Raw genomic sequence first — 57,671 nt, 5'->3', positions numbered from 1 at the left:
TTCGCGCAGCCCGGGGTCAGTGTGCTGGCCAGTGCCTGCGCCGAGGCAATGGTGCGCTGGGTGCGGTTGGCCCAGTAGTACGCGGCCGCGCAGCCGTCGCCGGCGAACAGCCCCAGCGGTGCGTAGCGGGCGCGGTAATAGGCGCCGAACAGCCGTTCCAGCGCCGCGCCGTTCGCGGTGAGATGCCCGGCGGGAACCGCGAAGCGTGGCCATGGGCGTGCCGAATAGCGCTCCAGTTGCGCGGTGCTGGACATCGCCGCGCGCACGCCGTGGCGCTTGAGGATCAGCACTTTCTCCAAGGTGTCGGTCGCGGCCGTTTGCGCGCGTGCCGCGGTGCAGGCCAGCGGCGCGAGGGCGAACACGGCGAGGGCGGCGAGGTACGACAGCGGTGGCATCGGCAAGCTCCAGGCAGGGGCAGGGGCGGAGGCGCCGTGCGCGGTGGCGCACGGTGCGCTGGCTGCGGTCGCTGCCGTGCAGGCAGCGGCGCAGGCTTGCTGCCGCGCGCGGGCGGCAGCGCGGCGGATCAGAAACGCGCGCGCAGGCCCACCGACCAGGTACGGCCGTAGTCGGTGTAGCCGCCGAACAGGCGGTCGCCGACGTACTGGCGCTGCACGGCACCGGTGAGATTGATCGCGTTGACGAACACCGACAGGCTGTCGTTGACCTTCCAGGCCACGTTCGCGTCGAGGCTGCCGAACTGGTCGCTGTTGAGCGTGGCGACGTTGGCGGTGCCGACCGCGTTGACGATGTCGTCGCTCCAGCCGTAGCTCACCCGCGCCATCAGCGGCCCCTTCTCGTAGAACAGCACCGCGTTGTAGGTGTTCTTGGCCACGCCTTCGAGGCTGTCGGTGAAGGTGCGGCTGCCGTCGCGGTAGGTGGCCTCGCTGTCGGTCCAGGTGTAGTTGAGCTGCATGCCCAGCCCGTCCAGCGGCGCCGGCAGGCCGGCGAAGACCTGCTGGTAGGCCACTTCCACGCCCTTGACGCTGGCCTGGCTGCCGTTGGTCTTGGACGAGAGCAGGTAGGTCTGGCCCTGGTACTGCAGGTTCGACAGCTGGGTCTGGATGAAGCGCGAGATGTCCTTGTAGAACACGCCGCCGGTCAGCGCCGAGGTGCCGTCGATGTACCACTCGAAGGTCAGGTCGTACTGCCAGGCCTCGAACGGGCGCAGCGACGGATTGCCGCCGCTGGCGGTGAGGATCTCGCCGCTGGAATTGAAGGTGAGCTTGGACGACAGGTCGGTGAGGTCGGGGCGGGTGATGACCTTGGCCGCGGAGCTGCGCAGCACGATGTCCTCGCGCACGTCCCAGGCGGCGTTGAACGAGGGCAGCGCGTTGCTGTAGCTGCGTGCGAAGTGCACCGGTTGCGCGCTGCCGTTGACGTCGGCGTGGCCGTCGGTGGTCTGCTCGGTGCGGACCAGGCGCACGCCGAGGTTGCCGCGCAGCTCGCGGCCGGCCAGTTCGCTGCCGAAGTCGGCCATCGCATAGGCCGAGCCGATCTTCTCCTTCACCTCGTAGGAGTTCTGCAGGTCGGCGCTGTTGGGCGTGTTGACCAGGTCCGCGGCGGTCGGCCAGGTGCCGAAGAAGGTCGATTCGATCGGTGCCAGCCACTGCCGCGGCAGGCTGCCGTTGGCGTCGGCGAGCATGTCGTCCACCGGCAGCGCGGTGAAGTTGCCGGCCGGGAAGCGCACGCCGGCGATGCTGGTCAGCAACAGGTCGGCGCGATCGTAGGTGCGCGCGCGCTGCCGGTACTTGGCGCCGAACTTGAGGTCGCGGAAGAAGCCGTCGCCGAGCGTGCGCTTGGCGTCGAGCTGCAGCGCGTCCTCCTTGTCGCGCGCGTCGATCTCGCGCCACTCCAGGCGGCGGCCGGCCACGCTGGCCGGGTTGGTCGGGTCGAAGCCGTTGGTGAAGCGCCAGTCGGGCACGTCGTCGCCATCGGCCTGCGGCATGTCCACGCGCATCGACAGGGTGGTGCCGCTGCGCAGGCGCGTGCGCCGGATCGGATCGGAGTCGTAGCTGTGCGCCTGCGAGTGGAACGCCACCGCGCCCAGCGTCCATGCATCGCCGCTCCAGGTGCTGGACAGGCGCGCGCTGCGGTTGTCGTCGGTGATGCCGGAAGTCTCGCGCGAGATCTGCACCTGGCCGTTGCGGTAGTCGAAGCCGGCGATGCCGCCGTGCGCCACGCGCAGGTTGCCGAGCTTGGCGAGGCTATCGAAGCCCACGCCCAGGCTGTATTCGTCGTAGTGCACGGTCTGCCTGGCGTACAGCAGGTCCAGGTTGGTTTCCCAGGCCGCGCTCGGCTTCCATTGCAGGGAGGCGGCGATGCCGGTGCGTTCGCGCTGCTCCAGTTCCAGCGTCGGGCGCAGGCCGGTGGGCACGTAGTTGGCGCCGGGCACGCCCGGCACGCCGTTGCGGTAGTAGTCCCAACTCACTTCGTTGACCCGGTCCTGGCGCAGGCTGCGCTGCGCATAGGCGCCGGAGAGCAGCACGCCGAAGGTGCCGTCGGCGTTGACCCAGTTGAACAGGCCGGACACGCGCGGATCGTTGGCGTGGGTGCGCTGCGCCTGGCTCGATTCCAGCGACAGGTTGGTCAGGGGTTTGCCCAGTTCCAGCGGGCGGAAGGTACGCACGTTGACGATGCCGCCGATCGCGCCTTCGTCCAGGTCGGCGGTGGGACTCTTGATCACCTCCAGGCCGGCGACCAGTTCCGCCGGGAGAGTGTCGTAGCGGAACTGGCGGCCGGTCTGGCCGGAGGTGCGCACGTTCTCGTTGACCGCCATGGTCTGGCCGTTGAGCGTGGTCACCTGGAAGTTGGGGCCCAGGCCGCGCACGCGCACGTACACGCCTTCGCCGCGGTCGCGCACGATCGACACGCCGGGCACGCGCTGCAGCGCTTCGGCCACGTTCTGCGCCGGCAGCTTGCCGATGTCCTCGGCGGCGATCACGTCGACCACGCTGTCGGCGTAGCGCTTCTCGCGCAGCGCGGCGCTGAGGCTGCCGGCGTAGCTGCCGAGCACCTGGATGCCGTCCAGTTGCTTGACCGGCGCATCCGCTGGCGGTGTCGGCGTCGGTGTGGCGGTCATCGTTGCCGGCACGGCGGCGGCAGTCTCGGCCGGCGCGTTCGCCGCCTCGATCGTCACCGTGGTCGGGGTGAGGAAGCGGTAGCGCAGGCCAGTGCCGTCGAGCAGTTGCTGCAGCGCCTGTTCCGGCGCCGCGCCGGCGCGGCTGCCGTGGGTCTGCGGATTGCCGGTGCTGCCGGCGGCGTAGACGAACTGCAGGCCGGTCTGCCGCGACAGGGCATTGAGTGCACGCGCCAGCGGCTGAGCGGGAATCGCATCGACCGCGACGGGGGCGGTCTGTGCGCCGGCGGCGCCGGCATGCAGGGCGAGGGCGATGGAAAGGAACAGGGTGCGGCGCATCGTCGAGGTCCAGTGGCAGCGGGGATGGTGATGCGCGAGGCATCGCCGCGAGAGGGCGATTGCCTGCGCTGTCCCCGGACTACGAGGCGCGACGGCGACGATCGGGCACCGTTTTTCGATGAATTTTCTGTGACACGTGCGCGGAGCGTGCGCTGGGTTCGCCGCGTGCGCGAAGAGTCGATCGCCCTCTTCATCAGCGCGAGCAGCGTTGGCGCCCATGTTGGCTGGATGCGCCGCGGCGGCATGTTCTCGGGCGCGTATGCGTACGCTGCGGCGCCGCGCAGCCGCCGCGCGTCGCGCGCTGTGCTGGCTGCGGCTACTGCCTGCGTGCCTGCGCCTGCGCGCGGCTGCGCACGTGGATGCCGTCGGCGCTGGTGCGTACCTGCAGGGTCGGCTGCGCATCGAGGAAGGCGCGCAATGCGGCGACATCGTCGCCGCGCAGGTTGCCGGTCAGCCGCATCGCGCCGGCGTCGGCGTCGTCGATCCGCAGGCGGGTGCGGTTGAGTCGGTTGAAATCCTCGGCGACGTTGGCCAGCGGCTCGTCGCGGAACACGATGCGGCGTTGCCACCAGGCATGCATCGCCGCGACGTCCTCGTTGCCGAGCTCGACCCGGCCATCGGCGGTGTCGATGCGCGCGCTCTGGCCGGCGCCGAGATCGGCCAGCATCGGCTGTTGCGGCCGGTCCTGGCGCCACACGTGCACGCGCCCGGACGAGACCTCGATGCGCGCCTGGTCCTGGTGCAGGGCGATGTCGAAGGTGGTGCCGATGTCCTCCACGCGCAGGCCGCCGGCCTGCACCTGCAGCGGGCGGCGGTCGGCGGCGACCACGAAGCTAGCCTGGCCCTGCAGCAACTGCAGCCTCCGGCTCCAGGGCGTCAGCGTGGCACGCACCTGGGTCTGTGCGTTGAGCCGCACCACGCTGCCGTCGGCCAGTCGCACGCTGCGTTGTTCGCCGAGCGCGGTGCGGTAGGTCTGGCTGCTCGGCCAGGCCCAGCCGACCAGCACCGCGACCGCGCACACGGCGGCGGCCGCGGCCAGGCGCCAGCGCGGCGTGGGGCTGGCACGCTTGGCGCGCGCGGATGCAGCCGTCGCTGGCGCTGTCGCGCGCGGCGACAAGGGCAGGGCGATCACGTTGCCGGCCGCGGCGCCGTCGGCGGTGTCGTCGCTGGCCAGCAGGGCATCCACGTCCAGGTCCATGCCGCGCAGCGCCTCGCCGAGTTCGCCGGCCACGCGCTGCAGCGCCAGATACTCGCGCAGGTGCTGCGGCGAGGCGGTCAGCCAGTCCAGCAACTGCTGTTCCTGTTTCGCGTCCAAGGGGTGCATGCGCTGCAGTGCGTGCCAGTGTGCGGCATCGGCGGTGGCGCTGCGCGAGGGGAAGCCGCTGTCGTTCACCAGTGCTCTCCGCGGTCGGCGAGCGCGCGCCGGCACGCCGACAGGCCGCGCACCACGTGCTTCTTGACCATGTGCGGCGACACGCCCATGCGTTCGGCGATCTGCTTGTAGCTCAGCCCGTCGCGGTACTGCATCACCAGCACCGCGCGGGTGCGCGCGGGCAGGTCGGCGAGCAGGGCCTGCAGGTGCTGCTGGCGCTGCCGCCGCTGTGCGCTGTCTTCCACGTCGTCTCCCGCCGCCAGCAATTGCGAGAACTGCTCCATCTCCTCGATGCGCAGCGGCGCCTGGCGGCGCCGCGCGGCCTGTTCGCGCGCCAGGTTCTGCGCGACGGTGTACAGGTAGGCTTCCGGATTGGCGATGGCCTCGCCCTGCTGCCGATGCGCGCGCAGCAGCCGCAGATAGGTCTCCTGCACCATGTCCTCGGCATCCTCGCGTGCGCCGCGGCGCACGAAGAAGCCGCGCAGCACCGGGCCGTGTTCCGCGAACATGCGCGCCCATGCGCGTTTGGGGTGAGCCGCCACCGAGCCTGCCTTGTCCCTGGGGTGCGGCGCAGGCTAGAAGCTGCAGATGACGGTGCGGTGACGTGGGGGCGATGCGCGTGGAAGAAGGCGGCGCTGGCCACTTGCTACTGGAGTCGACTGTCATGCAGCCGCGAGGCGCGAAGTGGTGCGCTTTCCGATGGCGCAATGCGTCGGGACTGAAGTCCCTCCCACAGTGCACACGGCGGGCTAGCCGCAAGCCGATGTGGGAGCGACTTCGGTCGCGACGGGCTTTCCCGGCAAGGCCCGGTCGCGACCAAAGTCGCACCAACAGCGGCGTTGCGCGGGGGTGCCGGCGCTAGTGCGAATCACGCGCCACGGCGTCGCCGCTGCCGCCGACCAGGAAGTCCAGGTCGGCGCCCAGGTGCGCCTGCTGCACGTGCTCGACGTAGAGCTTGCTCCAGCCGCGGGTCGGGGCCGGCGGCGGGGTCCATTCGCTGCGCCGGCGCAGCAGTTCCTCGTCGCTGACCTCCAGGTGCAGGGCGCGGCCGGGGACGTCGAGTTCGATGATGTCGCCGTCGCGTACCAGCGCCAGGGTGCCGCCGGCGGCGGCCTCGGGCGAGGCGTGCAGCACCACGGTGCCGTAGGCGGTGCCGCTCATGCGCGCGTCGGAGATGCGCACCATGTCGGTGATGCCGGCGCGCAGCAGTTTCGGCGGCAGCGGCATGTTGCCGACCTCGGCCATGCCCGGGTAGCCGCGCGGGCCGCAGTGCTTGAGCACCATGATGCAGTCGGCGTCGATGTCCAGCGCCTCGTCGTCGATACGCGCCTTGAAGTCCTCGATGCTCTCGAACACCACCGCGCGCCCGCGATGCCGCAACAGGTGCGGCGAGGCGGCCGAGGGCTTGATCACCGCCCCGTCCGGCGCCAGGTTGCCGCGCAGCACGGCGATGCCGGCCTCCGCGCGCACCGGCGCATCCAGCGGGTGGATCACCTCACGGTTCCAGCACGGCGCCTGCGCCACGTTCTCGCCGACGGTGCGGCCGTTGACGGTGCGCGCGTCCAGCGCCAGTTCGGCGCCGAGTTCGCGCATCACCGCCGGCAGCCCGCCGGCGTAGTAGAAGTCTTCCATCAGGTACTGGCCGGACGGTTTGAGGTTCACCAGGCACGGCAGCCGCGAGCCGAGCCGGTCCCAGTCGTCCAACTGCAGCGGCACGCCCACGCGGCCGGCCAGGGCCAGCAGGTGCAGCACCGCATTGGTGGAGCCGCCGATCGCCGCATTGACCTTGATCGCGTTGGCGAAGGCATCGGCGGTCAGCACCTGCGACATGCGCAGGTCCTCTTCCACCATCTGCACGATGCGCCGTCCGCTGAGCCGCGCCAGTCGCGCGCGGCGCGCGTCCACCGCCGGGATCGCCGCGTTCTCCGGCAGCGACATGCCCAGCGCCTCGACCATGCTGGCCATGGTCGAGGCGGTGCCCATGGTCATGCAGCTGCCCTTGGAGCGCTGCATGCAGGCTTCGGCCTCGACGAAGTCGTCCTGGCTCAAGGTGCCGGCGCGGACCATCTCCGACATTTCGATCACGCCGGTGCCCGAGCCCAGCGGCTGCCCGCGCCAGTTGCCCGACAGCGACGGCCCGCCGGACACGCCGATGGTCGGCAGGTCGACGCTGGCCGCGCCCATCAGCAGCGCCGGGGTGGTCTTGTCGCAGCCCATCAGCAGCACCACGCCGTCCAGCGGATTGGCGCGGATCGATTCCTCCACGTCCATGCTGGCCAGGTTGCGGAACAGCATCGCGGTCGGGCGCATCTGCGTTTCGCCCAGCGACATCACCGGGAACTCCAGCGGAAACCCGCCGGCCTCGTACACGCCGCGCTTCACGTGCTCGGCCAGTTCGCGCAGGTGGCCGTTGCACGGGGTCAGCTCCGACCAGGTGTTGCAGATGCCGATCACCGGGCGGCCGTCGAACATGTCGTGCGGATGGCCGGCGCTCTTGAGCCAGCTGCGGTAGTAGAAGCCCTGCTTGCCTTCGCGCCCGAACCACGCCTGGCTGCGGCGCGGCGGTTTGCTGGGTGAGCCCATGTCGGCGGATTCCTCGTGTCCAGGTCGCCGGGATCCGCCTTGTGCGCAAGCCGCCCCCGGATGCTTTACGCCGGGGATGCTAGCGGGCATATTGATACGTGAAAAATAGCAAATATCTTCGAATGGATATTTGTTTTCATATATCGAAATCCTATCCACCTAGAGCGAAACGGCATGGACAACTCGGCAAGCGCGGCGCCTTCCTCCCTCGGCAACGCAACCTACGGCAGCCTGCGCGGGCGCCGCGTCTTCATCACCGGCGGCGGCTCCGGCATCGGCGCCGCGTTGGTCGAGGCCTTCGCCGCGCAGGGGGCGCAGGTGGCCTTCGTCGATGTCGCGGCCGAGGCCAGCGCCGCGCTGGCCGAGCGCCTGGCCGCGGCCGGCCTGACTGCGCCGTGGTGGCGCCGCTGCGACGTCACCGACGTGGCCGCGCTGCAGGCGGCGATCGGCGCGGCGGCGGCCGAACTGGGCGATTTCCACGTGCTGCTCAACAACGTCGGCAGCGACGACCGCCATGCGTTGGAGGCGGTGACCCCGGACTACTGGGAGCGCTGCGTGTCGATCAACCAGCGCGCAGCGTTCTTCGCCATCCAGGCGGTGGTGCCGGGCATGCAGCGGCTGGGCGGCGGTTCCATCGTCAACCTCGGCTCCACCGGCTGGCAGAGCAAGACCGGCGGCTACCCGGTGTACGCCACCGCCAAGTCCTCGGTGAACGGCCTGACCCGTGGCCTGGCGCGCGACCTGGGCGCGGCGCGGATCCGCATCAACGTGCTGACCCCGGGCTGGGTGATGACCGAGCGCCAGGTCACCCTGTGGCTGGACGAGGCCGGCGAACGCGAACTGGCGCGCAACCAGTGCCTGCCGGACAAGGTGATGCCGGAGGACATCGCGCGCATGGCGCTGTTCCTGGCCTCGGACGAGGCGCGCGCGATCACCGCGCAGGAGTTCGTGGTGGACGGCGGCTGGACCTGACGCCGCGCAGGATGCCGGCTTCCTGCGTCGCGGCTGAAGCCGCTCCCACAAAAAAGCTGCGCACCGGTAGGGGCGGAGACGGTGTGGGAGGGACTGCAGTCCCGGCGCGATCGGCTGCCCTTGGCAGTGCGGGTGATTTTCGCACTGCGCGTCGCGGCTGAAGCCGCTCCCACAAAAGCTGCGCGCTGGCATGGGCAGAGGCATTGTGGGAGGGACTTCAGTGCCGACGCGATCGGCTGTCCTTCGACAGTGGCAGGTGAGCCCCGCATTGCGCGTCGCGGCTGAAGCCGCTCCCACAAAAGCTGCGCGCCGGCTCGGGCGGAGGCATTGTGGGAGGGACTTCAGTGCCGACGCGATCGGCTGCCCTTGGACAGTGGCAGGTGAGCCCCCCACTGCGCGTCGCGGCTTAATGTCGCTCCCACAAGGAGCCGCGCGGCGGTACGGGCGGAAGCACTGTGGGAGGGACTTCAGTCCCGACGCGATTCACTGTCCGTGGGTAGCGACTGCGCTCCCACTGCTGCGGCGACGCCGTAGACCGCGGCCGCGGCCTCCTGCAGCGCCTGCAGCACGATCCGCGCGCCCGGCGATAGCAGCCAGTCGCGTCGGGTGATCAGGCCGAAGGCGTCCATGCGGCAGGACAGCGCCACCGGCACGATCGCCACGCTGCCGTGGTCGGCGAAATGCCGGGCCACGTCCTCCGGGACCACCGCCAGCGCGTCGCCGTGGCGCAGCAACTGCGGCAGCACCACCAGCGCCGAGGTCTCGATCACCCGCTTGGGCGCCTCCAGCCCGGCGTTCTGGAACATCAGTTCGAAGCGATGGCGCAGCACGCTGCCGTCCGGCGGCACGATCCACGGTGCCTCGGCCAACACCGCCAGCGTCGGCGCCGGCGCCGCCAGCAGCGGATGGCCAGGGCGGGCGATGGCGCAGACCTTTTCCTCGGCCAGCGCCTGGTAGTGCAGGTGGCGCTTGTCGTGCCGCGCGAACAGCCGCGCCACCACGATGTCCAGCTTGTTCTGCGCCAGCTGCTCCAGCAGCACGTCGCTGCCGTCCACGCGCAGGCTCACCCGCAGCAGCGGATGCTGCGCGCCGACCTGGGCCAGGGCCGCCGGCAGCAGGCTCATCGCCGGGCCGGCGATCGCGCCGACGGCGACGCTGCCGGCATAGCCGGCCTTCAGCGCCTCGATCTCGGCGCCGGCCTCGCCGAGGCTGGCCAGGGCGATGCGCGCGTGGCGGATCATCGCCTCGCCGTACCAGGTCGCGCGCATGCCGCGCGGCAGGCGCTCGAACAGCGGCACCGCCAGCATGTCCTCCAGGTCCTTGAGCAGCTTGGACGCGGCCGGCTGCGACATGTTCAAGGTCTCGGCGGCGCGGTGGATGTTGCCTTCCTCCTCGATCGCCAGCAGCAGCATCAATTGCCGGGTCTTCAGGCGGGCGCGGACGAACCAGGGTGGGGCAGCGGGCATGGCGCTCAGAAAGATACGAATGTTCGTATACATTAAGCCAAAACAGATATTTGTTGCATATAGGTCGTCCGGCCAGAATAGGACCGGCGCATCGCGTTGCGCGTGTTCCGTGCCGCGCGCCGCGCGTCCGCATTCCGACAGGCGACCGATTCATGCGATTGATCCAGTTGCTCGATGACGCAGGCATCCCCGGCGTAGGCGTGGTGGAGGACGAGGGCCGCCAGGTGCGGCTGTTGCGCGAGGTGGCGTCGACCTACGCGCTGGCCAACGCCGCGCTGGCCGCCGGCAACCGCCTGGACGCCCAGGCGCAGCAGTTGCGCGGCGAGCGCGTGCTCGACTACGCCGCTCTGCTCGCCGCCGGCCGCGTGCTGCCGCCGCTGACCCATCCGGACCCGGCGCATTGCCGCGTCACCGGCACCGGCCTGACCCACCTGGGCAGCGCCGCCACCCGCGATGCCATGCACCAGAACCTGCAGCAGCAGGCGGCGCAGGGCACGCTCACCGATTCGATGAAGATCTTCCAGCTCGGCGTGGACGGCGGCATCCCGCGCGACGGCCAGCCCGGTGCGCAGCCGGAATGGTTCTACAAGGGCGACGGCAGCAGTCTGGTCGCGCCGGGCGCACCGCTGCCGTCGCCAGACTTCGCCCTGGACGGCGGCGAGGAGCCGGAACTGGTCGGGCTGTACGTGATCGGCGCCGACGGCGTGCCGTACCGGCTCGGCTTCGCGCTGGGCAACGAGTTCTCCGACCACGTCACCGAGCGCCAGAACTACCTGTACCTGGCCCATTCCAAGCTGCGCGCCTGCGCGGTCGGCCCGGAGCTGCGCTGCGGCGCGCTGCCGCGCGACCTGCGCGGCCACAGCCGCATCCGCCGTGGCGATGCGGTGATCTGGGAGAAGCCGTTCGTCACCGGCGAAGCCAACATGTGCCACTCGCTGGCCAATCTCGAATACCACCATTTCAAGTACGCCGCGCACCGCGTGCCCGGCGACGTGCACCTGCATTTCTTCGGCACCGCCACGTTGAGCTTCGCCGACGGCGTGCAGGCGCAGCCCGGCGACCGCTTCGAGATCGAACTGCCCGAGTTCGGCGCGGCGCTGGTCAATCCCTTGCAGCGCGTTGAGAGCGGATTCGCCCTGGGCGGCGTGCGCGCGCTGTAGAACCGCATGGAGGTAGGCATGACCCGACGTTTCCAGAGCTACATCGACGGCCGCTGGGTGGCCGGCGACGACCTCGCCCCCGACGAGAATCCGTCCGACCTGTCGGCCCCGGTCGGCGAAGCCGGCAGTGTCGACGCGGCCACGGTGCGCGAGGCGATCGCCGCGGCCAACGCGGCGCAGGCGGCGTGGGCCGCGAGCACCCCGCAGCAGCGCGCCGACGCGCTGGATGCGGTCGGCAGCGAGATCCTGGCGCGCAGGCAGGAACTGGGCACGCTGCTGGCTTCGGAAGAAGGCAAGACCCTGCCCGAGAGCATCGCCGAGGCGGCACGCGCCGGGCAGATCTTCAAGTTCTTCGCCGGCGAGGCCCTGCGCATTCCCGGCGAGACGCTGGCCTCCACCCGGCCCGGGGTCAACGTCGAGATCACCCGCGAGCCGGTGGGCACGGTCGGCCTCATCGCGCCGTGGAATTTTCCGCTGGCGATCCCGGCGTGGAAGATCGCGCCGGCGCTGGCCTATGGCAACACCGTGGTGTTCAAGCCGGCGGAAAGCGTGCCCGGCTGCGCCTGGGCGCTGGCCGAAATCCTCAGCCGCGCCGGCCTGCCCAACGGCACGTTCAACCTGGTGCTCGGCAGCGGCGGCACGGTCGGCCAGGCGCTGGTCGCCGAGCGCGGCATCGATGCGCTGAGCTTCACCGGCTCGGTGCCGACCGGCACGCGCTTGCTGCGCCAGGCCGCCGAGCGCGGGCTGAAGATCCAGCTGGAGATGGGTGGCAAGAACCCGCTGGTGGTGCTGGCCGATGCCGACCTGGACCTGGCGGTGGAACTCGCGGTCAACGGCGCCTACTTCTCCACCGGCCAGCGCTGCACCGCGTCGAGCCGGCTGATCGTCGAGCGCGCGGTGCACGACGACTTTGTCACGCGCCTGCGCACGCGCCTGAGCGCGCTGAAGATCGGCCACGCGCTGGAGCCGGGCGTGGACATCGGCCCGGTCGCCAGCGCCAGCCAGTTCGAACAGGACCGCGACTACCTGCGCATCGCCCGCGAGGAAGGCGCCGAGCTGCTGTACGGCGGCTCGGCGCTGGAGTGCCCGCACCGCGGCTACTACCTGCGCCCGGCGCTGGTCGCGGCGCAGCCGCAGCACCGCATCGCCCGCGAGGAAGTGTTCGGCCCGGTTGCCGCGGTATTGGTGGCCGACGACTACGAACACGCGCTGGCCCTGGCCAACGACACCGAATTCGGCCTGTGCGCCGGCATCGCCACGCGCTCGCTCAAACACGCCACGCATTTCAAGCGGCATGCGCAGGCGGGGATGGTGATGGTCAACCTGCCCACCGCCGGCGTCGACCCGCACGTGCCGTTCGGCGGGCGCAAGGCGTCCAGCTACGGCCCGCGCGAGCAGGGCCGCTATGCGGTGGAGTTCTACACCACGGTCAAGACCGCCTATACGTCCGCGCCATGAACTGATCGAACCAGCGCACGCCGGCCTGGGAGGGTGGGCGGCGCGTCGTGGCCCCCGGGCCCGTCCGCCGCCAGCGTGCCATCAACGAGGAGGGGCTATGCAGAAGCAGCAGTCGGGAATGCGTGCGCTGGGAATCGCGGCGGTGCTGGGTGTGGTGCTGGCCGCCTGTTCCGGCGGCGGCAAGGAGGCGGGCAAGGCGCCCGGGCAACTGACCGTCGGCTTCAGCCAGGTCGGCGCCGAGAGCGAATGGCGCACCGCCAACACCGCCTCGATCAAGCAGGCCGTCGCCGATGCCGGCATGAAACTGAAGTTCTCCGATGCGCAGCAGAAACAGGAGAACCAGATCAAGGCGCTGCGCTCGTTCATCGCCCAGCGCGTGGACGTGATCGCGTTTTCGCCGGTGGTGGAGTCGGGCTGGGAGACCGTGCTGCGCGAGGCCAAGGCCGCGCAGATCCCGGTGGTGCTCACCGACCGCGCGGTGAAGGTGTCCGACGACAGCCTGTACGTCACCCTGATCGGTTCGGATTTCGTCGAGGAAGGGCGCAAGGCGGCGCGCTGGCTGGTCGAGCGCTCGCCGCTGAAGGACGGCGACAAACCGGTGCGCATCGTCGAACTGCAGGGCACCGTCGGCTCGGCGCCGGCGCTCGACCGCATGCGCGGCTTCAAGGAGATCCTGGCGGCGCATCCGCGCTTCCAGATCGTGCGCTCGCAGAGCGGCGACTTCACCCGCGCCAAGGGCAAGGAAGTGATGGAAGCGTTCCTGAAATCGGAGGGACGCAACATCGACGTGCTCTACGCGCACAACGACGACATGGCGATCGGCGCGATCCAGGCGATCGAGGAAGCCGGGCTGCGGCCGGGCAAGGACATCCTGGTGATCTCGGTGGACGGGGTGAAGGGCGCGTTCGAGGCGATGCAGGCCGGCAAGCTCAACGTCACCGTCGAATGCAATCCGCTGCTCGGCCCGCAACTGGTGCAGGCCATCGGCGACCTCAAGGCCGGCAAGCCGCTGCCCAAGCGCATCGTGGTGGAGGAATCGGTGTACACCCAGGACCAGGCCGCGGCCGAGTTGCCCAAGCGCAAGTACTGAGGGCGCGCGCATGCATCCGCCGGTACTGGAGGCACAGGGGCTGCACAAGGCCTACGCCGGCGTGGCCGCGCTGGAGGACGTGGCGCTGCGCCTGCGCGGCGGCGAGATCCACGCGCTGATGGGCCAGAACGGCGCCGGCAAGTCGACCCTGATCAAGCTGCTGACCGGGGTGACGCCCGCCGACGCCGGGCGCATCGTGCTGGACGGTGCGGTCGTCGCGCCGGCGTCGCCACAGCAGGCGCAACGGCTCGGCATCAGCACCGTGTACCAGGAAGTGAACCTGTGCCCGAACCTGTCGGTGGCCGAGAACCTGTTCGCCGGCCGCTATCCGCTGCGCGGCTGGCCGCGGCGCATCGACTGGCGGCGGGTCGAGCGCGAGGCCGAGGCCGGCCTGCAGCGCCTGGGCATCGCCATCGACGTGCGCCGCGCGCTGGGCAGCTATCCGGTGGCGGTGCAGCAGATGGTGGCGATCGCGCGCGCGGTCGGCGTGTCGGCGCGGGTGCTGATCCTCGACGAACCCACCTCCAGCCTCGACGAGGGCGAGGTGGCCGAGCTGTTCCGGGTGATGCGCGCGCTGCGCGAGGCCGGCATGGCGATCCTGTTCGTCACCCACTTCCTGGACCAGGTGTACGCGGTGGCCGACCGCATCAGCGTATTGCGCAACGGGCGCCTGGTCGGCGAATACACGCCCGACGCGTTGCCCGCGCCGCAACTGATCGCGGCGATGGTCGGGCGCGCGCTCGACCCGGCCAGCGCCGCGGCCGCCACCGTGCGCGCCGCCGCGCCAGGGGACGCGGCGCCGCTGTTGCAGGCGCAGGGCCTGGGCCGGCGCGGCCAGTTGCAGCCGACCGACCTGCACGTGTGCCGCGGCCAGGTGCTGGGCCTGGCCGGCCTGCTCGGCGCCGGCCGCACCGAACTGGCGCGGCTGCTGTTCGGGCTGGACCGTGCCGATCGCGGTCGCGTCTTGATCGATGGGCGCGACGTGGCGCTGCGCGGTCCGCCCGATGCGATCGCCCACGGCCTGGCGCTGTGCCCGGAAGAGCGCAAGACCGAGGGCATCGTCGCCGCGCTGTCGGTGCGCGAGAACATCGTGCTGGCCCTGCAGGCGCGCATGGGCCTGCGCCGTTTCCTGGCGCCGGCCGAGCAGGTGCGCATCGCGCAGGGCTATGTGGACGCGCTGGGCATCAAGACCGCCAGCGTGGAGACGCCGGTGGGGCTGCTGTCCGGCGGCAACCAGCAGAAGGTGGTGCTGGCGCGCTGGCTGGCGACGCGGCCGCGGCTGCTGATCCTCGACGAACCTACCCGCGGCATCGACATCGCCGCCAAGCAGGAGATCATGACCCGGATCCTGGCCCTGGCCCGCGAGGGCATGGCGGTGCTGTTCATCTCTGCCGAGGTCGCCGAGATCGCGCGCATCGCCGACCGCATCGCGGTGCTGCGCGAACGCCGCCTGGTCGGCGAGCTGCCCGGCGGCTGCGGCGAGCGCGCGATCTTCGACCTGATCGCCGGGAGCGCAGCATGAGCGCCGCCGCCACGCCCGACACGACTGTGCCGCGCTGGCCGGCGCGGCTGCGCGCGCACCCGCTGTTCTGGCCGCTGGCGACGCTGGCCGTGTTGCTGCTCGGCAACGGCCTGTTCGATCCCGGCTTCCTGAGCCTGCAATGGCGCGACGGCCACCTGTACGGCAGCCTGGTCGACATCGGCAACCGCGCCGCACCGCTGGCGCTGGTGGCGATGGGCATGACCCTGGTGATCGCGGTGCGCGGCCTGGACATCTCGGTCGGCGCGGTGGTGGCGATCGCCGCCACGGTGGCGGCGTGGATGATCGGCGGCGGCGAGCACAGCCGTTTCCCGCTGTGGGCGGTGCTGCTGGCGCCGCTGCTGGTGGCGGCGCTGTGCGGGCTGTGGAACGGGCTGCTGGTGGTCAAGGTCGGCATGCAGCCGATCATCGCCACGCTGATCCTGATGGTGGCCGGGCGCGGCATCGCGCAGCTGATCGGCGACGGGCAGATCCTGACCATCTACTACCCGCCGTACTTCTACCTCGGCAACGGCTTCCTGCTCGGCCTGCCGTTCGCCTTGTTCGTGGTCGCCGCGGTGTTCGTGGCATTGCAGCTGCTGCTGGGGCGCACCGCACTGGGCCTGTTCGTGCGCGCCATCGGCCACAATCCGCGTGCGGCGCGGCTCGCCGGCGTGCGCGCGCGGTTGATCGCGGTGCTGCTGTACGTGTTCTGCGCGTTCAGCGCCGGCCTGGCCGGGTTGCTGATCAGTTCCAACGTCAAGAGCGCCGACGCCAACAACGCCGGGCAGCTGATGGAACTGGACGCGATCCTCGCGGTCACCCTCGGCGGCACGCTGCTCGATGGCGGCCGCTTCAGCCTGGCCGGCAGCGTGATCGGCGCGTTGATCATCCAGACCCTGACCGCGACCATCTACGCCTTCGGCGTGCCGGCGCAGGTCACCATGCTGATCAAGGCGCTGCTGGTGTTCGCTGTGATGCTGCTGCAATCGCCGACCTTCCGCGCCAACCTGCGCGGCTGGATCCGGCGGCCGCCGCCGGAGGCGCGGCCATGAGCGCGACCGCGCCGCGTCTGGCCACGTCCGGCCTGCGCAAGGCCGCGGGCGTGCTGCAGGGCGCCCGCCTGCCGCTGGCGATCACCGTGGCGCTGTTCGTGGTCATGCTCGCGGCCGGCGGCGTGCTCTACGACGGTTTCCTGGCGCCGCAGGTGCTGGCCAATCTGCTGATCGACAACGCCTTCCTGTGCATCGCCGCGGTCGGCATGAGCCTGGTGATCCTCAGCGGCGGCATCGACCTGTCGGTAGGTGCGGTACTGGCCTTCAGCACGGTGCTGTCCGCCTCGCTGGTCGAGCGCCACGGCTGGTCGCCGCTGGCGGCGATCCCGCTGGTGCTGCTGCTCGGCAGCGTGTTCGGCGCCGGCATGGGCCTGCTGATCCAGCGCTACCGCCTGCAGCCGTTCGTGGTGACCCTGGCCGGCATGTTCCTGGCGCGCGGCGCCAGCTACTTGATCAGCGTCGATTCGATCCCGATCACCGACCCGCTGTACACCGCGATCGCGCAGGCGCGGCTGCCGCTGGGTGGCGGCGCATCGCTGTCGGTCGGCGCGCTGATCGCGCTGGCGATGGTGGCGCTGGGCATGTGGCTGACCCAGTGCACCCGCTTCGGCCGCTGCGTGTATGCGCTCGGCGGCAGCGAGGCCTCGGCGCGGCTGATGGGCCTGCCGGTGGAGGCGACCCAAGTGCGCGTCTACGCCTTCAGCGGCTTCTGCTCGGCGCTGGCCGGGGTGGTGTGCACGTTCTACATGCTGTCCGGCTACAGCCTGCACGCGCAGGGCCTGGAGCTGGACGCCATCGCCGCGGTGGTGATCGGCGGCACCCTGCTCGCCGGCGGCAGCGGCTACGTGATCGGCACCCTGTTCGGCGTGCTGATCCTGGGCGCGATCCAGACCCTGATCGTGTTCGACGGCACGCTCAGCTCGTGGTGGACGCGCATCGTGATCGGTGGCCTGCTGCTGCTGTTCTGCCTGCTGCAACGGCTGCTGGCCCGGCGCCTGCCGGAGGCGGCGATGGGCGATTGAGCGGCGCGGCGGCGTAGAATTCCGGTACGCAACGGGAGCGTCGACATGGTGAAGATCTGGGGCCGGCACAATTCGAGCAACGTGCGCAAGGTGCTGTGGTGCGCCGAGGAGATCGGCCTGGCCTACACCTCCATCGAGGTCGGCGGCGCGTTCGGCGGCAACGATGCACCGGCCTATCGCGCGCTCAATCCCAACGGCCTGGTGCCGGCGATCGAGGACGATGGCCTGGCGTTGTGGGAATCCAACGCCATCGTCCGCTACCTGGCCGCGCGCTACGCCCCGGGTACGCTGTACCCGCAGGACCCGGCGCTGCGCGCGCGCGGCGACAAGTGGATGGACTGGACCACCTCGTGCTTCGCCGGCGCCTTCCGCGACCTGTTCTGGGGCGTGCTGCGCACCGCGCCCGAGCAGCGCGACGCCGCCAGGATCGCCGCCGCGCTGGAGCAATCGGCCAAGCTGCTGCGCACCGCCGACGCCGCGCTGGCGCAGCACCCCTGGCTGTCGGGCGAGCACTTCGCGATGGGCGACATCCCGCTCGGCAGCTTCGCCTATGCCTGGTTCGAGATGCCGATCGAACGCCCGGCGCTGCCGCACCTGCAGGCCTGGTACCAGCGCCTGCAGCAGCGCCCGGCGTATCGTAAGGGCGTGATGACCGCGCTGACCTGAGGCGACCGGCGTTGGCCCTGCGCGTGGCAGAACCGCCGCGACGACGTGCCCTTCGCTTCCGTAGGAGCGGCTTCAGCCGCGACAGGCTTCACCGACCGGCCCCGTCGCGGCTGAAGCCGCTCCTGCATGCTTCGACGCCATCGCTATAGCCGGCCGCCCGCCACCGCCGTGGCGTTTTCGTCGCCGGCCGCGCGACGCATCACCCAGTTGAACAGCGGCGTGGCCATCAGCGTGGAGACGATCGCCATCAGCACCAGGATCGAGAACAGGCCCTGTTCGATCACCCCGGCCTGCAGGCCGATGTTGATGATGATCAGCTCCATCAGGCCGCGCGCGTTCATCAGCGCGCCGATCGCCATCGCATCGCGGTTGTTTTCGCCGCTGATCCGCGCCGCGGCCCAGCAGGCGATGCCCTTGCCCAGGAACGAGGCCAGCAGGACCGCGCCGGCGGCCAGCAGGATCTGCGGGTCGAGCAGCACGCTCAGTTCGGTCTTGAGCCCGGAGAAGGTGAAGAACATCGGCAGCAGGAACACCACCACGAACGGTTGCAACTGCTCGCGCAACTTTTCGGTCAGCGCGCCCTTGGGCAGGCAGGCGCCGAGCAGGAAGCCGCCGAACACCGCGTGGATGCCGATCGCGTCCATCGCCCAGGCGCTGGTGCAGAACAGCATCAGCACCACCGCCAGCACGCCGGCGCTCAGCGGCTGGTCGGGGCGCACGTGGGCGGCCAGGCGGCGCAGCCAGTGGCGGCCGACCAGCAGCATGAACAGCGCGTAGCCCACGCCGCCGCCGATCGCCAGATAGGCGCTGCCCCAGCTGCCGCCGAAGCTGGCCAGCACCACCGCGAGGATGCACCAGGCCGCGGCGTCGTCGACCGCGCCGGCGGTCAGCGCCAGGGTGCCCAACGGGCTGTCGGTGAGGCCGCGTTCGTGGATGATCCGCGCCAGCATCGGGAACGCGGTGATGGCGATGGCCGCGCCCAGGAACAGCGAGGCCTCCAGCAGCTTGGCCTTGGCCGAGAACAGCCCCGGTACGTGCAGCAGCCACGGCGCCAGCACCAACGCCAGCACGAACGGCACGGCGATGCCGGCCAGCGACACGCCCATCGCGCTGCGATAGCGCGTGCGGAAATGCTCGCCGCGGAAATCGGTGCCGACCAGGAACATGTACAGGCCCACGCCGAACTGCGCGGCCACGTACAGCATGTCCAGGGTCGGCTTGGGAAACAGCGCCTGCTGCAGGTCCGGCAGCAGCGCGCCGAACAGCGACGGGCCCAGCGCGACGCCGGCGATCATCTCCCCGACCACCTGCGGCTGGCCCACGCGTTTCGCCAGCAGGCCGACCAGGCGGCAGGCCAACAGGATCACCGCCGCCTGCAGGAAGAAGTACACCGACATCTGCGGGGTGGTCATGGGCGGCCGTCCTGGAAGTGTCGGCGGATGATAGGAGGCCGGCGCCGCGAAATCCATGCGGGCGCGGTGCCACGTGGTGAGGTGGGGCGCGTATGCGGTATGGTGCCTCGCGCGCATCGCGCATGCCCGGCACCTGTGCGGGCCGACACCGCAGGACGCACCAGGAGAGCGACGCGATGAGCAAGGGATGGACACGGCGGCAATGCCTGGGCGCCGCTGCCGCGGGCGCAGTGGGCGGCCTGCTGCCCGGGGCCGCCATCGCGGGTGCCGCCGCTGCCGATGCGAGCGATGCCGATGCGCTGTACCGGCGCGCGCTGGTCCTCGATGCCAACACCCTGGCCTCGATCGGGCAGATGGTCGATGGCCCGGATGTGCCGCAGTTGCTGCAGCAACTGCGCGATTCCGGCGTATCGGCGTTGAAGACCACGTTGGGCGGTGCGGCCGGCGACTTCGAGACCGCCGTGCAGGACATCGCCGCCGCGCAGGCGCTGGTCGAGCGCTATCCGCAGCACTTCCTCAAGGTGCTGCAGGCGGCCGACCTGCGTCGCGCCAAGCGCGACGGCCGCGTCGCCTTGATCTTTTCCTTCGAGTCGGCGGCGATGCTGGAGGACAAGCCCGCGCGCATCGACCTGTTCCGCCAGTTCGGGGTGCGGGTCATGCAACTGACCTACAACCGCACCACGCCGTTCGGCGTGGGCTGCCTGGATGGCGACGCGGGCGGCGTCACCGCGCTCGGCCGCGAGGCGATCGCGCGCATGAACCGGCTCGGGGTGGCGCTGGACCTGAGCCACTGCAACCAGCAGACCACCCGCGACGGCATCGCCCTGTCGCAGCGCCCGCCGGTCATCACCCATGCCGGCTGCGCGGCGGTGTTCGCGCATCCGCGCAACAAGCAGGACGCCGAGCTGCGCGCGCTGGCCGACAAGGGCGGGGTGGTGGGCATCTACATGCTGCCGTTCCTGACCGAGGACAGCCGCCAGCCGCAGCTGGCCGACTACATGCATCACGTGCAGCACGCGCTGGATGTCTGCGGCGAGGACCATGTCGGCATCGGGACCGACTCGTTTTTCTTCCCGATCACCGAGCAGGACCGGCGCGCGTTCGAGGCCGACCTGGTGCAGCGCCGCCGCGACGGCATCGGTGCCCCGGGCGAGAACCGTCTGCCCTATCTGCCCGACGCCAACACCCCGCGCAAGCTCGAACGCGTCGCCGACGCGCTGCTGCGCCAGGGCTACAGCGCACGGGTGGCCGAGAAGGTGCTGGGGGCGAATTTCGAGCGGGTGTTCGCGCAGATCTGGGCCGACTGAGGCTGCCCGATGGCGCGGCTGACGGCCGTGTCGGGTGCCGGCACGCTGTCGTTCCACGCAACGCCTCCGACCGTTCCAGCGGCGTTGCGGCACATCCATTGACCTCGACCTGACACGGGCGCAGACTTCCCGCCCTCATTCGCACCCATCGTCACGCCGCCATGCCGTATGCACCGCTGCTGATATTGCCCAACGCCCTGCGCGTCAGCGCAGGCCGGGTGCGCCTGCCTGAAGGAGTGGTCGACGCCGTGCGCTAACGCCGGCCATCGCCGATCCGCCGCAGACAAGCACCCGATGGGTGCTTTTTTATTGCCTGTTTTTCGCTGTTCCACCGTTCCGACACGCCAAGGAGAACGTGCCATGCACTACGCCGCCGAACCCGAAACCTAGCCGCATGCCCGCCTCGCCAACCGGGGCATGCGGCTTCCCCCGTGTTGGCAATTGCGGAACCCATCTCATGAACACGCACACCCTTTCCCGCTGGCGCAATCTCGGCATCATCGCCCACATCGACGCCGGCAAGACCACCCTCACCGAACGCCTGTTGTGGGCTGCCGGCGCGATCCATCGTCTCGGCGAAGTCCACGACGGCGCCGCCACCACCGACTTCTCGGACATCGAACGCGCGCGCGGCATCAGCATCGGCGCGGCCGCGGTGCAGGTGCAGTGGGCGCCGGCCGGGCAGCCGGCGCATCGCCTGACCCTGATCGACACGCCCGGACACATCGATTTCGCGATCGAGGTGGAGCGCTCGCTGCGCGTGCTCGATGGCGCCGTCGCGGTGTTCTCCGCGGTCGACGGCGTGCAGCCGCAGTCGGAAACCGTGTGGCGGCAAGCACGCCGCCACGGCGTGCCGATGCTCGCGTTCGTCAACAAGATGGACCGTGCCGGCGCGTCGTTCGACGGCGTGCTGGCGCAGTTGCGCAGCAAGCTCGACGCGACGGTCTGGGCGGTCGGCGTGCCGCTGCCCGGCGACTCCGGCTTCGACGGCTGGAGCGACCTGGTCGGCGGCCGCGTGTTGACCTGGGACGCCGACGGGCAACTGCACACGCGCGCCTGGCAGGCCGACGAAGCGGCCGCGTTCGCGGACGCGCGCGAGCAGTTGATCGCTGCGGTGGCCGACCACGACGACGCGCTGGCGCAGGCCTATCTCGAGGAGCGTGCGATCGACGCCGAGCTGCTGCGCGCCGCCTTGCGCCGGGCCACCCTGGCCGGCGCCGGCGTGCCGGTGCTGGCCGGCTCGGCGTTCAAGCGCAAGGGCATCGAGCCGTTGCTGGACGCGATCGTCGACTGGCTGCCGTCGCCGCTGGACCGCCCGCCGGTCGCCGCCCGCGCCGATGCGGACACCGACGCCGATGCCGAGGACGGACACACGACGTTGCTGGCGCCGGATCCATCCGGTCCGTTGGCGGCGCTGGTGTTCAAGTTCGCGCATACCGCGCAGGGGCCGCTGGCGTTCGTGCGCGTGTATTCGGGCACCTTGCGCGTCGGCGACACGGTGTGGACGTCGCACGCGCGGCGTCCGCGCCGGGTTGGCCGGCTGGCGGTGGTGCAGGCGCAGCGCACCCACGACGTGGCGCAGGCCGAGGCCGGCGAGATCGTCGCCGTGCTCGGCTGGAAGGACGCGGTCAGCGGCGAGACGCTCAGCGGCGTGCAGGCGCGGTGGGTGCTGGAACGCATCCGCACGCAGCCGCCGGTGTTGGCATGGCGGCTTGGCGCGGCCAATGCGGCCGAGCTGGTGCGGCTGGGCCAGGGCCTGGCGCGGCTGGCGCAGGAGGATCCGTCCTTCCGCGTCGACAGCGATCCGGAGACCGGCGAAGCGGTGATCTGGGGCATGGGCGAGCTGCACCTGGAGGTGATGGTGGAGCGGTTGCGCAGCGAGTGGCAGGTGGACGTGCGCACCGGTGCGCCGCGCGTGGCCTACCAGGAAACGCCGCGTGCGGCTGCGCTGGGCGTGGCCGTTCGGCTGTCCAAGCAGAACGGCGGCCAGGGCCAGTTCGCGCAGGTGGTGCTGGATGTGCTGCCGCGCGCGGACGGCGCGGTGACCTTCGCCGACCGCAGCCGCGGCGGGGTGGTGCCGAAGGCCTTCGTCGCCGCCACCGAGAAGGGCGTGCGGGCGGCGCTGGCGCAAGGCCCGCTCGGCCATCCGGTGGTCGGCGTGGAGGTGGTGCTGGTCGATGGCCAGGCGCATGCGGTGGATTCGTCGGACCTGGCGTTCCAGCGCGCGGCCTCCGAGGCGGTGAAGGCGGCGCTGGCGCAGGCCGGCACGCTGCTGCTGGAGCCGGTGATGGCGGTGGCGATCGAGGCGCCGGCGAGCAGCGTCGGCGACGTGCTCGGCGATCTGCAGCGGCGCGAAGGACGCGTCCTGGCGATCGAAGAGCGCGGATCCCGTGCCGAGGTCATCGCGCAGGCGCCGTTGGCGCAGCTGCAGGCCTATGCCACCGCGTTGCGGTCGCTGACCCAGGGACGGGCATCGGCGAGCATGACCTTCGACGGCTATGCGCCGGTCAAGGCCGCGTGAGCCGGATCGCCGTCCGGTAATGCACTAGGAGAACGAGGAGCCGGTTCGCCGGCTCCTCTTTTTTTTTGGAGCGGCCAGTGCGATTGCGGCGCGGCCGTCAGGTCGGTTGCTCGGCTTCCGCTGTCCACCGCGCAGCCTGTGCGCGGTCGCACCTGCGTGGCGACGGCGCCCACCGTTGCGTTCGCCACGCCCCTCGCGCTTGCGTTGGCGTCGCGATCCGGGCTTCATAGCCGGCCTCGATCGCCGGAGCCGCCCATGCATCGCCGTCTTGCCGTCCTGACTCTGCTTGCCCTGGCGCCTGCGCTCGCCGCGGCGCAGCCGCCGGCCTGCGCGACGCCGCTGCAGATGGCCGAGCGCCTGTACAAGGCGCGCGATTTCTACTGGAAGCCGCAGGACCTGGACGGCTTGCTGACGCCGGCCTTCGCGCATGCGCTGCAGACCGACCAGCGCTGCGCCGCGCGTGAGGGCGCGTGCCGCCTGGACTTCGATCCGTGGACCAGCGCGCAGGATGGCGAGATCCAGGGCGCGCCGAGCTTCACCCTGGTTTCGGGCGGCTCGCAGGCCACGGTGGTGGAGGTGCGGATGGACTACCGGCTCGCGCTCGGCGGCCGCGCCGCGCGGGCGCGTTCGGTCAAGATCGAACTGCAGCGCCGCGGCAACGGCTGCTGGGCGGTCAGCGACCTGATCGCGCCGGATGGGCAATCGCTGTTCGCGCTGCTGACCGATCCGGAGGAGTAGCGCGCAGAAGATCGCGCTGCCCAGCAATCCAAACCCCTGTACGGAAGAGGGGGACGAGGGCGCCGTGCGCATGGCCGCATCCGCCCTCACTGGGCGGGATGTGAGGGATGCGCGGGCAGGCAAGGTCTCCTTCGCGCACGTGCACTCTCTGTCTAGCGGCGGCTTGGGGATTGGGGATAGGTGGATGTGCGGCGCGGATCGACCCTCACCCCAACCCCTCTCCCGGCAGGAGAGGGGCTAGGCGCGCGGCACCGCGTGTGCGGCCTGGCAGGTATCCAGAGTCTGCTGCGCGCCGCAGCAGGGGAGGGCGCGGCAGTGGCCTGTGGCTACTGCAGCTTCAGCATCACGATCGCCTTGGCCGGCAGCGCCACCTGCAGCGTGTCGCCCTGCAGGCGCGCGCCCGCGAACGCGGCCGGGCGCACCGCCTGCGGCTGCGCGAAGGTGTTGAGCGCGTCGATGGTCGGCGCGGTCAGGATCTGGCCGACGCCGCCGCGCGCCTGCACGCCGTCGACGCGGACCGCGACGTCCGCGCCGCGGTTGGGGTCCAGGTTGGTCAGCGCCACGTACACGTGTCCGTCCTTGGCCCGGACCGCCGAGCCGTGCACCGCCGGTACCGTGTAGCCGGCATGCCGGTAGTCCGGCGTGTCGATCTGCAGCGGCAGCGCGGTGGCGTCCTGGTATGGCTTGTACAGCATGAAGACGTGGTAGGTCGGCGTGAGCAGCATCCTGTCGCCGTCGGTGAGGATCATCGCCTGCAGCACGTTGACCATCTGCGCGATGTTGGCCATGCGCACGCGGTCGGCATGCTGGACGAAGATGTCCAGGTTGAGCGAGGCCACCAGCGCATCGCGCAAGGTGTTCTGCTGGTGCAGGAAGCCCGGATTCGCGTCGGGCAGGCCCTTGTACCAGGTGCCCCATTCGTCGACCACCAGCGCGACCTTCTTGTCCGGGTCGTACTTGTCCATGATCGCGCTGTGCTTGCTGATCAGCTCGTCCATCCGCAGCGTGCGCGACAGCGTTTCGATCCAGGCCGCCTCGTCGAAGGTGGTGGAGGAGGCGCGCGGCGGCCAGCCGCCGGGAACGGTGTAGTAGTGCAGGCTCAGGCCGTCCATGAATTTGCCGGCCTCGCGCATCATCACCTCGGTCCAGTGGTAGTCGTCTTCGTTCGGGCCGGGCGCGATCTTGAGGATCTTCTGGTCGGCCGGCGCCTTGACGAAGGTCTGGTAGCGGCGGAACACGTCGGCGGCGTACTCGGCGCGCATGTTGCCGCCGCAGCCCCACAGCTCGTTGCCGACGCCGAAGAACGGCACCTTCCACGGCGCCTGGCGGCCGTTGCGGCGGCGCTGTTCGGCGAGGGTCGAGCGCGTGGGCGCGGTCATGTACTCCACCCACTGCGCCATCTCGTCCGGCGCCGCGTCGCCGACGTTGCCGGCCACGTAGGCCTGCGTGCCGAGCAGTTCGGTGAAGTCCATGAACTCGTGGGTGCCGAAGCTGTTGGGTTCCTCCACGCCGCCCCAGTGGGTGTTGACGCTGGTCGGGCGCTGGTTGCGCGGGCCGATGCCGTCGCGCCAGTGGTACTCGTCGGCGAAGCAGCCGCCGGGCCAGCGGATGTCCGGCACGTCCAGCGCCTTCAGCGCCGCGACCACGTCGTTGCGGTAGCCGCGGGTGTTGGGGATCTTCGAGTCCGGGCCGACCCAGACGCCGCCGTAGATGCCGGTGCCCAGGTGCTCGGCGAACTGCCCGAACAGGTGGCGCGACACCGCGGCGCCAGGGCGGTCGGCATGCAGGCTGCCGCGGACCTCGACGTCGGCGGCCTGCGCCAGCGGGGCGGCCAGTGCCAGGCCGAGCGTCGCGGCGATCAGCGGCAGCCGCCGCCAACGCACCGCGCGCTGCTTCAGGAAACGGGGCGAACGCATCGGGAGCTCCTTGTCGGGTAGGGCGGCGCCGTCGCCAGCGCCGCTTGGAAATGGCAGCCGGCACGCGGCCTTGGCGTGGCGCCGGGCCGGTGCCGCATCGGGGAACGCAGCCCAGGTGCGATCGCGTCCGCGCCGCCGTGGTGCGCTGTCCCCGGTCGCCCCTGTCCATTCCCCAACCCGAGCATAAAAGACACGCGAAGGGCGGACCAATGCCCAAATGCGTTGCCGCTATATCGGAATTGGAATGCGCGGCGTGGCACCGCAGGCGGTGCGTTGCTCGAGTGTGCGCGCCATCGCACAGCGCAGCGCCGATGCCCGCGCGGCGATGGCCGTGTCGCGCCAGCGCTGGTTATGCTGCGGGGCCCGCGCATGCGCGTCACCGCCCCAGGCTCCTGCATGTCCTCGCTCTTCGGTCATCTTCCCGACGGTACCGCCATCCAGCGCGTGGTCCTGGACAGCGGCGACGGCCTGCGCGCCGAACTGCTGACCTATGGCGGCCTGTTGCGCAGCCTGCGCCTGCAGGGCACGCACGGCGCGACCGAACTGGTGCTGGGGCTGCCGACGCTGCAGGACTACCTGCAGGACCCGGCCTACCTGGGCGTGCTGGTCGGGCGCTTCGGCAACCGCATCGCCGGGTCGGCCTTCACCGTCGATGGCCGGCCCTACGCGGTCACCGCCAACGAGGGCGCCAACCACCTGCACGGCGGGGCGCTGGGCTTCGGCCGCCGGGTGTGGACGCTGCTGGCGCAGACCGAGCGCACGCTGCAGTTGCGCTACGACTCGCCGGCCGGAGAGGAGGGCTACCCGGGCAACCTGTCGGTGGAGGCGACCTACCGTGTCGAAGGCCGCTGCCTGAGCGTCGAGTTCGTCGCGCGGACCGATGCGCCGACCCCGCTCAATCTCACCCATCACCCCTATTTCAACCTGGCCGGCGATGCCGCGGTGCCCGCCGCGGCGCAGTGGCTGCGGGTGCCGGCCGACCGCTACCTGCCGGTGCGCGACGCGGCGCTGCTGCCGCGCGGCGAGGTCGCCGCCGTCGCCGGCACGCCGTTCGATTTCCGCCAGGCGCGCGCGATCGCCGACAAGGACATCGCCGCCGATCCGCAACTGTCGCTCAGCGCCGGCTACGACCACTGCCTGGTGCTGGCCGCCGGCCACGACTACACCGCGCTGCTGTATTCGCCGCACAGCGGCGTGGCCATGCGCGTCGCCAGCCCGATGCCGGCCGTGCAGCTGTACGAGGGCCAGGGCCTGGACCGGCAGCATCCGACGCTGGGCCGCGGCATCTGCCTGGAGCCGCAGGGCTACCCGGATGCACCGAACCAGCCGGATTTCCCCGACAGCATCCTGCGTCCGGGCCAGGTCTACCGGCACCGCATCGCCTACCGCTTCGCCGAAGTCGGTCGCGGCGCCGACTGGGCCGCGGTGGAGGCGGCGCTGGCGGAGCCGGGCGGCGGCTGATGGAGGGGCGTCGCAGGAGCGGCTTCAGCCGCGACCGGGCATTCCCGGGAACGCCCGGTCGCGGCTGAAGCCGCTCCTGCGAACCGATGTGCTGCGACCGGCTGCGCAGGCTACTGCGCGTGCCCCAACACCAGTTCGATCACGAACTTGCTGCCGAAGAACGACAGCAGCAGCAACAGCATCGCCGCCAGGGTCCAGTGCACCGCCTTGACCCCGCGCCAGCCGTAGCGCCAGCGGCCGAACAGCAGCGCGCCGAACACGATCCACGACAGCACGCTGAGCACGGTCTTCTGCACCAGCCGCTGCGCCAGGAAATCCTGCACGAACAGCACCCCGGTCAGCAGGGTCAGGGTCAGCAGGATGAAGCCGACCACGATGGTGCGGAACAGCAGCGTCTCCAGCGCGGTCAGCGGCGGCAGCGCGCGCAGCCAGGGATGGAAGTCGCGACGTCGCAGCGCGCGTTCCTGCAGCCACAGCATCACTGCCAGCAGGGCGGCGATGCCCAGCGTGGCGTAGGCCAGCAGCGCCAGCCAGGCGTGCAACTGCAGTCGCCAGTCCAGCACCGGCGCCGGCGCGTGGCCGTAGCCGTGGTAGGCCAGCAGCAGCGCCGCCGACAGCGGGAACACCACCACGCCCAGCGCGGCCATACGCCCGCTGGCGCCGACCAGCGTGGTCATCAGCGCCATGCCCAAGCTGACCAGCGACAGCGCGGCGAAGAAGTGCATGTCCGGGCCGCCGGCGGTGTGCAGGGCGACCTGCACGTGATAGCCCGCATGCAGGGCCACCGCCGGCAGCGCCGGCCACAGCCAGGCGCGGCTGCGATCCACCCGGTCGCGCACCACCGCGGCGATCAGCAGGCCGGTTGCGGCCAGGTACAGCACGGTGGCGAGGACGGTGATGAGCATCGGGTCAGTTTCGCATATCGCGCCGGCGCCTGTGACGGCGGCGGCCGGGATCGCCGGCGCGCCCGGCTATAATCGACGGCCGTTTCCCGTCCGCGACCCGCCCGCATGTTCGAATCCCTCACCCAACGCCTCTCCGGCACCATGCAGCGCCTGCGCGGCCGCGGTCGCCTGACCGAGGAGAACATCCGCGAAGCCACCCGCGAAGTGCGCATCGCGCTGCTCGAGGCCGACGTCGCCCTGCCGGTGGTGCAGGCGCTGATCGAGCGCATCAAGGTGCGCGCGGTCGGCCAGGAGGTGCTCAAGAGCCTGACCCCGGGCCAGGCGCTGATCAAGGTCGTGCGCGACGAGCTGACCACGGTGATGGGCTCGGCCGCCAGCGACCTCAACCTCAACGTGCCGGCACCGGCGATCGTGCTGATGGCCGGCCTGCAGGGCGCGGGCAAGACCACCACGGTCGGCAAGCTGGCCAAGCACCTGAAGGAAAAGCGCAAGAAGAAGGTGATGGTGGTGTCGGCCGACGTGTACCGCCCGGCCGCGATCGAGCAGCTCAAGACCCTGGCCGAGCAGGTCGGGGTGCTGTTCTTCCCGTCCGAGGCCTCGCAGAAGCCGGTGGACATCGTCCGCGCCGCCATCGCCGATGCGCGCAAGTCCTTCGTCGACGTGCTGCTGGTCGATACCGCCGGCCGCCTGGCCATCGACGCGGCGATGATGGAGGAGATCAAGGCGCTGCACGCGGCGATCACCCCGGCCGAAACCCTGTTCGTGGTCGACGCGATGACCGGCCAGGACGCGGCCAACACCGCCAAGGCGTTCAGCGAGGCCTTGCCGCTGACCGGCGTGGTGCTGACCAAGACCGACGGCGACGCCCGCGGCGGCGCGGCGCTGAGCGTGCGCTACATCACCGGCAAGCCGATCAAGTTCATCGGCATCGGCGAGAAGCCCGACGGCCTGGACGTGTTCCACCCCGACCGCCTGGCCAGCCGCATCCTGGACATGGGCGACGTGCTGTCGCTGGTCGAGCAGGTCGAGCACCAGGTCGACAAGGACAAGGCGCAGAAGCTCGCCGAGAAGGTCGCCAAGGGCAAGAAGTTCGACCTCAACGACATGCGCGATCAGCTCGAGCAGATGCAGAACATGGGCGGCCTGTCCGGGCTGATGGACAAGCTGCCGGGCATGGGCCAGATCCCCGAGCACCTCAAGCAGCAGGTCGCCGGCAACAAGGACGTGCCGCGGATGATCGCCATCATCGGCTCGATGACCAAGAAGGAGCGGCGCAACCCGGGCCTGCTCAACGGCTCGCGCCGCGCGCGCATCGCCCGCGGCTCCGGCACCCAGCCGGCCGACGTCAACAAGCTGATGAAGCAGTATCAGCAGATGGAAAAGATGATGAGCAAGATGGCCGGCGGCGGCATGAAGGGCCTGATGCGCGGCATGAAGGGCATGATGGGCGGCATGGGGGGGCGCGGCGGCCTGCCGTTCCGCTGAACCCGCGGTGGCGGTGCCTGTCGCAGCGCATGACACTGCCGATGCTTAGGATGACGCGTCCGTGGACGGACGCGGCTTGCTCCGGACCGGGCAAACCTAATCATCGGAGGATGTATGCAAGGACTCAATGGACACGTGTGCAGGTTCGCGGCGGTGGTGGCGGGTGCCGGATTGGCGTTCGCGTGTGACGCCGCCTCGATCTTTTCGTATTCCAGCAACGCAGGCGACTACATCGGCCAGGGCAAGAAGGCCGTCCTGACCGACGCGAACGCGACATTCGGTGTGCGCGGCAACAAGGATCGGGTCTCGTTATCCATCACCAGTACGACCGGCGAGTACTGGTCGATCACGATCACTCCCCCGGTCGGGACCGGGCTCGCTCCCGGCGTCTACGCCAATGCAGAGCGTTCGTCGTTCAGGACCGGCCGCTCGCCCGGGCTCGACGTCTCCAGCACCGGACGAGGCTGCAACGACATCTGGGGAAAGGTGTCGATCAGGCAGGTCTCGTTCGATGCCGCCGGGAACGTGGATCAGCTGGAGGCGTCGTTCGTTCAGCAATGCGAGACCAACAAGGCGCCGGCGCTTGCGGGCGTGGTCAGCTACAACGCCGCGCCGCTGTTCCTGAAGTTGAACAGCGGCGACGACGATTATGTCGCGGGTGGCGTGGACAAGACCTATTACAACGATACGAGCGTGTTTGCGCTGAGCGGGACGCCCTCACGGCTTCAGTATGCCGCCTCTGGCCTGCGCGACGATTGGACTGCGACCATCGCCGCGCCCGCTGGCAAGACCTTGGTGCCTGGGCGGTACACCTTCAGTCGGTTCGCCGATAGCGTCAACGCCGGTTTCGATTTCGATGGCAACGGGCGCGGGTGCAACGCGACCCGCGGCACCTTGAATGTGCGCAAGATCGAGCAGGATGCTCAGGGAAATGTCGTTCGGCTCTATGCGGACTTCGAGCAGTACTGCGACGCGAATGCCACGCCTTTGCGTGGCAGCATCCACTTCGGCGCCTGATGGCGCTGGCGGGTCCGGATGCACGGACCCGCTTCTGGGGTTGCGCTGGTGACCTCCGCGGATTTGTGGGAAGGGTGCCGGAAGTCCCGTCAATGCGTGCCATGGCGAGCGCAACAGTCCACGGCATTGGCGTTGGACGCGCCGCCACGACGATAGGCGGCGCGCCTTTCCATTCATGCTCAGCTGCCGGCAGATGGCTGGGCGTGTCGCGCATACTGATGCCTTCTGTGCACGGTGAGAGGGCAATGCATCCTTCGCTTCAGGCTCGCGCCACCCCATTTTGCGCTCGCTTCGGCCTGCGCCTGCCGATCCTGCTCAGCCCGATGGCCGGCGCCTGCCCGGTGCCGCTGTCGGCCGCGGTCGCCGCTGCCGGCGGCATGGGCGCGATGGGGGCGGTGTTGTCCGCGCCGCAGGACATCGTGGCGTGGATGGATGCGTTCCGCGCCGCCGGTGGCGGCCCGGCGCAGGTCAACCTGTGGGTGCCGGACCCGCTGCCCGCGCGCGATGCCACGGCCGAAGCCGAGGTGCGCAGCTTCCTCGGCGGCTGGGGGCCGCCGGTCGACGCCGCCGCCGGCGATGCGGCGCCGGCCGATTTCGACGCCCAGTTCGAGGCCCTGCTTGCGGCGCGTCCGACGGTGGCCTCGTCGATCATGGGCCTGTTCCGGCCGGACCAGGTGCAGCGCCTGCAACAGGCCGGGATCGCCTGGTTCGCCTGCGCCACGACCCTGGAGGAGGCGCTGGCTGCGCAGGCTGCCGGTGCCGATGCGGTGGTCGCCCAGGGCGCCGAGGCCGGCGGCCACCGCGGTGCCTTCGAGGCCGGCAGCGCCGAGCGGCAACTGAGCGGCCTGTTCGCCTTGCTGCCGCGGCTGGCCGACCACCTGCAGGTGCCGGTGATCGCCGCCGGCGGCATCGGCGACGGACGCGGCATCGCCGCCGCGCTGACCCTGGGCGCGAGCGCGGTGCAGATCGGCACCGCCTTGCTGCGCACCCCCGAGGCGGCGCTGGCGCCGGCCTGGGCGGACGGGCTGGCTCAGGCCGAACCCGAGCAGACCACGTTGACCCGTGCCTTCTCCGGCCGCTTGGGCCGGGCGCTGGCCACCGACTACGTGCGCGCCGCCGCCGCGCCGGAGGCGCCGCCGCCGCGGCCGTACCCGGTGCAGCGCGGGCTGACCGCGCCGATGCGCCAGGCCGCGCAGCGCGAGGACCGCTTGGCGGCGATGCAGGCCTGGGCGGGGCAGTCGGCATGGCTGGCACCGGCGCAGCCGGCGGCGGAACTGCTGGCGCGCTGGTGGGCGCAGGCGCAGGCCCTGCTGTGAGCGCGCAGGTCTTCCATGGCGGCCAGCCGGCCACGGCCGACGTGCTGGCCGCGGCGGCGCTGGTCAACTACGGCCACTTCAGCACCATGCAGGTGCGCGACGGCGCCGTGCGCGGTTTCGACCTGCACCTGCAGCGGCTGCAGCAGGCCACCGCGGCCCTGTTCGGCAGTGCCTTGGCGGAGGCGCGCCTGCGCGGCGAACTGCGTGCGGCGTTGGCCGCATCCGGGCGTGCCGATGCGTCGCTGCGCGTCACCGTGTTCTCGCCTGCCTTCACCCTGCGCCGGGCCGCCGACGACTGCGCGGTGGAGCTGCTGGTGTCGCTGGCCGACCCGGCGCAGACCGACCCCGCGCCGCTGCGCCTGCGCAGCAGCGTGTTCGCGCGCGAAGCGCCGCAGCTCAAGCATGTCGGCACCTTCGGCGCGTTCCAGCAGCGCCGCCTGGCGCTGCAGGCCGGCAGCGACGACGCGCTGTTCGTCGACGCCCAGGGGCAGGTGGCCGAGGGGCCGACCTGGAACCTGGGCGTGTGGGACGGGGCCTGCCTGCACTGGCCGCAGGCGCCGGCGCTGCGTGGCACCCAGCAGCGGCTGTTGCAGGCCGGGCTGGCCGCGCTGGGCGTGGCGCAGCAGGTACGGCCGCTGTCGGTCGAGGAGTTGGGGGCGGGCGTGGCCGCCTTCACCTGCAACGCCCGCGGGCAGCAGGCGGTGGCGGCGGTGGACGCGCGCGCGCTGCGCCCGGCCGGGGAACTGCTGGAGTTGCTGGAGCACGCGCTGCGCACCCAGCCCTGGCAGGCGATCTGAGCGCCCCGAGGACAGTGCTGCCGCTTCTCGCGAATCCCCCAATCCCCAATCCCCAATCCCCAATCCCCAATCCCCAATCCCCTTGCCGCGGTAGCGGCAACGACTTGGCAGCAGCGGGAACGGTAGCTATAATCGTCGGTTCACCGCGCCATCCTGGCGACTGGGCAACACCGGAAACTCACCATGGTCAAGATCCGCCTTACCCGTGGCGGCGCCAAGAAGCGCCCCTTCTACCACATCATCGTCACCGACGTGCGCAGCGCGCGCGACGGCCGCAACATCGAACGCGTCGGTTACTACAACCCGGTCGCCCAGGGCGCCGAGCCGCGCGTGGTGCTGGATCTGGCCCGCGTCGACCATTGGCTGTCCAATGGCGCGCAGCTGACCGACAAGGTGCGCAACCTGTACAAGGAAGCCACCAAGGCCCAGGCCGCCGCGGCCTGATCCTTGCGGGCCGCGCCTGGCGCGCGGCCCTTGCGTTTGCCTCGATGAAAGACAGCCAGCGCCGCATCCTGCTCGGTCGGGTCCTCGGCGCGTTCGGCATCCGTGGCGAGGCCAAACTCGAGTCCTGGACCGAGCCGCGCCTCGCCATTTTCCGTTATCAGCCCTGGATCGTGCGCAAGCCCGACGGCAGCGAGAGCAGCCTGGGTGGCGTGCGCGGCCGCGAATCCGGCAAGTACCTGATCGCCACGCTGCCCGAGATCGCCGACCGCGACGCGGTCGAGGCCCTGCGCGGCACCGAGATCTACGTGGCGCGCAGCAGCCTGCCGCCGCCGCGGCCGGACGAATATTACTGGGTGGATCTGGAAGGCCTGGACGTGCGCACCGTCGACGGCGTGGCGCTGGGGCAGGTCTCGCACCTGTTCTCCACCGGCGCCAACGACGTGCTGGTGGTGCGTGGCGACCGCGAGCGGCTGGTGCCGTTCGTGCAGCCGGACTACATCAAGTCGGTGGATTTCGAGGCCAACCTGGTCGTGGTCGACTGGGACCCCGAGTTCTGAGCAAAGCGGCCATGCTGCCGCTTTGCTTTTGCCTTTCCCATTCCCCATTCCCCATTCCCGACTCCCCATTCCCCGCCTCATGCGCATCGACGTCATCAGCCTGTTCCCTGACTTCGTCGCCCAGTGCGCCGCATTCGGCGTGGTCGGGCGTGCGCAGGAGCGCGCGCTGCTGGACCTGCACGGCTGGAACCCGCGCGACTACGCCACTGGCGGCTACCGCAAGGTCGACGACCGCCCGTTCGGCGGCGGCCCGGGCATGGTGATGATGATCGAGCCGCTGCAGGCCTGCCTGCAGGCGGTGCGCGCGGCCGATCCGCAGCCGGCGCCGTTGATCTATCTGAGCCCGCAGGGGCGGCCGCTGACCCAGGCCAAGGCCCGCGAACTGGCTGCGCTGCCGCGGCTGCTGCTGCTGTGCGGGCGCTACGAGGGCGTGGACGAGCGCTTCGTTGCCGCGGCCGTGGACGAGGAGATCTCGATCGGCGACTACGTGCTGTCCGGCGGCGAACTGGCCGCGGCGGTGCTGGTTGACGCGGTGACCCGGCTGCAGGAGGGGGCGCTGAACGATGCCGAATCCGCCGCCCAGGACAGTTTCGAGGGGCCGGACGGCCTGCTCGACTGCCCGCACTACACCCACCCGCGTGAGCACGCGCTGGGCGAGGTGCCGGCGGTGCTGCGGTCCGGCAACCACGCCGCGATCGCCCGCTGGCGGCGCATGCAGGCGCTGGGGCGGACCTGGCTGCGGCGCCCGGAGCTGCTGGACGAGGCGGCGCTGAGCGCGGCCGACCGGCGCCTGCTGCAGGAATTCCGCCAGGAGCGGGAGGCGGCGCCGGCCGCCGAACAGGAAAATCCATCCAAGCCCTAGCCATGGCCGCCGAGCTGGGTTAAAATGCCCGGCTTTCCGGCCAGTGCGTTCCGTGCTTGGCCCATCCGATATCGCGCAATCGCCGTGCGGCGACTGCCGGACCACCTCACCAGACACAAGCGGTGCCCACCATGAGCAAGCTCAACAAGACCATCCTGGCCGACTTCGAAGCCGCCCAGATCCAGCGCAAGCTGCCGGAGTTCAACCAGGGCGACACCGTTGTCGTCAACGTCAAGGTGAAGGAAGGCAACCGCGAGCGCGTGCAGGCCTACGAAGGCGTGGTGATCGGCACCAAGAACGCCGGCCTGAACTCCTCGTTCACCGTGCGCAAGATCTCGCACGGCTACGGCGTCGAGCGCGTATTCCAGACCCACAGCGCCACCATCGACTCGGTCGAAGTGAAGCGCCGCGGCAAGGTCCGCGCCGGCAAGCTGTACTACCTGCGTGGCCTGGAAGGCAAGGCTGCCCGCATCAAGGAAGACCTGGCCGCCGCTGCGCAGGCCAAGGTCGCGCGCCAGGCCGCTGCCGCCGCCGCCAAGGCCGAGTAATTCCCAGCGACCCTCGGTCGCTGCCGCAACGGCCGCCTTCGGGCGGCCGTTTGCGTTTGGGGAATGCGTCAGTGCCATGCTTCAGCCCATGGCCGCGCACGGCACGCCCGCAGGAGCGGCTTCAGCCGCGACCGGATCCTGCCGCACGACCGAACGCGCCCTGTATCTCGCGCTCTGCCGGCGGGCTGGTCGCGGCCGAAGCCGCTCCTGCGCGAGCGGGATTCAGCGGCAAGGCATCGTTGCCCCGGGCGCTCAGCGCGCCGGATCCGGCGCCACCGCCACGTCGGCGACCGGCGCCGGCGGCTGCGCCGGCACTTCGGCCGGATGCGCCAGCGCGTCCGGACGCGACGGCGCCAGCATCCGCGCCTTGCGCCAGTTGCCCCAGCGGTAGTACGCCAGCGACAGCAGCATCGCGCAGGTGGCGCTGGTCGGGAAGCTCCACCACACCGCGTCGGCGCCCAGTTGCGGTTGCAGCAATTGCGCGAACGGCACGCGCACGCCCCACAGCGACAGCGCCAGGATCAGCAGCGGCGGGATCACCGCGCCGGTGGCGCGGACCACGCCGGAGATCACGAAGGTGACGCCGAAGAACAGGAACGACCACACCGCGATGTGGTTGAGGTGGCGCGCGATCTCCAGCGCCGCACTGTGCGGCGGCAGGAACAGCGCCAGGGTCCAGCGGTCGAACAGGATCAGCGGCGCGATCAGCGCGCCGGTCAGCAGGAAGTTGAACAGCACGCCCTTGCGCGCGGTCGCCGCGACCCGGTCCCAGCGCTGCGCGCCGACGTTCTGCGCGGCCATCGACGAACAGGCCGCGCCGATCGCCATCGCCGGCATCTGCAGGTAGGCCCACAACTGCAGCGCCGCGCCGTAGGCCGCGGAGGTGGCGGTGCCGTAGCCGTTGACCAGCGCGATCATCACGATCATCGCCAGCGAGATCAGCACCATCTGCAGGCCCATCGGCACGCCCTTGACGATCAGCGCGCGCAGGATCGGCAGGTCGAGCCGGAACAGCCGCGCGTCGCCGCGGCCCAGCCACAGCACATGGCGCTTGTGCCGCAGGTACAGCAGCAACCCGGCCAGCGACACCGCCTGCGCGATCAAGGTGGCCCAGGCCGCACCTGCGATGCCCAGCTTGGGGAACGGGCCCAGCCCGAACAGCAGCAGCGGGTTGAAGCCGATGTCCAGCGCCACCGACAGCAGCAGGAAGCGGAACGGCGTGCGCGAATCGCCGGTACCGCGCAGCGCCGCCGACAGGAACGCGAAGGTGTACAGCAGCGGCATCGCCAGGAAGATCACCCGCAGGTAGGCCTCGGCCAGCGGCAGCGAGGCCGCCGGCGTGCCCATCGCCGCCAGCAGGTGCCGCGCCAGCCACCAGCCGCTGGCGGCGATCAGCACCGAGATGCCGATGAAGAAGGTGGCGCTGGTGCCCATCACCCGCCGCGCCTGGGCCACGTCGCCGCGGCCCATCGCCTGGCCGATCAGGATGGTGGCGGCCATGCCGATGCCGAACACCGAGCCGATCAGGAAGAACATGATGCTGTTGGCGTTGGCCGCGGCGGTGAGCGCCGCTTCGCCCAGATAGCGGCCGATCCATACCGCATTGACCGAGCCGTTGAGCGACTGCGCGATGTTGCCGGCCAGGATCGGCAGCGAGAACAGCAGCAACTGGCGGCCGATCGGACCTTCGGTCAGCGTGGCGGGCTTTTGCATCGGTTGCCTGTGGAGGGGCGGGGAAGGCGTGCACACTAGCACCGGCGCCCGGCCGCCGGGAGACAACGGACGGCGGATGTGGCGCGATCGCCCACGCCCTGGAATGGAGGCGTCGATGCGAACCGGGCGCCTCGCGCCACCGGGCCGCCGCGTACGCGGCGGGTGGTGCGGCCAATGGTGAAGACTTGCAATGCGGCGACCGTGCCGCCACCTGCACTGGAACGGGCGCGGCGCGGTGCCGCGGTCGTGCGCCGGGTGATACGGTCCGGGGCCGGCAGGGGCGTACAGTGCCGCAGGCCGCGGTACCCGGCGCCAAGCGCGGCACCCGCGCAGGCGATGCGCCGCGACCGGGCGAACAAACATGCAGGTGGATGGCCTGAACGCGATGAACGAACCCGTTGAACAAGCGGTGGCGGTGCGACTGGACGTGTGGCTGTGGGCCGCGCGCTTCTTCAAGACCCGCAGCCTGTCCAAGCAGGCGGTGGAAACCGGCAAGGTGGACGTGGCCGGGCAGCGGCCCAAGTCCTCGCGCGCGGTGCGCGTGGGCGAGCAGTTGCGCGTGCAGCGCGGCGAGGAGGTGTTCGAGATCCAGGTGCTGGGCCTCAGCGACAGCCGTGGCCCGGCCAGCGTGGCGCAGACGCTGTACCAGGAGAGCGAGGCCTCGCGCGAACGCCGCGCGCAACTGCGCGCGCAGCGCAGCGCCGAGCGCAACGGTTACCAGGCTCCCGACACCAAGCCGGACAAGCGCGCGCGCCGCCTGATTCGCGCCCTGGGCGACCTCGACGCGCTGTAGCCGACGGCATCGGCGTGGTCCCGCCTTCTGGTATCCGAGGTCGGGACGAAGTCCCCTCCCACCACGAGCGGCTGCGCTCGGCGTGGTCGCGGCTTTGCGTAGGAGCGGCTTCAGCCGCGACACGCGGATTCGTTCCGCCACACCAGGCACTCGTCTTTGCCGGTACTGCCAGAGGAGCGACGTGTCGAGGTACGCCGCATGCGGTATGCGTTCCGGGCAGACACGCGGTCGCGGCTGAAGTCGTTCCTATGGGGAGTGGCTGCGCGGAGCGTGGTGGGACGTTGCTGCAGGAGCGGCTTCAGCCGCGACGCGCGGCGGCGTCGCGCGACGATGGTGTCGTCTCCGCCACACCTCGGAGCATGGCGATTGCCACCCACGCGCACGACAACGCCCCGGCGAGCGGGGCGTTGTCGTGGCGTGCGCTGCCGGCCTCAGGCGGCCAGGTCGAAGCGGTCCAGTTGCATCACCTTGGTCCAGGCGGCGACGAAGTCGCGCACGAACTTCTCCTGCGCATCGGCGCTGGCGTAGACCTCGGCCACGGCGCGCAGCACCGAGTTGGAGCCGAATACTAGGTCGGCACGGGTGCCGGTCCACTTCACGGTGCCGCTGCTGCGGTCGCGGCCTTCGTAGACGTCCTTCATCTGCGAGGTCGCCTTCCACTCGGTTCCCATGTCCAGCAAATTGGCGAAGAAGTCGTTGCTGAGCACGCCCGGGCGATCGGTGAATACGCCATGCGCGGACTGGCCGCTGTTGGCGCCGAGCACGCGCAGGCCGCCGACCAGGACGGTCATCTCCGGCGCGGTCAGGGTCAGCAACTGCGCCTTGTCGATCAGCAGCGCCTCGGCCGACAGCGCATAGCGGCGCCTGGCGTAGTTGCGGAAGCCATCGGCGATCGGTTCCAGCACCGCGAACGATTCCACGTCGGTCTGCTCTTGCGACGCATCCATGCGGCCAGGCACGAACGGCACTTCGACGGTCTGACCGGCGAGCTTGGCCGCACGTTCCACCGCGGCGACGCCACCGAGCACGATCAGGTCGGCCAGCGAGATCTTCTTGCCGCCGCTCTGGGCGCCGTTGAACTGCGCCTGGATGCGCTCGAGCGTGGCCAGCACCTGCGCCAGTTGCGCCGGCTGGTTGACCTCCCAGTCCTTCTGCGGGGCCAGGCGGATGCGCGCACCGTTGGCGCCGCCGCGCATGTCCGAACCGCGGAAGGTGGAGGCCGCGGCCCAGGCGGTGGACACCAGCTGGGCCACGCTCAGCCCGGAATCGAGCAGGGTCTGCTTCAGCGCGGCGATGTCCTGCGCGTCGACCAGCGGGTGGTCCACGGCCGGGATCGGGTCCTGCCACAGCAGTTCTTCGGCCGGCACGTCCGGACCGAGGTAGCGCGCACGCGGGCCCATGTCGCGGTGGGTCAGCTTGAACCAGGCGCGGGCGAAGGCATCGGCGAACTGCTGCGGGTTCTCCAGGAAGCGGCGCGAGATCTTCTCGTAGGCCGGATCGAAGCGCAGCGCCAGGTCGGTGGTGAGCATGGTCGGCCGGTGCTTCTTCGACGGATCGTGCGCGTCCGGAATGACCGCCTCGGCGTTCTTGGCCACCCACTGGTGCGCGCCGGCCGGGCTCTTGCTCAGCTCCCAGTCGAACTTGAACAGGTGCTCGAAGAACTCGTTGGTCCACTGCGCCGGCCTGGTGGTCCAGGTGACTTCCAGGCCGCTGGTGATGGTGTCGCCGCCCTTGCCGCTGCCGAAGCTGTTGGACCAGCCCAGGCCCTGGCTTTCCAGGTCGGCCGCTTCCGGCTCGGCGCCGACGTGGTCGGCCGGGCCGGCGCCGTGGGTCTTGCCGAAGGTGTGGCCGCCGGCGATCAGCGCCACGGTCTCTTCGTCGTTCATCGCCATGCGGCCGAAGGTGTCGCGGATGTCCTTGGCCGCCAGCAGCGGGTCGGGATTGCCGTCCGGGCCTTCCGGGTTCACGTAGATCAGGCCCATCTGCACCGCGGCCAGCGGGTTCTCCAGGTCGCGGGTGTGCTGCACTTCGCTGTCGTCGTCCTTCACCAGCACACCGTGCGCTTCGTCCACGCCCGGCGAACCGTGCGAATAGCGCTCGTCGCCGCCCAGCCACTTGGTCTCGCGGCCCCAGTACACGTCCTGGTCCGGCTCCCAGGTGTCGGCGCGGCCGCCGGCGAAACCGAAGGTCTTGAAGCCCATCGATTCCAGCGCGACGTTGCCGGTGAGGATCAGCAGGTCGGCCCACGAGATGGCCTGGCCGTACTTCTGCTTGATCGGCCACAGCAGGCGCCGCGCCTTGTCCAGGCTGACGTTGTCGGGCCAGCTGTTGAGCGGAGCGAAGCGCTGCTGGCCGCGGCCGCCGCCGCCGCGGCCGTCGCCGGTGCGGTAGGTGCCGGCGCTATGCCAGGCCATGCGCACGAACAACGGGCCGTAGTGGCCGAAGTCGGCCGGCCACCAGTCCTGCGAATCGGTCATCAGCGCGTGCAGATCGCGCTTGAGCGCTTCCAGATCGAGTTGCTTGAACGCCTTGGCGTAATCGAACTGCGGGTCCAGCGGATTGGAGCGGGCCGAATGCTGGTTGAGCAGGTCCACGCGCAACTGCTTGGGCCACCAGTCGCGGTTGCTGGTACCGCTGCCGCTGGCAGCCTGGTGGAACGGGCATTTCGATTCGCTGGTCATGGGAGGCTGCCTTGATCTGGAGGGACGATATGGGGTGGCTCAGCGCCGCGATCATGCGGCGGCGATACGGTGGAACTGGGCACACGATAGGCGGAAGCGGCTATTTATAGAATTCGAATTCTTCTAATCAATCGATAGGTAATAACTATCGCTTCGTTCGATGGCGCTGCAAGGCCCGGGGCTGCAGGCATGCCGGGCAGGCATGGCGATGCGGTTGGACGCGGGCATGCCATGCCGGCTGGCGGCGGCGCTCGCTATCCTGTGCGGATGACCCAACGCGCCACCCGGTTGCTGCGCCTGCTCGATGCCCTGCGTGGACGCCGCCGGCCCGTGGCCGGGGCGCGACTCGCCGCCGACCTGGGGGTGAGCCTGCGTACGCTGTACCGCGACATCGCCAGCCTGCGCGGGCAGGGCGCCGACATCCTCGGCGACCCGGGCGTGGGGTATGTACTGCGCCCGGGGTTCCTGCTGCCGGAGCTGCATTTCAGCGAGGACGAACTGGAGGCGCTGACCCTGGGCGCGCGCTGGGTGGCGAGCCAGGCCGATCCGGAACTGGCGCAGGCCGCGCAGCGGGCGATCACCCGGATCGGCGCGACGCTGCCGGCGCCGTTGCGGCTGGCGCTGGAGACCAGCGGGTTGCTGGTGCCCGCGGCCGCGCTGGCGCAACCGGCGGCGCCGTGGCTGCCGGTCCTGCGCCGGGGCATTCGCCTGGAGCACGTGTTGCACATGGAGTACGCCGATGCCGGCGGCACCGCCTCGCAGCGGCGCATCTGGCCGTTCGCGATGGCCTTCCTCGATGGCTACGGGATGATCGCGGCCTGGTGCGAACTGCGCGGCGACTTCCGCCATTTCCGCGCCGACCGGGTGCTGGCGCTGCGCGACGACGGCGAACGCTACCCGGACCGTCGGCATCTGCTGATCCGGCGCTGGCGCGCCGCCACCGGCCACCGTGTGGCCTCCTGACAGCGGTTGTCAGCAGGGGCGGCGCAGACTGCGCGGCGTCCACCACGGAGTCCGACCATGTCCCACGATCTTGTGCTCTACACCCACCCCATGTCGCGCGGCCGCATCGCACGCTGGATGCTCGAAGAAACCGGCCTGCCGTACCGCGCGCAGATCCTCGACTACGGCACCGGCATGAAGGCGCCGGCGTACCTGGCGATCAACCCGATGGGCAAGGTGCCGGCGCTGGTCCACGGCACCACGATCGTCACCGAGAACGCCGCGATCTGCGCCTACCTGGCCGATCTGGTGCCGGAGCGGCAACTGGCGCCGCCGCCGGGATCGCCGGCGCGGGCCGATTACTACCGTTGGCTGTTCCTGCTGGCGGGGCCGGCCGAAGCCTTCCTGACCGCCAAACAGTACGGCACGCTGGCGCCGGCGCACAGCGCCGGCTACGGCCATGGCGAGGACCTGCTGGACATGCTGGAGCAGGGCGTGGCCGGTCGCGAGCACCTGGCCGGCGACCGCTTCAGTGCAGCCGACCTCTATGCCGCCGCGTTCCTCGGCTTCTACACGCGCATCGGCGTGCTGGAGGCGCGGTCGGCGTTCGTCGCGTTCGTGCAGCGGCACCTGGCGCGCCCGGCGGCGCAGCGTGCCGCGGCCATCGACGATGCGTTGCTGCCCGCCCATCCGAATCCGTTCATGCCGCGCCCGAACGCCGTGCCGGCGAACGCCTAGCGGGATGTGGACCACCGGCGGCTGGGTGTGCCGTGTGGATGGACCCTCACCCCAGCCCTTCTCCCGAGGGGAAAGGGGCTAGCAGCGGTTCCTTCTCCCATCGGGAGAAGGTGCCCCGAAGGGGCGGATGAGGGTACGGGCGCAGCCTCGTGCGCCCTGACATTGCGAGACGCTGCGCGCCGGACCCTCACCCCAACCCCTCTCCCGGTGGGAGAGGGGCTAGCGCTTTCCCTTCTCCCCTCGGGAGAAGGTGCCCCGCAGGGGCGGATGAGGGTACGGGCGCAGCCTCGTGCGCCCTGACATTGCGAGATGCTGCGCGCCGGACCCTCACCCCAACCCCTCTCCCGGTGGGAGAGGGGCTAAGCCGCACATTGCGTTACAGCAGCGACTTGAGCCGGTACAGCGCTTCCAGCGCCTGCTTGGGCGTCAGTTCGTCCGGATCCAACGCGGCCAGCGCTTCCTGCGCGGCGGAAGGCGCGGCCGCGAACAGGCCGAACTGCTGCGGCGCGTCCAGCGCCTGCGGCGCCATCTGCGAGGCGTGGCTTTCGCCGCCGCGCTGTTCCAGTTCCGCCAGGCGCCGCCGCGCCTGCGCCACGGTGGCCTTGGGCAGGCCGGCCAGCGCCGCCACCTGCAGGCCGAAGCTGCGGTTGGCCGGGCCGTCCTTGACCGCGTGCATGAACACCAGGCGATCGCCGTGCTCGACCGCGTCCAGGTGCACGTTGGCGATGCCGCTGGGGCCGCCTTCGACCGATTCGTCGGCCAGCGCGGTCAGCTCGAAATAGTGCGTGGCGAACAGCGTGTAGCAGCGGTTGTGGTGGGCCAGGTGGCGCGCCACCGCGTCGGCCAGGGCCAGGCCGTCGTAGGTGGAGGTGCCGCGGCCGATCTCGTCCATCAGCACCAGCGACTGCGCGGTGGCGTGGTGCAAGATGTAGCTGGTCTCGGCCATCTCGACCATGAAGGTCGACTGGCCGCGGGCCAGGTCGTCGCCGGCGCCGATGCGGGTGAGGATGCGGTCGATCGCGCCGATCACCGCGCGCCGCGCCGGCACGTAGCTGCCGATGTGCGCGAGCAGCACGATCAGCGCGTTCTGGCGCATGTAGGTCGACTTACCGCCCATGTTCGGGCCGGTGATCACCAGCATGCGTCGGTCGGGGTGCAGGTCCAGGTCGTTGGGCTCGAACGGTTGCTCGCGCACCGCTTCCACCACCGGGTGACGGCCGCGCTCGATGCGCAGGCACGCACCGGTCTCCAGTTCCGGCTGGGTCCAGTCCAGCGCCTGCGCGCGTTCGGCGAAGCCGGCCAGCACGTCCAGTTCGCTGAGCGCGGCGGCGGCGCGCTTGAGCGGTTCCAGGCATTCGCCCAGCGTGTCCAGCAGGCCTTCGTAGAGCAGCTTCTCGCGCGACAGCGCACGCTCGCGCGCCGACAGCACCTTGTCCTCGAAGTTCTTCAGTTCCTCGGTGATGTAGCGCTCGGCGTTGGTCAGGGTCTGGCGCCGGCTGTAGTGCACCGGCGCCTTGTCGGCCTGGCCCTTGCTGATCTCGATGTAGTAACCGTGCACACGGTTGTAGCCGACCTTCAGCGTGGCGATGCCGCTGCTGGCGCGCTCGCGCGCTTCCAGGTCGATCAGGAACTGGTCGGCGTTGGTGCTGAGCCGGCGCAGTTCGTCCAGCTCGGCGTCGTAGTCGGCGGCGATGACGCCGCCGTCGCTGAGCTTGAGCGGCGGCTGTTCGGCGATCGCCGCCGCCAACAGGTGCGCGATCTCGTCATGCTGGCCCAGCTCCGCGGCCAGCGCCGCCAGCCGCGGCGAATCCAGCGGCGCCAGGATCGCGCGCACCTTCGGCAACAGGCCCAGGCCGTCGCGCAGGGTCGAGAAATCGCGCGGGCGCGCCGAACGCAGCGCCACGCGGGTGAGGATGCGTTCGACGTCGCCGAGCGCGCGGAACGCCTCGCGCAGATCGGCATCGGCGCCGCGGTCGATCAGGGTGCCGACCGCGTGGTGGCGCTGCACCAGCACCTCGCGCAGGCGCAGCGGACGGTGCAGCCAGCGCCGCAGCAGGCGCCCGCCCATCGGCGTGACCGTGCTATCGAGCACGCCGAGCAGGGTATTGCGGGTGTCGCCGTCGACGCGTGTGTCCAGTTCCAGGTGGCGGCGGGTGGCCGCGTTCATCGCGATCGCCTCGCCGGCGGTCTCCATCGCGATCGCGGTCAGGTGCGGCAAGCGCTGCTTCTGGGTTTCCTCCACGTAGCCGAGCAGGGCGCCGGCGGCGGCGGTGGCGCGCGGCTTGTCGTCGATGCCGAAGCCGCTGAGATCGTGCACGCGGAAGAACGCCAGCAACTGGCGGCGGCCGCTGTCGGCGTCGAATAGCCACGGCGGCCGACGGCGCACGCCACGGCGCTCGCGCAGGAACTCCGGCCACTGGTCCTCGTCGGGCACCAGCAGCTCGGCCGGCTCCAGCCGCGCCAGTTCGGCTTCCAGCGCGTCCTCGTTGTCCACCTCGTTGACCAGGAAGCGGCCGCCGGCCAGGTCGGCCCAGGCCAGGCCGTAGCCCTGCTTGGTGCGCGCGATGGCCATCAGCAGGGTGTCGCGGCGCTCGTCCAGCAAGGCCTCGTCGGTGACCGTGCCGGGGGTGACGATGCGCACCACCTTGCGCTCGACCAGGCCCTTGGCCAGCGCCGGATCGCCGATCTGCTCGCAGATCGCCACCGACTCGCCCAGCGCCACCAGCCGTGCCAGATAGCCCTCGTAGGCGTGCACCGGCACCCCGGCCATCGGGATCGGCGCGCCGCCGGAACTGCCGCGCTGGGTCAGGGTGATGTCCAGCAGCCGCGCGGCCTTGCGCGCGTCGTCGTAGAACAGTTCGTAGAAATCGCCCATGCGGAAGAACAGCAACAGGTCCGGGTACTCGGACTTGGCGGCGAAGAACTGCTTCATGAGGGGCGTGTGCTCGGCACTTGCCTTGCTCAGCGAGGTTTTTGCAGTGGAATCAGTGGTTTGCAAGAAGCTTTCCTACGGTTTGTAACGGTCAATCCGGGTCACTGACGGCAAGTAACGGTGTTCTTTGTTGCGCCGCTGTTGCGGCGGTCACTCAAACGGGATCAAATCGATGTTGCGACGGACACAGAGAGGATCGACCATGGATACGGTTGTTGCGACGGAGGCTGATGCCCCACGTCGCCGAGGCAATAAGTTTAAGCTGTCCTACCGGCAGATCTGCGAGTTGAGCGTGGCCAAGGGTCCGCTCGAGGGCAAGCAGGGCAGGGCCGTCATCGGTCCACGCCCGGCCGCAGATGTTGGAAAGCCCTATCGCGTATTGGATGGCAACCAAGGAGCCCCGACGGGGTTCGGCTTCTATGTCGGGACCACCCGCACGACCTACGAGGTCGTGGTTCGAGGGCCCTCAGGAGTCCGGCGGTTCTCGCTGGGGAACGTCGCGGACATGGGGCCCGAACAGGCCTATGAACTGGCCCGCCAGAAGCTGGCCGTGGTCCGAGAGACGGGCGAGCACCCGTCTCGGCAGGAAGCTCGAAGCGAGCACTTGGTTGAACTGAAGGGATTGACGCTCGCGGACTGCTTCGCCGTTTACGTTGAAGATCTTGAGAAGCGGGTCCGCAACAAGAAGGCCAAGCCCGCCAGCGTTCGCGCGGTTCAGGACAGCTTGGCTAGGTTTGCGCGCGCTGAGGTTGGGCTGGCAGACAAGGCCATCCTTCGGTTGACGGATAGGGATATCCATCAGGCGTTCGAGAACCTGAGGAAATCCTCGATGGTGCGGTCCAATCGGATCCCGACGGCGATGCGGACGGCCTTGGCTGAGCATCCCGACTGGGCGGAGCTCTCCACGCATCAACTCGAAGTCTTGGGCATCAGCGGTCGATACCTTCAGCGGGTCAAGGCGGCCGGGCGGGCTTCCACCGAACATTCGTTCACCGATGCCAAGCGGGCAGTTGACCTAGTGCTCAAGCGCGAACGGAAAGCGGCTGCCCGGGAACAGCGCGAGCCGGTGCTGCGCTACAACCCGTTCCAGGTCATCCATGACGACGACCTGCTGCGCGACGCCCAAGAGCTTCGCCGGCACTACGAGCGAGCCGAAGTCCGAAACCCGTTGAGCGACGAAACGCTGCCACGGGTGCTGAAGGTGATTTTGGCTCGGCGGGACGAGCAGGGCGGATTGAACGCCACCGGCGCGGACTACCTGCTGTTGACCCTGCTGTGGGGCACGCGCCGCAGCGAGGCCGCGCAGCTTCGGTGGTTCGATCGGTGTTCGCCTGGCGAACTGCGGCAGTCGGAGGTGTCCTGGGTTTGGCTGGCCGGGCCGGACGAGGTGAACCCCTACACCCGCCGTGCAGGCTCGCAGGTCTACCTGTTCGACACCAAAAGCGGGGAGGAGCGCTACTTGCCGGTGACTTACTTCGCTCAAAAGGTGTTGCAGCGCCGGTTCGAAGAGCGCCTTGATGAAGTGGAGGCGCGGAAGACATTGGTAGACGCCGAGGCGCTGCTGAAGGCGGCCAAGACCAAGGGAGCCCGTGTTGACTTGGTGGGCAGGCTGGAGAAAGACGTAGAGCAGGCGCGTCGCACGTTGGTTCGGTCGGTCTTCGTCTTCCCGGCTAGGTCCCATCGCAGCAAGACGGGACACTATTCCGACAGCAAGAGCATCGTGGCCAACGTCCGCCGGGATGCTGGACTCGTGGATGTGCGGGCCGAAGTGGACATCGGGCTGACGACGCACGATTTCCGACGAACTTTGGGCCGCTACGCAGCGCTGCTGTTTGGCGAAAGCCGAATCGTCTCGCAGTTGCTTCACCACCATACGCCCGGTGTTGGGACGGATCGCATGGCCGCGGTCTCCGAACGCTACACAGAGCAGGAGTGGTCCAAGCTCCGGGAGGCCATGGGGCGGGTGGAGGAAAGCATGATCGCCATGAGCCCAAGGGTATGGAACCGCCTCAAGGGGACAGATCGGCCGCGCTTGGACGAGGTGAGCGACGAACCCGTTACTATCTTCGCTCCCAGGAACCGAAGGATCGCACTGGATGATTGAGGTCGTTCGCAGCGAGGAGGAATACCGCGCGCTGGCCGAGGCTGCATTGGACAGGGAGTTGGAACGGGCCAAGGCCGGCCTGACCCCATCCGTGAGTAGCAAGGCGGCGGCTCGATTTCTCGGTGTCCACGTGGACACGCTCGGACAATGGCGGCGGCGGACTCCGCCATTGGGTCCTGCGTTCCAGAAGGGGGCGGGGGACGACGAGGGCGGAGCCAACCAGCACGTCCGCTATCTCATGTCCGATTTGGAAGAATGGCAGTCGGCTCGGACGGGGAGGACCGTCAAGGAGCGGCGGCTGGTGGATGAGCTGGAGCGTGTGCGGCAGCGTGCGCGCGAGTTGGAGATGGAGCTTGAGCTTCAGTCCCTACGGAATCAGGTCGCTCGAATGACCAAGAAAGCCGGCCGAGTGCTCGCGCTCGAGACGGTGCGCGAATGCATACAAGTGCAGCATGAGTGGGGATACTTGGATGGCCGCATTCTAGGACACGTATTGGCCCTGCCTCGATACATGCTAGACGAGTGCTTGCTCGAAGGACAAGTGTGGGTCGGCCCTGTCACGGAAGCACTCACCCTGCCATGGGCTAACGCTGACGCTCGAGAGCGCTTTGACCAAACGCTAGAGTCTGCGGCAGCAGCGCTTTTAAATGAGACTGCTATGCAAAGATCGGGGCAGCGTCAGCGCGATTTAGATAAGGGGCTTCCTCCACCGACCGATTATAGAGACTTGGATGAGGATTTGGGTCGATTTTGATAACGTCAAGTATGGTGCTTTCATGGAGGGTGTGTGGGTGTGCTAATTCTAGGTATTAGTTTTATTGAATTTAGTCCGGATATTTATTGGGGTGATTATGACTTGTGAGCATGTGGTTCGGTCGAGCTTGCCGTTTCCGGTGAGTCCTTGGATGATTGAGTTGACTAAATCATTGTGTGGCAAGGGGTTTTCGCCAGTTCAAATAGCGACGTTGCTATTGGAAATGTTTGCACGTAAGGATGGGGGGACTCAGGGTGATGAAAAATCTGGCTATGAACTGCATCGTGCACTCATGAAGCTTGATCAGGACGAGAATGCGCTTTTGGCAGTGCTTGATGGGATCGCTGAGAAGTTGAGGGACGATGGTGTTGGCTTTACGTGGATTCAGTTAGTGCAGTGGCTTCGGGACAAGAATATTTACCTTTCGGATGAAGGTCTTGCTTACTTCTATAATCGTTTCCGCAATGGATGGATTAGGAGTAAGGATGTTCTTATTTCGGAGGTGAATGCATATCTTGCAAATCCTGCTGTTAGCCTTTCTTCAATCCCGTCCGTGAAATAGCTTGAAGTGTGCGGAGTGAAATGTGGTCGAATGAAAAGCCCGGATTTGAGAACGTCCAGATCACGAAGGCAGATGCGACGGCCCGATTCAAAGGGGTCAACTTGAGCATGTCGTAGGGTGCGACTCTCGGCGAATCGTGAGCCTGGGTCAGGCTCAGTGCTAACTTTGCTAGCAAAGCAGCGTTCTGTTCACTATGGATCAAGTGTTTGAAGTAATCCGGCCCGTTCATGCTCAGATTGCCTCTGATTGGCTAACTCGAGCAGCTAGGTTAAGCATCGCTGCGCACGAACTTGTGTCTTCTTTCACGAGACTTTCCGGGTTCTGTATGCAATAGGTGATCAGGGCCATTGCGTGGATTCTCGCTTGGTAGCCCATGTCTCGAATCTCACGCATGTCCACAGTGAAGCGATCGGGGTCGAACAGTAGGTGCAATCCTAGGCGAGCCAAAACCTCCCGGTCAGGTTGCGCCCATGTGCCATTCTCGACTTGGTACATGTAATCGAATGGAAATATCAAGGTGTGCATCCTCCTGGTGCGCACCATAGTCGAGTTCCCTTGGTTGTCAACCTCAACAGTCAATTAAATGTAAGGTCGCATGGTTGGGATGTTGAGGCGTGCGTGCGAGTTGTCAGAGATGGTCGAAGCCACCTCAAGCCGTTTCGGCCGACATCTTTCCTAACGTGGCGATCGCAGAGGCGAACTCCGTGGCGGAGCCGAGCCGTGATATCTGGAGTAGTTCGTTCTGTCCGGTGTCGCTGCGCAGGGCGACTTCCTCGTATTGGCAGACTGGTATCTCCCGGTTGTTCTTGAAGCGGCGGTCACCTCCATGTCGGACGGTTGTATAGCACGATCAGTCTCCATTCTGGAGATGGCTACTCAAGAGTTGGCTTAAAACGCCGATATCCGGCGCATCAGATGAATAGTCGGGCACTGAGGGGAAATGTCTTTGAGCATTGATATGGATAAATGGAATCTTCTTGAGAAAGCGCACGACTACAGAGCGCAACTACGCCTGTTCGGCTTTGTGCTCCTCGCAGACGTGGTTTTAGTCTTGTCGACAGGGACTAACGTCTGGAACCTTCGTTGGTCGACGATCTCCGACCGGCCTGCCGCCCTCATCTTGGTCGTGCTGGCCTACGGTGCTGTGGTGAGGATTGTGGTGCCTCTATTGTTGCCGTTATTGCTGTCGGTCCTCGGCTTACTGGTTGAGTGGATTCAGTGCATTCCAGGGACAGCGCCCAACCGAACAGGCATGGAGTCCTTGACTTACGTTACGTGGACTGATGCCGACAGATGGCTTGCTGATGCGCCAGAAGGTTCGCGTCGAGTGGATGTTGAGAAGCAGATGGCGGAGATCGCTGAAGACGAGGTGCGTTGGGACTCGACTGTGCGGGCGGGGTGGACGGCTGTCGCGCTCGTGCTTCTCGGCTGGCTTGTTCCTGGCTCCACGGTTGCCGCAGTCGCGCATTGGCAGCAATGGGCTCCTTTGGCTGTCGGATTCTTTCCGGCAATTCCTTGCGCCTATGATTTGTGGGTCGGATCACCAGTTCGCAGGGAGGTTCGTATGCCAGAACTGGCAGAAAGACTCTACAGAGAGAGACATGGTGGCCCGCTGAGAAACGCTCGCGCCAAGAACTAGCTGTCCAACCGGGCTACTCCTCTCAAGACGCGCATGTATCATTGGCTAGCTTTCTCTCTGCGACAAAAGGAAGTGCCGTGTTTGTTGATGGTGAAATCAACTGAAATCATGGTGTCCGAGAAAGATCCATTTTCCTAACAGGCGATGCGCTTAATGAGTAAGAAAACCCTGGAGTCGATCACCTCCGCCAAGGCCAAGATCGAAGAGGAGCTCCGCAAGCTTGAGGAGCAGGAAGCAGCGCTCCGCCAAGAACAGGCCGCCGCCGCGTTTGCGGAGATCACGAGCCTTCTTAGCCAATACGGCGAGCACTTCACCCCGAAGCAGAAGGCCGAACTGGCGGTGGCCATCGGGGCCAGCAGCCCCGGCCGTGGCCGCAGAGCCGCTCCCGCTCAGGCCAAGAAGGAAGTCGCTCCCAAATACTGGCTTCCGCACACTCAGGAAACCTGGTCGGGCCGCGGACGCACCCCCTTGGCGTTCAAGGCCTGGGAAGGCTCTCCTGCCTATAACGAGTGGAAAGCAAAGCACCCGGGCGAGAAGTTCCCGAAGTATCCGGGCTGAGCGGCAACGGGGGCGGATGTAGGTTGTCCGAGGAAGTGGGGAGCCTAGGACTTGTCCTGAGCTCCCCAGCGATGGGCCAAGGAGCGCCGAGTAGGTCGAGGGACGACCGCTTGGCGCCTGGTCGTCAGGTGGGAATCTCTCAGGTGAAGAAATCCAACGCCTGTCTCAGAATTTGCAACAAGGACCGGTAAGATGGCGCCGCCAAGGAGCTGCATGCTGCGGCGCCCGGCACCACAACTCAATCGATGCTCAAGGACGAAGCTATGCCGAACCCCCACGTTCGTGCCGCCCGCCGTTTCGGCGGTGCCTGCCTGTTGCTGCTTACCGGCGCGCTGGCGGCCTTCCCCAGTGCGGCGGTCACCCCGAAGCGGCAGTATGGGCCGCCGTATGTCGGGGATTCCAGCAATGGTTCGCAATCGTTTGCCACCGTGAACGAGGCGGTGCAGTTTGTCATCGATGGCGCCATGCGGGTGTGCCAATCCAATGGCTGCGAAAAAACGCCCGTCTTTACCGTGACTTACAGCGACGGCTTCGCGGCCGCGAGCGTGTATCAAAACGGCCATTGGTGGGGCGATGTCTACGCCAACGACAAGATCGTGGGCGAAGGCCAGCCGGTCAAGAACACGGGTAGTTGCAACACCGGCTGCACCGGCGGGCTGGGCCAGGCTGGCGACAACACTGGCCCCCATGGCAGCAGCGGCAACGCCGCTCTGAAGCAAGGCGGGGTGCATCGGGGAACTGCCTTCGAAGGCGACCCGATCAACACGTCCACGGGCAACATGTTCCGCCAGGACACCGACTACGACTCGCCGACCTGGCTGACCCTGCGCCGGTTCTACAACAGCAAGACCTTCGTGACCGCGGTGACGCTGGGCAAGCAGTGGCGGCATTCCTTCGAGCGTCGACTGGATCTGATGCTGTCGGGTGTCGCCAATGGCGGCAGCTTTATCGATGTCCAACGGCCTGATGGTGTGGTGGAACGGTTTCGTCCCAGCAACGGCGCGTGGGTGCCGGATCCGGACATCGCCGATATCTTGACCGAGCGCCGCGACAGCGCCGGCGTGTTGCTGGGCTACTCCCTGGCGGTGGCGGCGACCCAGCAGACCGAGCTCTACGACACCGCCGGCCTGCTGCGCTCGGTGTTCGATCGCATGGGCCAGACGGTGCTGACCCTGGACTACAGCGATCTGCCGCCGGTCGCCGGCACCAAGCCGCCGCCGAACCTGCTGCAACGCGTTACCGATGCCAGTGGCCGCTCGCTGAGTTTCGCCTACGACAGCAACAACCGCCTGAGCACCGTCACCTTGCCCGACGGCGGCACGCTGACCTACGGCTACGACAGCATCGGCAACCTGACCTCGGTGCAATATCCGGACGGCAAGACGCGCCAATACGTCTACAACGAGGCCTCGCTCACCTCCAACAAGAGCCAGCCGACGGCGCTGACCGGCGTCATCGACGAGAAGGGCGTGCGCTTCGAGACCACGCGCTATGCCAGCAGTGGCGATGCGATTGCGTCGAGCTTCGCCGGCAACGTCGATGCCATCTCGGTCGAGTATTCGGCTTCCACCTCCAACTGGGCCACCCCGGCCGCAGTCACCTCGCCGCTGGGATTCAGAACCTTTCTGACCTACACCGACACCGGCTACGGCTCGCTCAAGCCGACCGGGGCCAGCGTGCCGTGCGGTGAACAATGCAATCAGCCCTGGAAGGCGCTGACCTACGACGACAACGGGTATCCGGCGTCGAGGACCGACTTCAAGGGCACGGTCACCAAGACCACCTACTCGGCCAATGGCCTGCTGACCCAGCAGATCGATGCGTCGGGCACTGCGCAGCAGCGCACGACGAACACCACCTGGAACACCAGCCTGCGCGTGCCACTGACGCGCACGGTGCTCGATGCGTCCGGCGCCACGACCGCCAAGACGGTGTGGGCCTACAACGCCCGCGGTCAGCAGACGGCACGTTGCGAGGTTGATCCGGGCGTGTCCACGGCTGCCAGCTACACCTGCGGCAGCATGCCTAACGCCCCGGCTGGGGTTCGCCAGTGGCTGACCAGCTACTGCGACACCGTGGACGGCACGCAGTGCCCACAGATCGGCCTGGTGCTGAGCCAGGACGGCCCGCGCACCGATGTGGCGGACACCATCACCTATCGCTACTACCTGACCGCCGACGAATCCGGCTGCAGCAACATCGGCGGTGCCTGCCACCGGGCAGGGGATCTGTATCAGGTCATCGATGCGCTAGGCCGGGCCACCACCTATGTGGCCTACGACCGAAATGGGCGCCCGACGCGCACCCAGGACGCCAATGGCCTGATCCGGGACCTCACCTACACGCCACGCGGCTGGACGGACTCAAGCACGCTGCGCGCGAACGCGGATGGCACACCGTCCGACCAAGATCAGACGACGGTCGTGGCCTACGATGAGGTAGGCAATGTCAGCAAGGTGAGCGACCCCGACGGCACGTTCGTCACCTACGGTTACGACGCCGCACATCGTTTGACCGACGTGACCGATGGCGCCGGCAACACCATCCACTACACGCTGGATGCATCGGGCAACCGCGCCAAGGAAGACATCAAGGACGCGTCGGGCACGCTCAAGCACACGCTATCGCGTGTCTACAACCGGATTGGTCAGTTGGCGACCCAGGCCACGGCCGAAGCCGATCCGACCGACTTCAGCTACGACGACAACGGCAATGTGCAGCTGGTCACCGACGCGCTCAAGCACAAGACCCAGGCCGACTACGATCCGCTCAACCGGGTCAAGCAGACCACACAGGACGTGGGCGGCATCGCGGCCAAGACCCAGTTCGACTACGACGCGTTGGACCGCATCGCCAAGGTCACCGATCCCAAGGGTCTGGCCACGCTCTACCAATACAACGGGCTGGGCGACCTGCTGAAGCTGACCAGCCCCGACACGGGCGTGACCAGCTATACCTACAACAGCGCCGGCAACATGGTTACGCAGACCGACGCGCGCGGCACCAAGACCAGCTACCTCTACGATGCGCTGGGGCGCCTGACCAAGACCACCTATGCCGACAAGGCGCTGATCGCCACCTACACCTACGATGCCAGCCAGACCGTGTGTGCGGCCGGGGAAACCTTCGCGCTGGGCCGCTTGAGCAGGCTGCAGGACGGCAGCGGCACGACCCAGTATTGCTACGACCGGTTCGGACGCGTCGTGCGCAAGGTGCAGACCACCAACGGCAAGGCGTTCGCGCTGCGCTACGCCTACACCAAGGGCGACCGCCTCAGCCAGGTGACCTATCCGGACGGCGCGGTGGTGGATTACGTGCGCAATGCGCTGGGACAAACAACGGAAGTGGGCGTCACGCCCGCCGGCGGCGCGCGTCAAAAACTCCTGAGCGGCGCGACCTATTACCCGTTTGGCCCCAGCGCTGGCTGGGTCTATGGCAACGGCCGGCCGTTGCAGCGCGTGCTGGACAAGAACTATCGCCCACTGGCGATCCAGGACGGCCGCAAGGATGGCCTCAACATCGGGTTCGGCTTCGACCCGGCGGGCAACCTCACCGCGCTGACCGCGCCCGGCAACACCGCACCCGTGGTGAAGTTTGGCTATGACAACCTGAATCGGCTGACCGCCTTCAAGGATGGCCCGACCGGCACGGTCATCGATGGCTACAGCTACGACGCCACCGGCAACCGGCTCAGCGCCCAGGTCAACGGCGCCAGCCAAACCTACACCTATCCAACCGACAGCCACCGCCTGGCGAACGTGGCGGGCGCCGCGCGCAGCTACGACGCGATGGGCAACACCACGGCCATCGATGGCACGGCCCGCACGTTCGCCTACGACGCGACGGGACGCATGAGCCAAGCCACGCGCAGTGGCACGTTGGCGATGGAGTATCGCTACAACGAGCGGGGTGAGCAGGTGCGCCGCTTCCTCGGCACCACCAACACCTACACCGTTTACGACGAAGCCGGCCACTGGATGGGCGACTACGACACCAACGGCAAGGCGCTCCAGCAGGCGATCTGGCTCGATGACCTGCCGGTGGGCGTGCTGGTGGGCACTGCGCTGAACTATGTGCAGCCGGACCACCTAGGCACGCCACGGGCTGTGATCGACTCGGCGCGTGACGTCGCCATCTGGACTTGGGACGTCAAGGGCGAGGCCTTCGGTAGCACGCCGCCGAACCAAGACCCGGACAACGACGGCACCGCATTCGTGTTCAACCTGCGCTTCCCGGGTCAGCGTTACGACAGCGCCACGGGGTTCAACCAGAACTATTTCCGGGACTACGACACCGTCAGTGGGCGGTATGCGCAGAGCGATCTGATTGGGCTCAGCGGCGGCATCAGCACTTATGCTTACGTGAAGGGTAGTCCAGTAGGCTCGGTAGACCGCTACGGTTTAGATACCGCGGTAATACTGTCCGGGTCTGCGCCAGGAAACCCTTTCGGGCACATAGCTGTCGCTGTAACAGGGCGTGGCATTTATAGTCGAGGGACCAAGCATGACTGGGGTTCAAGTTTTGATGACTACATTTCAGATCAGCTGAGCGATAGGTTTGTGGAGGTGGTTACTCTTAAGACCACGCGCGAACAAGAGAGCGAGATGATTGAGAAAATAAAAAGCGATGCAAAGAATCCTTACCACGTGTTGTCCAGTAATTGCGCAACAACGGTTGAAGCAGGGCTGAGCAGCATTGGCATCGATGCTGGCGACTCTATACTTCCAGGCGCCACATTCATGAATTTGTTGGGCAGCGATGCCAAAAATGGTTATTACTTTATACCCAAGGGTGGCAGGATTCCTGCTGGTCTCTCAAGCTATAACCCAGGTCGCTGATATGGGGTGGAAAATGAAGGTAAAAATAATTTCATTGTCGGTTGTTGTTTTTCTCGTATTGATGAATGGAGTGGGTTGCTCGGTCAGCGAGAAAGCTGTGTATGGAAACTTGCAGGCGCTTGACCTCCAATATGCACAAGATAAAAGCGATTTTCTTGTCGGGGAGGTTGGGGGTGAGAATGCTGTTCGTTTCCGTGTCGACGGAGGGCGTGTTTGGTGGGCGTTGAATAAGTTGAACAAAGAAAAGGAAATTTACTCGTTTCCAGACAACGGATTGATTCCTAACTGCCGCGCTGTTGATAGGCTGAAGGAGAGTGTGCGTCTGGCAGGGGATTTTGAGAAGGTGGCCTATTCAACTTGCAAGAAGTGAAGGCTATGGAGGGCGAGCTTTTAGGTTCGCGTAGGATTTTTCTGATGCCAAGGTCCGTGTTCAACTGATCACGAGTCCGCATCTCCCATGGCAAGCTGTCTTCATCGTCCAGGCCACTTCACCCACCATGGCTGGGGGACGGAGGCCAGAACCTCCACCTAAGCGCCGACGATCAAAGGCCCCGCATGCGGGGCCTTTGCTTTTCGCCCGGCGGGGTTGCGGCCTCAGATCGGCCAAGCGGGTAGGGGCGCGGCTCGACTTCATGGATACATTTGTCCAATCCCGTAGACGGTTTTCCCGCGCCTCCGGGCGGCGCTTGCGGCCCCTTCGGCCCAGCAGTAGCGTCTATGAGGCCGCATACCTCAAGGATCGACCGATGAAATCCTTCTCCGGAATAGTGATCGGGGTGGCCATGATGGCCGCCGGGTTGTCCCCGCTCGCCAAGGCAGCGGAGCAGCCGGCGTTGAACCCGGCCGACGTCATCGAGGGCATGGGGGAGCGCGTGCCGCCCGGCAAACAAAACGTCAGCCTGTCGCCGCTGTTCAAAGCCTACGTGTTCGAGAAGGCCGGCCTCAAGTTCGTTCAAATCAACTCGCTGCAGGACGAGGTCATCACCGTCATCGTCGTCACGCCTGGCGCCGAATCCCGCCTGCCGATCGGCTCTGCCGCGGGGCAACCGCTGCCCGTGCTCAAGGGCGACGCGACCAGTTGAGCGGATGCTCCCGGAGAGCGGGACTCCCCTCGTAGCTATCCCTTGCCCGCAAAGAGAAAGCCCCAGGTGGTGACCCGGGGCTTTCGAGGAAACGCGTTGCGACGCCGGCGCGTGCTCAGCTCAGGTCGCAGTTGCTCGGCAGCTTCCACGTCGTCGCCGGCAGCATGTTCTTGACCGCAGAAGATGCGGTGATGCCAACGTTGCTGGCACCGATGAGTTCTTCCAGGTCGGCGATCGACACGATGTAGTCGTCGAGGCTTCCCAGGCCGGTCTGGTTCGGGATGATCCAGCTGATGGCCTTCTCAGCGCCGGTGCTCGGGTCGGTGGTGATGATCGTCTTCCAGAAGTATTCCGGCGTGCGGATGCCGTGGCTCGAGAGGAAGTAGTCGTTCGACGTGTCGCCGAACACCACACCGCCGTAAACCTTCACCGGCTTGATGTCGCGGTAGCACTCGGCGACGTTCTCCGCCTGCACCCAGATTCCTTGGTTGAAGCCCGACACCTGCGGCACGATGTTCGACATCAGGTTCGCGCGGACGATGTAGGTCGAGTTGTAGTCCATGTGGTTCGACGTGACCAAGTGGCCACGGTCGTAGCCCGAGCGCACGCTGGCGTAGGACTTCGTCGAGGTCTGACCGCCACAGCCGCTCGGCAGGGTAGTGTCGAGCTTGAAATCGGACGGACGCGCCGCGGAGCCGGTGTCCGCGTTGAGCGAGTATTCGTAGCGCGTGGCGGTGTGCTCGGTGCAGTCGTAGGTCAGGATAAAGCCGCCCTTGTTGAGCGTGACGACCTGGGCCTGCGCTGCTGCGCTGGCGGTGGTGAACAGGAAGACGGCGAGGAAGATCCGGAATCGCATAGTGCACTTCTCCATGTGTTTAGGCAGGCCGCACGAACCCAGCACGCACGGACAAGGGCCGTGCTTGTTGAGAGACGCGCGAGTTGACAGAGGTGGAGCAGACAGCCGAGACCGGCTCGAGCCGGTGTGGTGGGAGAGACAACAACCGCGCCCCTTTGCCACGGAGTGGCACGCGGTTGCGACATGTATCTAACAGCGAGCTGAGCGGGTCAACCGCGGATTGGCCAAGGTGTGACTTGGTCGGAAGACTTCGTCGCTGTAAAACGGCCTCCATTGCCATGCAATACGGGCGAGGTATGGAGCAAAAAGAAAGCCCGGATTGCCCGGGCTTTTTGATGCGGATGCTCTATCGGAATCAACTGGTCAGCTGCACCCACAGCACCAGCAACACCATCGGCAGCCCGCTCAGCAGCGA

At 68.4% G+C, this 57,671-nt stretch carries 45 protein-coding genes (2 of these 45 only partly in view); 31 read left to right on the top strand and 14 right to left on the bottom strand.

All coding sequences use genetic code 11. The features are described from left to right. From AC1PME_RS15060 to AC1PME_RS15040, 5 genes are all read right to left on the bottom strand, one after another. On the bottom strand, positions 1-395 hold the beginning of the coding sequence (locus AC1PME_RS15060) for a histidine-type phosphatase (RefSeq protein WP_481096312.1). 907 nt of this gene lie to the left of the window's left edge; the window shows 395 of its 1,302 coding nt (coding positions 1-395); the start codon lies at positions 393-395; its stop codon lies beyond the left edge, outside the window. Between the two features lie 128 nt (positions 396-523). Continuing rightward, positions 524-3,415: a TonB-dependent receptor gene (locus AC1PME_RS15055; RefSeq protein WP_481096311.1), complete on the bottom strand. Its 2,892-nt coding sequence runs from the start codon at positions 3,413-3,415 to the stop codon at positions 524-526. A 316-nt stretch (positions 3,416-3,731) separates the two neighbouring features. Continuing rightward, positions 3,732-4,808: a FecR family protein gene (locus AC1PME_RS15050; protein ID WP_430543975.1), complete on the bottom strand. Its 1,077-nt coding sequence runs from the start codon at positions 4,806-4,808 to the stop codon at positions 3,732-3,734. Next, positions 4,805-5,329 (bottom strand): RNA polymerase sigma factor, encoded by a 525-nt coding sequence (locus AC1PME_RS15045; RefSeq protein WP_254458740.1) that lies wholly within the window; start codon positions 5,327-5,329, stop codon positions 4,805-4,807. The genes AC1PME_RS15050 and AC1PME_RS15045 overlap by 4 nt, the downstream gene beginning before the upstream one ends. A gap of 316 nt (positions 5,330-5,645) precedes the next feature. Continuing rightward, a complete protein-coding gene (locus AC1PME_RS15040) occupies positions 5,646-7,370 on the bottom strand; it encodes an IlvD/Edd family dehydratase (RefSeq protein WP_254458739.1) in 1,725 nt (574 codons plus the stop codon). A 174-nt stretch (positions 7,371-7,544) separates the two neighbouring features. Between AC1PME_RS15040 and AC1PME_RS15035 the strand changes: the two genes are divergently transcribed. Continuing rightward, entirely contained in the window at positions 7,545-8,342 is a 798-nt protein-coding gene (locus tag AC1PME_RS15035; RefSeq protein ID WP_254458738.1) for an SDR family NAD(P)-dependent oxidoreductase, read from the top strand. Between the two features lie 467 nt (positions 8,343-8,809). On the opposite strand, the gene AC1PME_RS15030 is transcribed toward AC1PME_RS15035, so the two are convergent. Beyond that, the gene (locus AC1PME_RS15030; RefSeq protein ID WP_481096310.1) at positions 8,810-9,808 is read right to left on the bottom strand and encodes a LysR substrate-binding domain-containing protein; all 999 of its coding nucleotides are present in this window, start codon (positions 9,806-9,808) and stop codon (positions 8,810-8,812) included. A 152-nt stretch (positions 9,809-9,960) separates the two neighbouring features. Between AC1PME_RS15030 and araD1 the strand changes: the two genes are divergently transcribed. The 7 genes from araD1 to AC1PME_RS14995 all read left to right on the top strand — a co-directional run bounded on the left by araD1 (position 9,961) and on the right by AC1PME_RS14995 (position 17,778). Beyond that, a complete protein-coding gene (gene araD1, locus AC1PME_RS15025) occupies positions 9,961-10,968 on the top strand; it encodes an AraD1 family protein (RefSeq protein ID WP_254458736.1) in 1,008 nt (335 codons plus the stop codon). A gap of 18 nt (positions 10,969-10,986) precedes the next feature. Further along, entirely contained in the window at positions 10,987-12,426 is a 1,440-nt protein-coding gene (locus tag AC1PME_RS15020; RefSeq protein ID WP_481096309.1) for an aldehyde dehydrogenase family protein, read from the top strand. 118 nt (positions 12,427-12,544) lie between these two features. Beyond that, complete coding sequence (locus tag AC1PME_RS15015; RefSeq protein ID WP_481096308.1) at positions 12,545-13,516, top strand: ABC transporter substrate-binding protein; 972 nt, start codon at positions 12,545-12,547, stop codon at positions 13,514-13,516. 10 nt (positions 13,517-13,526) lie between these two features. Beyond that, positions 13,527-15,038, top strand: coding sequence for a sugar ABC transporter ATP-binding protein (locus AC1PME_RS15010; RefSeq protein WP_481096307.1), 1,512 nt, complete (start codon positions 13,527-13,529; stop codon positions 15,036-15,038). Continuing rightward, a complete protein-coding gene (locus tag AC1PME_RS15005) occupies positions 15,035-16,090 on the top strand; it encodes an ABC transporter permease (protein WP_481096306.1) in 1,056 nt (351 codons plus the stop codon). Before AC1PME_RS15010 ends, AC1PME_RS15005 begins: the two co-directional genes overlap by 4 nt. Next, positions 16,087-17,112: a galactofuranose ABC transporter, permease protein YjfF gene (yjfF, locus tag AC1PME_RS15000; RefSeq protein ID WP_307551680.1), complete on the top strand. Its 1,026-nt coding sequence runs from the start codon at positions 16,087-16,089 to the stop codon at positions 17,110-17,112. Before AC1PME_RS15005 ends, yjfF begins: the two co-directional genes overlap by 4 nt. A 45-nt stretch (positions 17,113-17,157) precedes the next feature. Next, complete coding sequence (locus AC1PME_RS14995) at positions 17,158-17,778, top strand: glutathione S-transferase family protein (protein ID WP_481096305.1); 621 nt, start codon at positions 17,158-17,160, stop codon at positions 17,776-17,778. A gap of 143 nt (positions 17,779-17,921) precedes the next feature. On the opposite strand, the gene AC1PME_RS14990 is transcribed toward AC1PME_RS14995, so the two are convergent. After that, positions 17,922-19,190, bottom strand: a complete 1,269-nt coding sequence (locus AC1PME_RS14990) for a cation:proton antiporter (RefSeq protein ID WP_481096304.1) — start codon at positions 19,188-19,190, stop codon at positions 17,922-17,924. A 176-nt stretch (positions 19,191-19,366) separates the two neighbouring features. On the opposite strand from AC1PME_RS14990, the gene AC1PME_RS14985 reads away from it, so the two are divergent. The 3 genes from AC1PME_RS14985 (at position 19,367) to AC1PME_RS14975 (ending at position 23,756) form a co-directional block, all read left to right on the top strand. Further along, positions 19,367-20,497, top strand: coding sequence for a dipeptidase (locus AC1PME_RS14985; protein WP_481096303.1), 1,131 nt, complete (start codon positions 19,367-19,369; stop codon positions 20,495-20,497). A gap of 457 nt (positions 20,498-20,954) precedes the next feature. Further along, complete coding sequence (gene fusA, locus AC1PME_RS14980) at positions 20,955-23,018, top strand: elongation factor G (RefSeq protein ID WP_481096302.1); 2,064 nt, start codon at positions 20,955-20,957, stop codon at positions 23,016-23,018. Between the two features lie 255 nt (positions 23,019-23,273). Continuing rightward, the gene (locus tag AC1PME_RS14975) at positions 23,274-23,756 is read left to right on the top strand and encodes a hypothetical protein (protein ID WP_481096301.1); all 483 of its coding nucleotides are present in this window, start codon (positions 23,274-23,276) and stop codon (positions 23,754-23,756) included. 326 nt (positions 23,757-24,082) lie between these two features. Here AC1PME_RS14975 and AC1PME_RS14970 read toward each other — a convergent pair whose 3' ends face one another. Beyond that, positions 24,083-25,672, bottom strand: coding sequence for an alpha-N-arabinofuranosidase (locus AC1PME_RS14970; RefSeq protein ID WP_481096300.1), 1,590 nt, complete (start codon positions 25,670-25,672; stop codon positions 24,083-24,085). A gap of 396 nt (positions 25,673-26,068) precedes the next feature. On the opposite strand from AC1PME_RS14970, the gene AC1PME_RS14965 reads away from it, so the two are divergent. After that, positions 26,069-27,133 (top strand): aldose epimerase family protein, encoded by a 1,065-nt coding sequence (locus AC1PME_RS14965; RefSeq protein ID WP_481096299.1) that lies wholly within the window; start codon positions 26,069-26,071, stop codon positions 27,131-27,133. A 110-nt stretch (positions 27,134-27,243) separates the two neighbouring features. Here the strand turns inward: AC1PME_RS14965 and AC1PME_RS14960 are convergent, their stop codons facing one another. Next, positions 27,244-28,038: a cytochrome C assembly family protein gene (locus tag AC1PME_RS14960; RefSeq protein ID WP_307551664.1), complete on the bottom strand. Its 795-nt coding sequence runs from the start codon at positions 28,036-28,038 to the stop codon at positions 27,244-27,246. 105 nt (positions 28,039-28,143) lie between these two features. On the opposite strand from AC1PME_RS14960, the gene ffh reads away from it, so the two are divergent. From ffh to rplS, 8 genes are all read left to right on the top strand, one after another. Further along, positions 28,144-29,523: a signal recognition particle protein gene (gene ffh, locus AC1PME_RS14955; protein ID WP_307551662.1), complete on the top strand. Its 1,380-nt coding sequence runs from the start codon at positions 28,144-28,146 to the stop codon at positions 29,521-29,523. Between the two features lie 114 nt (positions 29,524-29,637). After that, complete coding sequence (locus AC1PME_RS14950; protein ID WP_481096298.1) at positions 29,638-30,540, top strand: hypothetical protein; 903 nt, start codon at positions 29,638-29,640, stop codon at positions 30,538-30,540. A gap of 245 nt (positions 30,541-30,785) precedes the next feature. Beyond that, positions 30,786-31,856, top strand: a complete 1,071-nt coding sequence (locus AC1PME_RS14945; RefSeq protein WP_481096297.1) for an NAD(P)H-dependent flavin oxidoreductase — start codon at positions 30,786-30,788, stop codon at positions 31,854-31,856. Further along, positions 31,853-32,653, top strand: coding sequence for an aminotransferase class IV (locus AC1PME_RS14940; RefSeq protein ID WP_481096296.1), 801 nt, complete (start codon positions 31,853-31,855; stop codon positions 32,651-32,653). The genes AC1PME_RS14945 and AC1PME_RS14940 overlap by 4 nt, the downstream gene beginning before the upstream one ends. A 183-nt stretch (positions 32,654-32,836) precedes the next feature. Further along, the gene (gene rpsP / locus AC1PME_RS14935; protein ID WP_254458718.1) at positions 32,837-33,097 is read left to right on the top strand and encodes a 30S ribosomal protein S16; all 261 of its coding nucleotides are present in this window, start codon (positions 32,837-32,839) and stop codon (positions 33,095-33,097) included. A 44-nt stretch (positions 33,098-33,141) separates the two neighbouring features. Then, complete coding sequence (gene rimM, locus AC1PME_RS14930; RefSeq protein ID WP_481096295.1) at positions 33,142-33,654, top strand: ribosome maturation factor RimM; 513 nt, start codon at positions 33,142-33,144, stop codon at positions 33,652-33,654. 79 nt (positions 33,655-33,733) lie between these two features. After that, positions 33,734-34,516 (top strand): tRNA (guanosine(37)-N1)-methyltransferase TrmD, encoded by a 783-nt coding sequence (trmD, locus tag AC1PME_RS14925; protein ID WP_481096294.1) that lies wholly within the window; start codon positions 33,734-33,736, stop codon positions 34,514-34,516. A gap of 131 nt (positions 34,517-34,647) precedes the next feature. Continuing rightward, positions 34,648-35,064, top strand: coding sequence for a 50S ribosomal protein L19 (gene rplS / locus AC1PME_RS14920; protein WP_010342237.1), 417 nt, complete (start codon positions 34,648-34,650; stop codon positions 35,062-35,064). A gap of 252 nt (positions 35,065-35,316) precedes the next feature. Here the strand turns inward: rplS and AC1PME_RS14915 are convergent, their stop codons facing one another. Then, a complete protein-coding gene (locus AC1PME_RS14915) occupies positions 35,317-36,777 on the bottom strand; it encodes an MATE family efflux transporter (RefSeq protein ID WP_307551650.1) in 1,461 nt (486 codons plus the stop codon). Between the two features lie 385 nt (positions 36,778-37,162). Here AC1PME_RS14915 and AC1PME_RS14910 point away from each other — a divergent pair, with 385 nt between their 5' ends. Continuing rightward, entirely contained in the window at positions 37,163-37,570 is a 408-nt protein-coding gene (locus tag AC1PME_RS14910) for an RNA-binding S4 domain-containing protein (protein WP_481096293.1), read from the top strand. Positions 37,571-38,001: 431 nt separating this feature from the next. Here the strand turns inward: AC1PME_RS14910 and katG are convergent, their stop codons facing one another. After that, positions 38,002-40,251: a catalase/peroxidase HPI gene (gene katG, locus AC1PME_RS14905; RefSeq protein ID WP_481096292.1), complete on the bottom strand. Its 2,250-nt coding sequence runs from the start codon at positions 40,249-40,251 to the stop codon at positions 38,002-38,004. Between the two features lie 267 nt (positions 40,252-40,518). Between katG and AC1PME_RS14900 the strand changes: the two genes are divergently transcribed. Both AC1PME_RS14900 and AC1PME_RS14895 read left to right on the top strand, forming a co-directional pair. Further along, complete coding sequence (locus AC1PME_RS14900; RefSeq protein WP_254458712.1) at positions 40,519-41,214, top strand: helix-turn-helix transcriptional regulator; 696 nt, start codon at positions 40,519-40,521, stop codon at positions 41,212-41,214. A 57-nt stretch (positions 41,215-41,271) separates the two neighbouring features. Beyond that, entirely contained in the window at positions 41,272-41,931 is a 660-nt protein-coding gene (locus tag AC1PME_RS14895) for a glutathione S-transferase family protein (RefSeq protein ID WP_481096291.1), read from the top strand. Positions 41,932-42,307: 376 nt separating this feature from the next. Here the strand turns inward: AC1PME_RS14895 and mutS are convergent, their stop codons facing one another. After that, entirely contained in the window at positions 42,308-44,863 is a 2,556-nt protein-coding gene (mutS, locus tag AC1PME_RS14890; RefSeq protein ID WP_481096290.1) for a DNA mismatch repair protein MutS, read from the bottom strand. Between the two features lie 202 nt (positions 44,864-45,065). Here mutS and AC1PME_RS14885 point away from each other — a divergent pair, with 202 nt between their 5' ends. The 8 genes from AC1PME_RS14885 to AC1PME_RS14850 all read left to right on the top strand — a co-directional run bounded on the left by AC1PME_RS14885 (position 45,066) and on the right by AC1PME_RS14850 (position 56,400). Beyond that, positions 45,066-46,967, top strand: a complete 1,902-nt coding sequence (locus AC1PME_RS14885) for a site-specific integrase (protein WP_481096289.1) — start codon at positions 45,066-45,068, stop codon at positions 46,965-46,967. Then, positions 46,960-47,721: a nucleotide-binding protein gene (locus tag AC1PME_RS14880; RefSeq protein ID WP_481096288.1), complete on the top strand. Its 762-nt coding sequence runs from the start codon at positions 46,960-46,962 to the stop codon at positions 47,719-47,721. Before AC1PME_RS14885 ends, AC1PME_RS14880 begins: the two co-directional genes overlap by 8 nt. Before the next feature lie 151 nt (positions 47,722-47,872). Beyond that, positions 47,873-48,283 (top strand): hypothetical protein, encoded by a 411-nt coding sequence (locus AC1PME_RS14875; RefSeq protein WP_481096287.1) that lies wholly within the window; start codon positions 47,873-47,875, stop codon positions 48,281-48,283. A gap of 940 nt (positions 48,284-49,223) precedes the next feature. Further along, complete coding sequence (locus tag AC1PME_RS14870; RefSeq protein ID WP_481096286.1) at positions 49,224-49,922, top strand: hypothetical protein; 699 nt, start codon at positions 49,224-49,226, stop codon at positions 49,920-49,922. A 153-nt stretch (positions 49,923-50,075) separates the two neighbouring features. Next, positions 50,076-50,480 carry an H-NS histone family protein gene (locus AC1PME_RS14865; RefSeq protein ID WP_481096285.1) on the top strand — a complete coding sequence of 135 codons (405 nt, stop codon included), beginning with the start codon at positions 50,076-50,078 and terminating at the stop codon, positions 50,478-50,480. Positions 50,481-50,725: 245 nt separating this feature from the next. Further along, positions 50,726-55,318, top strand: coding sequence for an RHS repeat-associated core domain-containing protein (locus AC1PME_RS14860; protein WP_481096284.1), 4,593 nt, complete (start codon positions 50,726-50,728; stop codon positions 55,316-55,318). Positions 55,319-55,331: 13 nt separating this feature from the next. Continuing rightward, on the top strand, positions 55,332-55,688 hold the full coding sequence (locus tag AC1PME_RS14855; RefSeq protein ID WP_481096283.1) for a hypothetical protein: 357 nt from the start codon (positions 55,332-55,334) through the stop codon (positions 55,686-55,688). Positions 55,689-56,064: 376 nt separating this feature from the next. Next, positions 56,065-56,400 carry a hypothetical protein gene (locus tag AC1PME_RS14850; protein ID WP_481096282.1) on the top strand — a complete coding sequence of 112 codons (336 nt, stop codon included), beginning with the start codon at positions 56,065-56,067 and terminating at the stop codon, positions 56,398-56,400. A 115-nt stretch (positions 56,401-56,515) separates the two neighbouring features. On the opposite strand, the gene AC1PME_RS14845 is transcribed toward AC1PME_RS14850, so the two are convergent. After that, complete coding sequence (locus AC1PME_RS14845) at positions 56,516-57,256, bottom strand: DNA/RNA non-specific endonuclease (protein ID WP_481096281.1); 741 nt, start codon at positions 57,254-57,256, stop codon at positions 56,516-56,518. Between the two features lie 355 nt (positions 57,257-57,611). Next, positions 57,612-57,671: the final stretch of a hypothetical protein gene (locus AC1PME_RS14840; protein ID WP_481096280.1), read on the bottom strand. Its footprint extends 321 nt past the window's final position; only the last 60 of its 381 coding nucleotides appear in the window; its start codon lies beyond the right edge, outside the window; it ends in the stop codon at positions 57,612-57,614.

It is taken from the genome of Xanthomonas sp. NCPPB 901, from assembly GCF_056725085.1.
The sequence above is the reverse complement of the archived record's forward strand: the minus strand, read 5'-3'. Positions and strand labels throughout refer to the sequence as shown.

Excerpts from the sequence above, each read along its gene's own strand:
- AC1PME_RS15040 (WP_254458739.1), bottom strand. The coding sequence starts at position 7,370 with ATGGGCTCACCCAGCAAACCGCCGCGCCGCAGCCAGGCGTGGTTCGGG.
- AC1PME_RS15055 (WP_481096311.1), bottom strand. The coding sequence starts at position 3,415 with ATGCGCCGCACCCTGTTCCTTTCCATCGCCCTCGCCCTGCATGCCGGC.
- AC1PME_RS14885 (WP_481096289.1), top strand. The coding sequence starts at position 45,066 with ATGGATACGGTTGTTGCGACGGAGGCTGATGCCCCACGTCGCCGAGGC.
- AC1PME_RS14910 (WP_481096293.1), top strand. The coding sequence starts at position 37,163 with ATGAACGAACCCGTTGAACAAGCGGTGGCGGTGCGACTGGACGTGTGG.
- araD1 (WP_254458736.1), top strand. The coding sequence starts at position 9,961 with ATGCGATTGATCCAGTTGCTCGATGACGCAGGCATCCCCGGCGTAGGC.
- AC1PME_RS14895 (WP_481096291.1), top strand. The coding sequence starts at position 41,272 with ATGTCCCACGATCTTGTGCTCTACACCCACCCCATGTCGCGCGGCCGC.
- AC1PME_RS14855 (WP_481096283.1), top strand. The coding sequence starts at position 55,332 with ATGAAGGTAAAAATAATTTCATTGTCGGTTGTTGTTTTTCTCGTATTG.
- ffh (WP_307551662.1), top strand. The coding sequence starts at position 28,144 with ATGTTCGAATCCCTCACCCAACGCCTCTCCGGCACCATGCAGCGCCTG.
- mutS (WP_481096290.1), bottom strand. The coding sequence starts at position 44,863 with ATGAAGCAGTTCTTCGCCGCCAAGTCCGAGTACCCGGACCTGTTGCTG.
- AC1PME_RS14995 (WP_481096305.1), top strand. The coding sequence starts at position 17,158 with ATGGTGAAGATCTGGGGCCGGCACAATTCGAGCAACGTGCGCAAGGTG.
- AC1PME_RS14970 (WP_481096300.1), bottom strand. The coding sequence starts at position 25,672 with ATGCGTTCGCCCCGTTTCCTGAAGCAGCGCGCGGTGCGTTGGCGGCGG.
- AC1PME_RS14860 (WP_481096284.1), top strand. The coding sequence starts at position 50,726 with ATGCTCAAGGACGAAGCTATGCCGAACCCCCACGTTCGTGCCGCCCGC.
- AC1PME_RS14990 (WP_481096304.1), bottom strand. The coding sequence starts at position 19,190 with ATGACCACCCCGCAGATGTCGGTGTACTTCTTCCTGCAGGCGGCGGTG.
- AC1PME_RS14960 (WP_307551664.1), bottom strand. The coding sequence starts at position 28,038 with ATGCTCATCACCGTCCTCGCCACCGTGCTGTACCTGGCCGCAACCGGC.
- katG (WP_481096292.1), bottom strand. The coding sequence starts at position 40,251 with ATGACCAGCGAATCGAAATGCCCGTTCCACCAGGCTGCCAGCGGCAGC.
- AC1PME_RS14850 (WP_481096282.1), top strand. The coding sequence starts at position 56,065 with ATGAAATCCTTCTCCGGAATAGTGATCGGGGTGGCCATGATGGCCGCC.
- AC1PME_RS14945 (WP_481096297.1), top strand. The coding sequence starts at position 30,786 with ATGCATCCTTCGCTTCAGGCTCGCGCCACCCCATTTTGCGCTCGCTTC.
- trmD (WP_481096294.1), top strand. The coding sequence starts at position 33,734 with ATGCGCATCGACGTCATCAGCCTGTTCCCTGACTTCGTCGCCCAGTGC.
- AC1PME_RS14975 (WP_481096301.1), top strand. The coding sequence starts at position 23,274 with ATGCATCGCCGTCTTGCCGTCCTGACTCTGCTTGCCCTGGCGCCTGCG.
- AC1PME_RS14880 (WP_481096288.1), top strand. The coding sequence starts at position 46,960 with ATGATTGAGGTCGTTCGCAGCGAGGAGGAATACCGCGCGCTGGCCGAG.
- AC1PME_RS14915 (WP_307551650.1), bottom strand. The coding sequence starts at position 36,777 with ATGCAAAAGCCCGCCACGCTGACCGAAGGTCCGATCGGCCGCCAGTTG.
- AC1PME_RS15035 (WP_254458738.1), top strand. The coding sequence starts at position 7,545 with ATGGACAACTCGGCAAGCGCGGCGCCTTCCTCCCTCGGCAACGCAACC.
- AC1PME_RS14900 (WP_254458712.1), top strand. The coding sequence starts at position 40,519 with ATGACCCAACGCGCCACCCGGTTGCTGCGCCTGCTCGATGCCCTGCGT.
- AC1PME_RS14875 (WP_481096287.1), top strand. The coding sequence starts at position 47,873 with ATGATTGAGTTGACTAAATCATTGTGTGGCAAGGGGTTTTCGCCAGTT.
- AC1PME_RS14985 (WP_481096303.1), top strand. The coding sequence starts at position 19,367 with ATGAGCAAGGGATGGACACGGCGGCAATGCCTGGGCGCCGCTGCCGCG.
- AC1PME_RS14950 (WP_481096298.1), top strand. The coding sequence starts at position 29,638 with ATGCAAGGACTCAATGGACACGTGTGCAGGTTCGCGGCGGTGGTGGCG.
- AC1PME_RS15020 (WP_481096309.1), top strand. The coding sequence starts at position 10,987 with ATGACCCGACGTTTCCAGAGCTACATCGACGGCCGCTGGGTGGCCGGC.
- AC1PME_RS14965 (WP_481096299.1), top strand. The coding sequence starts at position 26,069 with ATGTCCTCGCTCTTCGGTCATCTTCCCGACGGTACCGCCATCCAGCGC.
- AC1PME_RS15005 (WP_481096306.1), top strand. The coding sequence starts at position 15,035 with ATGAGCGCCGCCGCCACGCCCGACACGACTGTGCCGCGCTGGCCGGCG.
- yjfF (WP_307551680.1), top strand. The coding sequence starts at position 16,087 with ATGAGCGCGACCGCGCCGCGTCTGGCCACGTCCGGCCTGCGCAAGGCC.
- AC1PME_RS15010 (WP_481096307.1), top strand. The coding sequence starts at position 13,527 with ATGCATCCGCCGGTACTGGAGGCACAGGGGCTGCACAAGGCCTACGCC.
- rpsP (WP_254458718.1), top strand. The coding sequence starts at position 32,837 with ATGGTCAAGATCCGCCTTACCCGTGGCGGCGCCAAGAAGCGCCCCTTC.
- rimM (WP_481096295.1), top strand. The coding sequence starts at position 33,142 with ATGAAAGACAGCCAGCGCCGCATCCTGCTCGGTCGGGTCCTCGGCGCG.
- AC1PME_RS14870 (WP_481096286.1), top strand. The coding sequence starts at position 49,224 with ATGTCTTTGAGCATTGATATGGATAAATGGAATCTTCTTGAGAAAGCG.
- AC1PME_RS14845 (WP_481096281.1), bottom strand. The coding sequence starts at position 57,256 with ATGCGATTCCGGATCTTCCTCGCCGTCTTCCTGTTCACCACCGCCAGC.
- fusA (WP_481096302.1), top strand. The coding sequence starts at position 20,955 with ATGAACACGCACACCCTTTCCCGCTGGCGCAATCTCGGCATCATCGCC.
- AC1PME_RS14865 (WP_481096285.1), top strand. The coding sequence starts at position 50,076 with ATGAGTAAGAAAACCCTGGAGTCGATCACCTCCGCCAAGGCCAAGATC.
- AC1PME_RS15030 (WP_481096310.1), bottom strand. The coding sequence starts at position 9,808 with ATGCCCGCTGCCCCACCCTGGTTCGTCCGCGCCCGCCTGAAGACCCGG.
- rplS (WP_010342237.1), top strand. The coding sequence starts at position 34,648 with ATGAGCAAGCTCAACAAGACCATCCTGGCCGACTTCGAAGCCGCCCAG.
- AC1PME_RS15015 (WP_481096308.1), top strand. The coding sequence starts at position 12,545 with ATGCGTGCGCTGGGAATCGCGGCGGTGCTGGGTGTGGTGCTGGCCGCC.